The sequence below is a fragment of the Pseudomonas sp. FSL W5-0203 genome, from assembly GCF_001896155.1.
GTDB lineage: Bacteria > Pseudomonadota > Gammaproteobacteria > Pseudomonadales > Pseudomonadaceae > Aquipseudomonas > Aquipseudomonas paracarnis.
Map to the genome: position 1 here is coordinate 1 of NZ_MPOR01000041.1, position 50,392 is coordinate 50,392.

Annotated in this window: 50 protein-coding genes and 1 pseudogene; 23 read left to right on the forward strand and 28 right to left on the reverse strand. The window is 58.3% G+C overall.

All coding sequences use genetic code 11. The features are described from left to right. Together BOP96_RS30190 and BOP96_RS24630 are read right to left on the reverse strand one after the other, a co-directional pair. On the reverse strand, window positions 1–1,029 hold a 1,029-nt coding region (locus BOP96_RS30190; protein WP_175563014.1), incomplete at its 3' end, for a plasmid recombination protein. A 362-nt stretch (window positions 1,030–1,391) separates the two neighbouring features. Beyond that, the gene (locus BOP96_RS24630) at window positions 1,392–2,990 is read right to left on the reverse strand and encodes a recombinase family protein (protein WP_073454287.1); all 1,599 of its coding nucleotides are present in this window, start codon (window positions 2,988–2,990) and stop codon (window positions 1,392–1,394) included. A 47-nt stretch (window positions 2,991–3,037) separates the two neighbouring features. Here BOP96_RS24630 and BOP96_RS24635 point away from each other — a divergent pair. Beyond that, window positions 3,038–4,486 (forward strand): annotated as a pseudogene (locus BOP96_RS24635) (ATP-binding protein); the annotation flags it as partial. Between the two features lie 70 nt (window positions 4,487–4,556). On the opposite strand, the gene BOP96_RS24640 reads toward BOP96_RS24635, so the two are convergent. Beyond that, complete coding sequence (locus tag BOP96_RS24640) at window positions 4,557–5,039, reverse strand: GAF domain-containing protein (RefSeq protein ID WP_014717684.1); 483 nt, start codon at window positions 5,037–5,039, stop codon at window positions 4,557–4,559. Continuing rightward, window positions 5,036–5,926 carry an ATP-binding protein gene (locus BOP96_RS24645; RefSeq protein WP_019820351.1) on the reverse strand — a complete coding sequence of 297 codons (891 nt, stop codon included), beginning with the start codon at window positions 5,924–5,926 and terminating at the stop codon, window positions 5,036–5,038. Before BOP96_RS24645 ends, BOP96_RS24640 begins: the two co-directional genes overlap by 4 nt. Before the next feature lie 164 nt (window positions 5,927–6,090). Here BOP96_RS24645 and BOP96_RS31095 point away from each other — a divergent pair, with 164 nt between their 5' ends. Next, a complete protein-coding gene (locus tag BOP96_RS31095; protein WP_014717682.1) occupies window positions 6,091–8,400 on the forward strand; it encodes a hybrid sensor histidine kinase/response regulator in 2,310 nt (769 codons plus the stop codon). Window positions 8,401–8,421: 21 nt separating this feature from the next. Here the strand turns inward: BOP96_RS31095 and BOP96_RS24655 are convergent, their stop codons facing one another. After that, complete coding sequence (locus BOP96_RS24655; RefSeq protein ID WP_014717681.1) at window positions 8,422–8,907, reverse strand: glutathione peroxidase; 486 nt, start codon at window positions 8,905–8,907, stop codon at window positions 8,422–8,424. Window positions 8,908–9,056: 149 nt separating this feature from the next. Next, entirely contained in the window at window positions 9,057–9,449 is a 393-nt protein-coding gene (gene msrB, locus BOP96_RS24660) for a peptide-methionine (R)-S-oxide reductase MsrB (RefSeq protein ID WP_014717680.1), read from the reverse strand. Window positions 9,450–9,651: 202 nt separating this feature from the next. Here msrB and BOP96_RS24665 point away from each other — a divergent pair, with 202 nt between their 5' ends. Next, the gene (locus BOP96_RS24665) at window positions 9,652–10,863 is read left to right on the forward strand and encodes a pyridoxal phosphate-dependent aminotransferase (protein ID WP_003209058.1); all 1,212 of its coding nucleotides are present in this window, start codon (window positions 9,652–9,654) and stop codon (window positions 10,861–10,863) included. A 304-nt stretch (window positions 10,864–11,167) separates the two neighbouring features. Then, window positions 11,168–12,055: a protease HtpX gene (gene htpX / locus BOP96_RS24670; protein WP_003189904.1), complete on the forward strand. Its 888-nt coding sequence runs from the start codon at window positions 11,168–11,170 to the stop codon at window positions 12,053–12,055. A 90-nt stretch (window positions 12,056–12,145) separates the two neighbouring features. Here the strand turns inward: htpX and BOP96_RS24675 are convergent, their stop codons facing one another. After that, window positions 12,146–12,802: a thiopurine S-methyltransferase gene (locus BOP96_RS24675; RefSeq protein WP_014717679.1), complete on the reverse strand. Its 657-nt coding sequence runs from the start codon at window positions 12,800–12,802 to the stop codon at window positions 12,146–12,148. A 102-nt stretch (window positions 12,803–12,904) separates the two neighbouring features. Here BOP96_RS24675 and BOP96_RS24680 point away from each other — a divergent pair, with 102 nt between their 5' ends. Continuing rightward, a complete protein-coding gene (locus BOP96_RS24680) occupies window positions 12,905–13,672 on the forward strand; it encodes a DODA-type extradiol aromatic ring-opening family dioxygenase (RefSeq protein WP_073454274.1) in 768 nt (255 codons plus the stop codon). Between the two features lie 194 nt (window positions 13,673–13,866). On the opposite strand, the gene BOP96_RS24685 is transcribed toward BOP96_RS24680, so the two are convergent. Next, a complete protein-coding gene (locus tag BOP96_RS24685) occupies window positions 13,867–15,540 on the reverse strand; it encodes a DEAD/DEAH box helicase (protein WP_014717677.1) in 1,674 nt (557 codons plus the stop codon). Window positions 15,541–15,963: 423 nt separating this feature from the next. On the opposite strand from BOP96_RS24685, the gene BOP96_RS24690 reads away from it, so the two are divergent. Continuing rightward, a complete protein-coding gene (locus BOP96_RS24690) occupies window positions 15,964–16,755 on the forward strand; it encodes a crotonase/enoyl-CoA hydratase family protein (RefSeq protein ID WP_014717676.1) in 792 nt (263 codons plus the stop codon). Between the two features lie 133 nt (window positions 16,756–16,888). Here BOP96_RS24690 and BOP96_RS24695 read toward each other — a convergent pair whose 3' ends face one another. Continuing rightward, complete coding sequence (locus tag BOP96_RS24695) at window positions 16,889–17,644, reverse strand: spermidine synthase (RefSeq protein ID WP_014717675.1); 756 nt, start codon at window positions 17,642–17,644, stop codon at window positions 16,889–16,891. Between the two features lie 124 nt (window positions 17,645–17,768). Here BOP96_RS24695 and BOP96_RS24700 point away from each other — a divergent pair, with 124 nt between their 5' ends. Then, complete coding sequence (locus BOP96_RS24700; protein WP_019820346.1) at window positions 17,769–19,115, forward strand: class II 3-deoxy-7-phosphoheptulonate synthase; 1,347 nt, start codon at window positions 17,769–17,771, stop codon at window positions 19,113–19,115. 96 nt (window positions 19,116–19,211) lie between these two features. Here the strand turns inward: BOP96_RS24700 and BOP96_RS24705 are convergent, their stop codons facing one another. Further along, the gene (locus BOP96_RS24705) at window positions 19,212–20,441 is read right to left on the reverse strand and encodes a winged helix-turn-helix domain-containing protein (protein WP_072435589.1); all 1,230 of its coding nucleotides are present in this window, start codon (window positions 20,439–20,441) and stop codon (window positions 19,212–19,214) included. A gap of 45 nt (window positions 20,442–20,486) precedes the next feature. Next, window positions 20,487–20,693, reverse strand: coding sequence for a DUF1127 domain-containing protein (locus BOP96_RS24710; RefSeq protein WP_014717673.1), 207 nt, complete (start codon window positions 20,691–20,693; stop codon window positions 20,487–20,489). 70 nt (window positions 20,694–20,763) lie between these two features. Here BOP96_RS24710 and BOP96_RS24715 point away from each other — a divergent pair, with 70 nt between their 5' ends. Next, window positions 20,764–21,645, forward strand: a complete 882-nt coding sequence (locus BOP96_RS24715) for a LysR family transcriptional regulator (protein ID WP_014717672.1) — start codon at window positions 20,764–20,766, stop codon at window positions 21,643–21,645. Here BOP96_RS24715 and BOP96_RS24720 read toward each other — a convergent pair. Next, window positions 21,635–22,384 carry a sulfite exporter TauE/SafE family protein gene (locus BOP96_RS24720; RefSeq protein WP_014717671.1) on the reverse strand — a complete coding sequence of 250 codons (750 nt, stop codon included), beginning with the start codon at window positions 22,382–22,384 and terminating at the stop codon, window positions 21,635–21,637. The two genes, BOP96_RS24715 and BOP96_RS24720, sit on opposite strands and share 11 nt — an antisense overlap. A gap of 108 nt (window positions 22,385–22,492) precedes the next feature. Between BOP96_RS24720 and BOP96_RS24725 the strand changes: the two genes are divergently transcribed. The 3 genes from BOP96_RS24725 (at window position 22,493) to BOP96_RS24735 (ending at window position 24,652) form a co-directional block, all read left to right on the forward strand. After that, entirely contained in the window at window positions 22,493–23,443 is a 951-nt protein-coding gene (locus tag BOP96_RS24725; protein WP_014717670.1) for a LysR family transcriptional regulator, read from the forward strand. 81 nt (window positions 23,444–23,524) lie between these two features. Further along, window positions 23,525–23,977 carry a MarR family winged helix-turn-helix transcriptional regulator gene (locus BOP96_RS24730; protein ID WP_020302801.1) on the forward strand — a complete coding sequence of 151 codons (453 nt, stop codon included), beginning with the start codon at window positions 23,525–23,527 and terminating at the stop codon, window positions 23,975–23,977. A 255-nt stretch (window positions 23,978–24,232) separates the two neighbouring features. Beyond that, entirely contained in the window at window positions 24,233–24,652 is a 420-nt protein-coding gene (locus tag BOP96_RS24735; RefSeq protein ID WP_014717668.1) for an organic hydroperoxide resistance protein, read from the forward strand. Between the two features lie 65 nt (window positions 24,653–24,717). Here BOP96_RS24735 and BOP96_RS24740 read toward each other — a convergent pair whose 3' ends face one another. Beyond that, window positions 24,718–25,290: an elongation factor P gene (locus tag BOP96_RS24740; RefSeq protein WP_003172723.1), complete on the reverse strand. Its 573-nt coding sequence runs from the start codon at window positions 25,288–25,290 to the stop codon at window positions 24,718–24,720. 49 nt (window positions 25,291–25,339) lie between these two features. After that, window positions 25,340–26,473, reverse strand: coding sequence for an elongation factor P maturation arginine rhamnosyltransferase EarP (gene earP, locus BOP96_RS24745; RefSeq protein WP_020302803.1), 1,134 nt, complete (start codon window positions 26,471–26,473; stop codon window positions 25,340–25,342). Window positions 26,474–26,605: 132 nt separating this feature from the next. Between earP and BOP96_RS24750 the strand changes: the two genes are divergently transcribed. Together BOP96_RS24750 and BOP96_RS24755 are read left to right on the forward strand one after the other, a co-directional pair. After that, window positions 26,606–26,974: a hypothetical protein gene (locus tag BOP96_RS24750; RefSeq protein ID WP_019820337.1), complete on the forward strand. Its 369-nt coding sequence runs from the start codon at window positions 26,606–26,608 to the stop codon at window positions 26,972–26,974. 14 nt (window positions 26,975–26,988) lie between these two features. Beyond that, window positions 26,989–27,471, forward strand: coding sequence for a GreA/GreB family elongation factor (locus BOP96_RS24755; RefSeq protein WP_019820335.1), 483 nt, complete (start codon window positions 26,989–26,991; stop codon window positions 27,469–27,471). 50 nt (window positions 27,472–27,521) lie between these two features. Here BOP96_RS24755 and cysB read toward each other — a convergent pair whose 3' ends face one another. The 5 genes from cysB to BOP96_RS24780 form a co-directional block, all read right to left on the reverse strand. Then, window positions 27,522–28,496, reverse strand: a complete 975-nt coding sequence (gene cysB, locus BOP96_RS24760) for an HTH-type transcriptional regulator CysB (RefSeq protein WP_003189876.1) — start codon at window positions 28,494–28,496, stop codon at window positions 27,522–27,524. Window positions 28,497–28,599: 103 nt separating this feature from the next. Then, complete coding sequence (locus BOP96_RS24765; protein WP_014717664.1) at window positions 28,600–29,100, reverse strand: universal stress protein; 501 nt, start codon at window positions 29,098–29,100, stop codon at window positions 28,600–28,602. 48 nt (window positions 29,101–29,148) lie between these two features. Beyond that, window positions 29,149–30,066, reverse strand: coding sequence for a 5'-nucleotidase (locus BOP96_RS24770; protein WP_073454276.1), 918 nt, complete (start codon window positions 30,064–30,066; stop codon window positions 29,149–29,151). A gap of 15 nt (window positions 30,067–30,081) precedes the next feature. After that, window positions 30,082–31,044: a putative 2-dehydropantoate 2-reductase gene (locus BOP96_RS24775; RefSeq protein WP_014717662.1), complete on the reverse strand. Its 963-nt coding sequence runs from the start codon at window positions 31,042–31,044 to the stop codon at window positions 30,082–30,084. Continuing rightward, complete coding sequence (locus BOP96_RS24780; RefSeq protein WP_014717661.1) at window positions 31,041–31,427, reverse strand: hypothetical protein; 387 nt, start codon at window positions 31,425–31,427, stop codon at window positions 31,041–31,043. Before BOP96_RS24780 ends, BOP96_RS24775 begins: the two co-directional genes overlap by 4 nt. Here BOP96_RS24780 and BOP96_RS24785 point away from each other — a divergent pair. Beyond that, complete coding sequence (locus BOP96_RS24785) at window positions 31,426–31,860, forward strand: pilus assembly protein PilZ (RefSeq protein ID WP_014717660.1); 435 nt, start codon at window positions 31,426–31,428, stop codon at window positions 31,858–31,860. The genes BOP96_RS24780 and BOP96_RS24785 overlap by 2 nt on opposite strands. A 130-nt stretch (window positions 31,861–31,990) precedes the next feature. Further along, the gene (locus tag BOP96_RS24790) at window positions 31,991–33,067 is read left to right on the forward strand and encodes a 3-deoxy-7-phosphoheptulonate synthase (protein WP_073454278.1); all 1,077 of its coding nucleotides are present in this window, start codon (window positions 31,991–31,993) and stop codon (window positions 33,065–33,067) included. A 69-nt stretch (window positions 33,068–33,136) separates the two neighbouring features. On the opposite strand, the gene BOP96_RS24795 is transcribed toward BOP96_RS24790, so the two are convergent. Further along, complete coding sequence (locus BOP96_RS24795) at window positions 33,137–33,418, reverse strand: GNAT family N-acetyltransferase (protein ID WP_003189869.1); 282 nt, start codon at window positions 33,416–33,418, stop codon at window positions 33,137–33,139. A 612-nt stretch (window positions 33,419–34,030) separates the two neighbouring features. Between BOP96_RS24795 and oprI the strand changes: the two genes are divergently transcribed. Beyond that, window positions 34,031–34,282, forward strand: coding sequence for an outer membrane lipoprotei OprI (gene oprI, locus BOP96_RS24800; protein WP_003172710.1), 252 nt, complete (start codon window positions 34,031–34,033; stop codon window positions 34,280–34,282). 178 nt (window positions 34,283–34,460) lie between these two features. On the opposite strand, the gene BOP96_RS24805 is transcribed toward oprI, so the two are convergent. The 3 genes from BOP96_RS24805 to BOP96_RS24815 all read right to left on the reverse strand — a co-directional run bounded on the left by BOP96_RS24805 (window position 34,461) and on the right by BOP96_RS24815 (window position 36,462). Further along, the gene (locus BOP96_RS24805) at window positions 34,461–35,426 is read right to left on the reverse strand and encodes a L,D-transpeptidase family protein (protein WP_014717659.1); all 966 of its coding nucleotides are present in this window, start codon (window positions 35,424–35,426) and stop codon (window positions 34,461–34,463) included. 78 nt (window positions 35,427–35,504) lie between these two features. Further along, window positions 35,505–35,798, reverse strand: coding sequence for a hypothetical protein (locus BOP96_RS24810; protein ID WP_003189866.1), 294 nt, complete (start codon window positions 35,796–35,798; stop codon window positions 35,505–35,507). A gap of 58 nt (window positions 35,799–35,856) precedes the next feature. Beyond that, window positions 35,857–36,462 (reverse strand): arylesterase, encoded by a 606-nt coding sequence (locus BOP96_RS24815; protein WP_014717658.1) that lies wholly within the window; start codon window positions 36,460–36,462, stop codon window positions 35,857–35,859. Between the two features lie 10 nt (window positions 36,463–36,472). Between BOP96_RS24815 and BOP96_RS24820 the strand changes: the two genes are divergently transcribed. Both BOP96_RS24820 and BOP96_RS24825 read left to right on the forward strand, forming a co-directional pair. Further along, entirely contained in the window at window positions 36,473–37,156 is a 684-nt protein-coding gene (locus tag BOP96_RS24820) for an ABC transporter ATP-binding protein (protein WP_003189864.1), read from the forward strand. After that, on the forward strand, window positions 37,156–39,666 hold the full coding sequence (locus BOP96_RS24825) for an ABC transporter permease (RefSeq protein WP_073454280.1): 2,511 nt from the start codon (window positions 37,156–37,158) through the stop codon (window positions 39,664–39,666). The genes BOP96_RS24820 and BOP96_RS24825 overlap by 1 nt, the downstream gene beginning before the upstream one ends. Before the next feature lie 38 nt (window positions 39,667–39,704). Here BOP96_RS24825 and greB read toward each other — a convergent pair whose 3' ends face one another. Together greB and BOP96_RS24835 are read right to left on the reverse strand one after the other, a co-directional pair. After that, entirely contained in the window at window positions 39,705–40,184 is a 480-nt protein-coding gene (gene greB, locus BOP96_RS24830; protein ID WP_014717656.1) for a transcription elongation factor GreB, read from the reverse strand. Between the two features lie 124 nt (window positions 40,185–40,308). Further along, window positions 40,309–41,361, reverse strand: a complete 1,053-nt coding sequence (locus tag BOP96_RS24835; RefSeq protein WP_069868349.1) for a hypothetical protein — start codon at window positions 41,359–41,361, stop codon at window positions 40,309–40,311. Between the two features lie 240 nt (window positions 41,362–41,601). Between BOP96_RS24835 and BOP96_RS24840 the strand changes: the two genes are divergently transcribed. Genes BOP96_RS24840 through BOP96_RS24850 form a run of 3 tightly spaced genes read left to right on the forward strand, consistent with a single transcriptional unit; the run spans window position 41,602 to window position 45,007 of the window. Next, on the forward strand, window positions 41,602–42,528 hold the full coding sequence (locus tag BOP96_RS24840; protein WP_032874084.1) for an ABC transporter ATP-binding protein: 927 nt from the start codon (window positions 41,602–41,604) through the stop codon (window positions 42,526–42,528). Next, a complete protein-coding gene (locus BOP96_RS24845) occupies window positions 42,525–43,250 on the forward strand; it encodes an ABC transporter permease (protein ID WP_073454281.1) in 726 nt (241 codons plus the stop codon). The genes BOP96_RS24840 and BOP96_RS24845 overlap by 4 nt, the downstream gene beginning before the upstream one ends. A 17-nt stretch (window positions 43,251–43,267) precedes the next feature. After that, on the forward strand, window positions 43,268–45,007 hold the full coding sequence (locus BOP96_RS24850) for a Gldg family protein (protein WP_073454283.1): 1,740 nt from the start codon (window positions 43,268–43,270) through the stop codon (window positions 45,005–45,007). A gap of 4 nt (window positions 45,008–45,011) precedes the next feature. Here the strand turns inward: BOP96_RS24850 and BOP96_RS24855 are convergent, their stop codons facing one another. The 3 genes from BOP96_RS24855 to BOP96_RS24865 form a co-directional block, all read right to left on the reverse strand. Continuing rightward, complete coding sequence (locus BOP96_RS24855; protein ID WP_003189853.1) at window positions 45,012–45,320, reverse strand: hypothetical protein; 309 nt, start codon at window positions 45,318–45,320, stop codon at window positions 45,012–45,014. 260 nt (window positions 45,321–45,580) lie between these two features. Then, on the reverse strand, window positions 45,581–46,015 hold the full coding sequence (locus BOP96_RS24860; protein ID WP_003189852.1) for a DoxX family protein: 435 nt from the start codon (window positions 46,013–46,015) through the stop codon (window positions 45,581–45,583). A gap of 104 nt (window positions 46,016–46,119) precedes the next feature. Next, window positions 46,120–47,541, reverse strand: coding sequence for a transglycosylase SLT domain-containing protein (locus tag BOP96_RS24865; RefSeq protein ID WP_014717651.1), 1,422 nt, complete (start codon window positions 47,539–47,541; stop codon window positions 46,120–46,122). A 236-nt stretch (window positions 47,542–47,777) separates the two neighbouring features. On the opposite strand from BOP96_RS24865, the gene BOP96_RS24870 reads away from it, so the two are divergent. Both BOP96_RS24870 and BOP96_RS24875 read left to right on the forward strand, forming a co-directional pair. After that, on the forward strand, window positions 47,778–48,584 hold the full coding sequence (locus BOP96_RS24870; protein WP_032903916.1) for a TatD family hydrolase: 807 nt from the start codon (window positions 47,778–47,780) through the stop codon (window positions 48,582–48,584). A gap of 96 nt (window positions 48,585–48,680) precedes the next feature. Beyond that, window positions 48,681–50,150 (forward strand): methyl-accepting chemotaxis protein, encoded by a 1,470-nt coding sequence (locus BOP96_RS24875; protein WP_073454285.1) that lies wholly within the window; start codon window positions 48,681–48,683, stop codon window positions 50,148–50,150. Window positions 50,151–50,392: the final 242 nt, after the last annotated feature.

The window sequence follows — 50,392 nt, forward strand, 5'->3', positions numbered from 1 at the left end:
TGAGTTCGGTATAAGACATAGGGGCAGCACCGTACCGGAAAGGTCAGGTGTTGCACTCAGTTTTTGCCGCCGCCCTGCTTCAAGCTGCATATTGCTCTGCTGTGATAGGTCGTTAAATTTTTTGTAAAAAACTCGCTGTAATGTTTCACCCCTCCAACGATTTTTTGCGTCAAGCAAAAGCTTATTTTTGCGTTTTGGATCTCGATTTGGATGTTCAAAATCTTCGGGTGTTGGCTGTTCACGTATTGATAAAGCTTTGTTTTTTTCTGCTAACGCTTGTTCTTGTTTTACAAAATCGTATTCATTTGTCTTTGAGTTTTTCATATTTATGAACAAATGACAGTGATTTGTCGATTCATCAGAATGACTAAATCCCGCTAGGATTTCATTGTTTGGATGATTTTCTTTGTAGTATTCAACCGCGGTTTGTAGCAAGAAATCACTAGTCTTTTCAGAAACATCTACGTCATTTTTTTTGGGGATTACAAGAATGACTTCTTTAACGACGTTCGTGTCTGATTTTAATTTTTTGAGCTTTGATGCTTGTAGTTTTTCAGATAAGTCGCAATAGCTTTTTAAGCAATTAACTTTTTCATTTATTCGCTTTGCACCGTTAGATTCTAATAATGACTTGTATTGTTCGCTATCAAATTTTTTAAAATCTTCTATCGCATTTAGGACGTAATCTTTAACACCTTCTTCTGATTTGCTGACAAATTTCATCAGCTTATGTTTAAATTTTCTCTGTTTTTCTGCCTCTACTTTTTCATAATCTGTCTTTGTATTTGCATTTACTTCTGATTTTATCTGGCTCAAAATTTCGTCAAAAATTGCTTGATTATCGTCCTTGTTGTTTCCAGTTTTGAATTCATTTTTATAGAAAATTTTATTGTCTTTTGATAGCTCATCGTCATAGACAAGGTTATCAAAATCTTTTGTTCTTATGCGTAATGAATGTTCAAGGCTTGATGAAAGCCCTGCGATATTTGAGTAGTTTTCATCTCTTTTTAGTATTGTTATCTTCTTCATTTTCTCCTCTGTTGATTTATGTTTTTGGTTTTTTTGAGCGTTAAAAATTCAAGCGGAAGCGTAATTTTTATAAGTGAATGCGTTTGATTTTGACGTTGCTTTTGCTTCTGCTTCCGGCAGGACCTGCGCAAGTAGTCACTGATTCAAACGAGCGTAGCGAAGTTTGAAACTGTGACTACTTGCATAGCAGGTACTCTATCATCACGAATTAAACACTCTACTTATAAAGTAACACATAAAAACATAACTTCTTATGTTAACGAAATTTTATTTTTATGAACTCGATTTTTTATAGGTAAGCACGTAAAAAAAACGGGATTTCTAATCCCGATTTTTTTACTGCTCAATGGTTTTTAAGAGAGCTATTTTAGATGAGGCTTATGATGTGCCGTGTAACCATCCGGCGTAACGTCAATCGTATCTATGTGCTTGTCGTCATGGTAAATATCAAGCGCAAAATATTTCTTTTGGACTGGCGTAATAATTAGCTTTATCTTTTGCGAGTGAAGAAAATTATTTATTCTTATGCGACCTTTTTCAGTTATCAAAAGCCTGAAAATCTCGATAGATTTTAAATCGGATTTTGTCGCTAAATGCAGCGAGTTGATTTTAAGATTTAGTCTGTGTTCGTCTGCTTTGAGCTTGTCTAGCTCTTGACTCACTTCGTTAATTCTATTCGTAATATATTTTTGCGCACTGTCAGAAGACTTTTCAAGTATCGAAAAGTTATTTGCCAATGCTTTTTCTTTTATGATTATCTGTCCTAGTATTTCTTGATGTTCTTTTTCAAGTGCTTTGATGTCTTCATTTTTTACAATAATTTTGTGGAATGGAATGAGGGATTGATAGGCAAGAAAGATTTCTTCTATACGTGCATATCTGTGCCTTATGCCTTTGCCAGGTAATGCATATTTACATTGCCCCAACGTCGATGAATGACAAACTAAATCGACGTATAAACTTTTTTGTGCGTGAAATCTGAACGTTGAGCCACATTTGCAAAAAACTAATCCCCGTAGAATATTTCTAAACTCTTGCGCTTTTCTTCCTGCAAGCGAAGGGTCTTGTCTTTCTTTTAGTTTTTCGCTAATCCTATGAAATTCTGACTCGCTGATAATTGCCGGGTAATAATTTCTTATTTCTTTATTAACGATGGTTCTATTTCCGTTCTCGTCGTTTTTCATAGCGAGAAAAGAACCATATATTGCGTGCTTGTGTAGAACTTTTCCGATTGTGCTATCCGTGTATTTTTTCGGGTGATTTTCTTTGTTCAGTTCTTTCGCAATTGATTGAAAACCAAAATCAAAGCAAAGCTCTGTCATTCGTTTAACCGCTTTTGCGTGTTCATTCAGAACGAATTTATCGTCAACAAACGAAATCCAAAATGGGCAGCGCTTTGTAATAATTCCGCCATTTTCGCCTTTTTCTAAATTTCGAGCTTTTGCGTCAGAGATACGTTCAGACTTTGATTTGCTTTCGTCATTTGCTCTTTCCAAAATGTTTTGAATAAGACTAATATCAACACTACTGTCTTTTTTACGCTTTGAATAAAGTCGATTATCAAAAAGTGTGTAAATTGCACAATCTGATTGAATGATTGAGATAATAAGTTCCAATGCGTCGTATCCGCCCATCCTTGAAATTCGGTCGAATGACTCAACAAGAAGCAGAGCATTAGGCAAAATTTCTTTTGATTTGATACGTCCAACGAATTTAGCGAGTTGCCCAGATTTTAGATTTTTGCCTCTGAATGCTGAAACGCCCAGGTCTTCGTACCTTTCGACCTGCCGAGCAGTGGGATATTGCTCGAAAAAGCGGTTGAGCTGTTCAAGCTGTCGTATCTCGCCAAAGCCCAAGCTTTGGGCTTTCGATGAAAAACGTATGTAGCTGTATACGTTGATGGTTTCATCGTCTCTGAACACGTCAGAGAACGCCCTAGGCAGTGTATTTTTGACCGGCATAATGCTCTGAACCCCATGTAGACTGTGCATTCTAGCATTTTATACAAAAGCCTCCTGTCATTGCCGTGATCGGCATGCTCGAACTGACGCTCAAGCGCGCCGATCAAGGGCATCTTGACCGTCCGGCAATCGAAGTGGCGTACAACTCGGCCAGAGACCTGCTGGAACTGATCGGTGACATCCTCGACATCGCGCGTATCGAGTCGGGCCGCCTCAGCCTGGCGCCGGAGCGCGTGAACCTGCGGGAGGTCATTGAATCAGTGGTGCGCGTGTTCGACGGTCTTGCACGGCAAAAAACCCTCAGCCTGCTGCTGGAGTTCAAGCCCGACCTTAACGATATCGAGGTGCTGATAGACCCGCTGCGCTTCAAGCAGGTGCTCTCGAACCTTGTGAGCAACGCGATCAAGTTCACCGAACAGGGGCAGGTCAAGATCAAGGTTGAACTGCAGCCTACCCAGGCACCGGAGCAGATCGAGCTGAAACTGGTGGTGGAAGACACCGGCATCGGCATCAGTCGGGAGGACCAACTGCGCCTGTTCGAACCCTTTGCGCAAGCAGACAATTCCGGGCAACTGGCCCGTAGTGGTGCGGGCCTGGGGCTGGTGATCTGCCGCAGCCTGTGCGCGATGATGGGCGGCCAACTGAGCCTGAGCAGCGTGCCCATGGTGGGCACCCAGGTGCACGTCAACCTGAGCATGCCCCGCTTGCAAGCGGTCCAGCCGGTAGGTGACCAAACGCCGCAAAAGCCGGCTACCGCACTGATGCTTAATGTACTGGTGGTCGACGATCACCCGGCGAACCGCCTGCTGATGTGCCAGCAGCTGGGCTACCTGGGCCATAAATTCACCGCTGCCGAGCACGGTGCGGCGGGGTTCCAGGCCTGGCGTAAAGAGCATTTCGACTTAGTGATTGCCGACTGCAATATGCCCATCATGAATGGCTATGAACTGAGTCGCTCAATCCGTGAGTATGAGCAGCGCGAGCAATTGGTGCCCTGCGTGGTACTGGGCTTTACCGCCAACGCCCAGCCAGAGGAAAGGCAACGGTGCGTGCAAGCCGGCATGGATGACTGCCTGTTCAAGCCCATCAGCCTTACCGTGCTGGAGCGCCAACTGACACACATTGTCCCTGAAGCCGTGCACCCACGGCTGGACCTCGAATGCCTGGAAGCGCTGACCGGCGGTGATCCCCACTTGAGTCGACGCTTGCTGGAGGAACTGCTGAGCAGCAGCCTTCACGACCGCCAGCTGCTTATCGAACTGCTAGATCGACACGCGCCCCCCTCAGAAATCATCGAGCAAGCTCACAAGATCAAAGGCGCGGCCCGTATCGTGCAAGCCCACTCATTGGCGGGGCAATGCGAAGCCTTGGAGCAAACCTGCTCTCGCAATGAGGAGTGGGCGGTGATCGAAAGCGGCATCAAGGCCCTGGAACAACTCATGCTGGAATTGGAAAAGATGTTGCAGGTTCAGCTGGATGAGCTGCCAGGCCAATAAGTGCAACAGCCGGTAGCCCAAGGAACGAGCAAACGCGCTCCTTGCGCTACCGGCATAAACACCCGCCGCTTCAGCAGTCGGTCAATCGCAGGAAAATCGCCGCCAAACGCTCGATCCCCACCTGGTCCTGGGGGGTAAACCGGGCCAAGGACGGGCTGTCGAGGTCAAGGACGCCAATCAATTGACCGTCCTTGACCAAGGGCACCACCAATTCACTGTTCGAAGCGCTGTCGCAGGCAATATGGCCTGGGAATGCGTGCACATCTTCCACGCGCTGGGTTTGCCGCGTTGCCGCAGCCGCACCACACACGCCACGACCGAACGGAATGCGCACACAGGCGATTTGCCCCTGAAATGGCCCAAGCACCAGCTCTTCATTGCGATTAAGGTAAAAACCCGCCCAGTTCAAGTCATCCAGCTGGTTGAACAGGAACGCGGAAAACTGCGCACTGTTGGCAATAAAATCGCGTTCATCAGCCAACAGCGACTCCAGTTGCGCGCACAGCATGGCATAGCCATCAAGGCCGCTGCCGGCCTGTTGTAGATCGATCATGGTTGACGTTCCAGCAATTTGAGACCTACCCAGTAACGGGCGAATTGATAGGCACACCGACCATTGCGGTTGCCGCGCCCAGTGGCCCAGCGTACCGCGAGGACATCAAGCTGTTCATCGCGCTGCCACTGCAAGCCGGCCTTGCTGGCCAGCTCACCGATCCAGTGCTCCACCACATCCAGGAAATGCTCCTGGCTAAACGGGTAGAAAGACAACCACAAACCAAAACGATCCGACAAGGCAATCTTATCTTCAACCGCCTCGCTCGGGTGCAACTCGCCATCCACGCGTTTCCAGTTGTCATTGTCGCTCTGGTTTTCCGGCACCAGATGGCGACGGTTGGACGTGGCATACAGCAGCACGTTTTCCGGCGCCTGCTCCAGGGAGCCATCCAGCACGCTCTTGAGCACCCGATAGTCACCTTCGCCGGCCTCGAACGACAGGTCATCGCAAAACAAAATAAAGCGTTGTGGTAGCTTGATCAGTTGCTCGACCACCCGCGGCAGGTCCGCCAGGTGGTCACGCTCGATCTCGATCAAGCGCAGGCCCGCGTTGGCGTGCTGGGCGAGCAAGGCACGGACCATGGAAGACTTGCCGGTGCCACGCGAACCCCACAACAGCGCATGGTTGGCGGGCAAACCGTCGAGGAACTGTTGGGTGTTGCGCGCCAGTTGTTCACGTTGCTTGTCGACACCTATCAGGTCCGACAAGCGCATGTCCAGGCTGACCTCCAGCGGCAACAGGAAGCCATTGCGGCCTTCGCGCTGCCAACGGGCGGCGAGGCATTGGTTCCAGTCGATCGCTTGGCGCGGTGCGGGTAACAACGGTTCCAGGCGAGCCAGCACCGCATCGGCACGCTCAAGAAAGGCATTCAATCGAGAATCCACAGCTATTCCTCTGGCAAGTTCTTGCAAAAGATGGCGTATTGGCAACCCTGCGGCACACTGCATGGGCTGCATCAAACAAACGATTCATGCCGGGCAAGCCAAAGCTTGTGGATGTTCAGCTATGCTTGCCGGGCGAAGGGAAACGCTAAGTGGTTCAACACTCGATGGATATCAAGTTCGCCCACCGCTTGTCTTATAAACAAGCCAGATTGACTGTGCTGGTCGGTTTCGTGTTGGGAACCTTGCTCAGCCTGATCCAAATCGGCATTGATTATGCCAGCGAAGACGCATCCATCAACCGTGAAATACGCTCACTGATTGAAATCAGCCATAACCCGGCGTCACGCATCGCCTACAACATCGATGCCGAACTCGCCCAGGAACTGACCCTGGGCCTGCTGCACTCCCCTGCCATCATCCGCGCGCAGTTGATCGACAACAATGGCGTGGTGCTGGCCGACGTCAACCGCCCGCGCAAAGAAAGCAACTATCGGCCCGTCAGCGATTTTCTGTTTGGGGCCAATCGCCAGTTTGAAGACCGGCTGTTTCTCAGCCATATGCCCAACGACTCCCTGGGTGTGCTACGCCTGGACGTCGATACCTATGCCTTTGGCAGCCGTTTCCTGCATCGCGCCGAGATCACCCTGCTCAACGGCTTCGCCCGCAGCCTGCTGCTCACCGGGATTTTGCTGGGCCTGTTCTATGTGATGCTCACCCAACCGCTGGTGCGCATTATTCGCGAACTGAGCACACGCAAACAGGCGCGACTGGATTGCCCCGCGGGGCATGAACACGATGAAATCGGCGTGCTGGTCAATGTCGCTAACCAGCAATTTGAAAACATGGAAACCGAGATCCAGCAACGGCGCCACGCCGAAGACCGCCTCACGGAGTACCTGGGGCAGCTGGAAAATATCGTTTCGGCGCGCACCCTTGAACTCAAGGCCAGCAACCAACGCTTGAGCCAGTCCAACGATGAGCTGGAAGCAGCGAAAATGACGGCGTTGGGCATGGCCCAGGCGCGGGCGGCATTCCTGGCCAATATGAGCCATGAAATCCGCACGCCACTCAATGGGCTGCTGGGCATGATTGCCCTGTCACTGGACAGCCCGCTGACTGCCGAACAGCGCCAGCAACTGTCCATTGCCCATGACTCAGGTAAAGTGCTGGTGGAGTTGCTCAACGATATCCTCGATCTGTCCAAATTCGACGCTGGGCAACTGGAGCTGGAGCATATTCCGTTCGACCTGGGCTCCCTGGTGGAGGACACCGCCAACCTGCTGTCGCAAAACGCGGCGCCGAGTGTTGAGTTGACCTGCCTGATCGACCCGCGATTTCCCGCCCAGGTGATCGGCGACCCAACCCGTGTGCGGCAAATCGTCAGCAACTTGCTCTCCAATGCCTTGAAGTTCACCCGCTTTGGCCGCGTCGACGTGCGCCTGCGCGCCTCGGCAGGCAGGGTCAGCATCGAAGTGTGCGATACCGGCATTGGCATCGCTCAGGAAGCCCAAGTGAAAATTTTCCAACCATTCACCCAGGCCGGCGCTGGCATCACCCGCCAGTTTGGTGGAACGGGATTGGGCCTGGCGTTGACCCATAACCTGTGCGAAGCCATGCAAGGTCGTTTGAGTATCAGCTCGGAGGTGGGCTTTGGCAGCCAGTTCTGCGCCGACCTCCCGCTGCCCGCGCATCTGCCTGCCACACGCTATGCACCGCTCACCGGCGAGGTGATCGCCATCACCAACGCCGGCGGCGGGCTGACGGAGCTGCTCACCACCCTGCTGCCCTCTTGGGGGCTGACGCCGCGCTGCTATTCCCAGGACGATGATCTGAGCGGGCTGGCGCCCGACCTGTTGATCACCGACTGCCCTGAATGCCTGTTCCGCTTGCGCCCGGGCATCAGCGCGCCGATTCTGCTGGTCACCGCCTACGGCAACTTTTTGCCCAGCGCTGAAGTCGCGGCCCTGGCGCCGCTGCAGCAACAAGCCCGCCCGTTGAGCCGCAACGCGCTGTACCAGATCCTGCAACGCAACCTGCGCAGCGACGCGCAACTGGTCCTCGATCCGGTGCAGATAGAAGCCGCACCGCTTGCGCACCGCGCGCGCATCCTGCTGGTGGAGGACAACGCGGTCAACCAACTGGTGGCCAAGGGCATGCTCAGCAAGCTCGGGTGCGAGGTGATCGTCGCGGCCCACGGTGGCGAAGCCCTCAAGCTGCTGGAGGATCAGCGCTTCGATATGGTGTTGATGGACTGCAACATGCCCGTGATGGATGGCTATGAGGCCAGCCGACAGATTCGTCGCAGCGGGCGGTGGCCGGACTTGCCCATCGTGGCCTTGACCGCCAACGCGATGGCCGAAGAACGCGAGCGTTGCCGGGCCGCGGGAATGAACGATTACCTGGCCAAGCCGTTTCGCCGGGAAGAACTCAACGCCTTGCTGGAGCTGTGGGTACCGAAGACCATCAGCCTCTGAGGGGTACCCGCAATGCTTAGGTCATTTGAGCAGGGCTTCGATCTCCTGGGTCAAGTCCTGGGGCTTGGTGGTTGGCGCAAAGCGCTTGACCTGCTGGCCATCACGGCCGATGAGGAACTTGGTGAAGTTCCACTTGATGTTCTTGGAACCCAGTAGTCCCGGGGCCTGTTTTTTCAACTGCACGAACAGCGGGTGGGCATCGCTGCCATTGACGTCGATTTTCTTGAACAGCGGAAAACTGACGCCGAAATTCAGCTCGCAGAACTCGGATATCGCGCCTTCGTTGCCCGGTTCCTGCTTGCCGAACTGGTTGCAGGGAAAGCCGAGCACCACCAGGCCCTGGTCCTTGTATTGCTGCCAAAGCTGCTCAAGGCCCTTGTACTGCGGGGTGAAGCCGCATTTGCTGGCGGTGTTGACCACCAAAATGGCCTTGCCGGCAAAATCGGCCAAGGTCTTTTGTTCACCCTTTATGGTGGTGCAAGGGATGCTCAGCAGGGAGTCGCTCATGGCAATGCCTCAGTCAGGAAAAAAGAGCCTTATTTGTAGGAGCGAGCTTGCTCGCGAAAAACTATCAGGCGCCGCGTTCATTCAGAAAAACCCGCGTTATTGTTGACGTTTTTCGCGAGCACGCTCGCTCCTGCAGGGACCATGCAAGCCTAGCGCGGCACCAGCTCCAGGCATACCGAGTTGATGCAGTAGCGCAGGCCCGTCGGCGGCGGACCATCCGGGAACACATGCCCCAGGTGTGCGTCACACTTGGCACAGGTGACTTCGGTACGAATCATGCCGTGGCTGACATCGCGGATCTCGACCATCGCGCTGTCGGCAATCGGCTCATAGAAGCTGGGCCAGCCACAGCCGGAATCAAACTTGGCCTTGGAATCGAACAGCGGCTCGTTGCAGCAGATGCAGTGGTAGACGCCGTCGGTCTTGGTGGCGTTGTACTTGCCGCTGAACGGTCGCTCGGTACCCTTGAGACGGCACACGTTGTACTGCTCCGGATCGAGCATCGCCTTCCATTCATCTACAGTTTTCTGCAACTTTTCCATCGGTACACCTCGGCAACTGAAAAACCCTGATCTGTGTCTTTTCCATGGATCAGACGGCACGTATGATTGCGCCTCTTCAAAACGCCAGTCTGGCACCCGCGCCATCGGCATTCAAACGTATTTATGGGTGCGGGCCGTGCAGGCTTCACCCTACGGTAGTGCCTACGCCGTCGGGATCGTTCATTTTCAGGATCACATCGCCATGCAGGTCAGCAAATCGAACAAGCTCGCCAACGTCTGCTATGACATTCGCGGCCCGGTGCTCAAGCACGCCAAACGCCTGGAAGAGGAAGGCCATCGCATCCTCAAGCTGAACATTGGCAACCCGGCGCCGTTTGGTTTCGAAGCGCCGGACGAAATCCTCCAGGATGTGATCCGCAACCTGCCGACCGCCCAGGGCTACAGCGACTCCAAAGGCCTGTTCAGCGCGCGCAAGGCGGTGATGCAGTACTACCAGCAGAAGCAGGTCGAAGGTGTCGGCATCGAGGACATCTACCTGGGCAACGGCGTGTCCGAGCTGATCGTGATGTCCATGCAGGCATTGCTCAACAACGGCGATGAAGTCCTGGTGCCAGCCCCGGATTACCCGCTGTGGACCGCCGCCGTGACCTTGGCGGGCGGCCACCCGGTGCATTACCTGTGTGATGAGGGCGCCGACTGGTTCCCGGACCTGGCCGACATCAAGGCCAAGATCACTCCCAACACCAAGGCTCTGGTGATCATCAACCCGAACAACCCCACCGGCGCCGTGTACTCCAGGGAAGTATTGCTGGGCATGCTGGAACTGGCGCGTCAGCACAACCTGGTGGTGTTCTCCGACGAGATCTACGACAAGATCCTCTATGATGACGCCGTGCATATCTGCACCGCCTCCCTGGCCCCGGACCTGCTGTGCCTGACCTTCAATGGCCTGTCCAAGTCCTACCGCGTGGCGGGTTTCCGCTCCGGCTGGATCGCCATCTCCGGGCCCAAGCACAATGCGCAAAGCTATATAGAAGGCATCGACATGCTGGCCAACATGCGCCTGTGCGCCAACGTACCGAGCCAGCACGCGATCCAGACCGCCCTCGGCGGCTACCAGAGCATCAATGACCTGGTCTTGCCTCAAGGCCGCCTGCTGGAGCAGCGTAACCGCACCTGGGAGTTGCTTAACGCTATCCCCGGCGTGAGCTGTGTGAAGCCCATGGGTGCGCTCTATGCGTTCCCGCGGATCGACCCGAAAGTCTGCCCGATCCTCAACGATGAGAAGTTCGTGCTCGACCTGCTGCTGTCGGAAAAACTGCTGGTCGTGCAAGGTACCGCCTTCAACTGGCCATGGCCGGATCACTTCCGCGTAGTGACCTTGCCACGCGTGGATGACCTGGAAATGGCCATTGGTCGCATCGGCAACTTCCTGAAGTCCTATCGCCAGTAAGGCCATTGACGCTGTACGACTCACTTGGGGTCGTACAGCGATTATCTGGCAACACTTCTGCGTCACTTACTTGCGGTTGTACTTCATTTGGCCCCTGCCGAGGACGTACCCCTTATAATCACGGGGCGGCGAGGTAGTATCGGGTTGATAAGGGCTGACGATACAGGTCGGAAAATCCCTTCAAGGCCCTACGCCCGAGGCGTAGGACACAGTTTGAAATAGTCCCCCGGTTGAATCACCCCATGCCGCACCTTATATACCCCGCAGTGAGCGACATATTAAGCATGAGGAGAATTCTACAACCATGATGCGCATCCTGCTGTTCTTGGCCACTAACCTGGCGGTCGTACTGATTGCCAGCGTCACCCTGAGCCTTTTTGGCTTCAACGGGTTCATGGCGGCCAATGGGGTTGATCTGAACCTCAATCAGCTGCTGATTTTCTGTGCGGTCTTTGGTTTTGCCGGTTCGCTGTTTTCGCTGTTCATCTCCAAGTGGATGGCGAAGATGAGCACCAGCACCCAGATCATCACTCAACCCCGCACTCGCCATGAACAATGGCTGATGCAAACCGTGGAACAGTTGTCTCAAGAAGCCGGCATCAAAATGCCCGAAGTGGGGATCTTTCCGGCTTATGAGGCCAACGCCTTTGCGACCGGCTGGAACAAGAACGACGCGCTGGTGGCCGTGAGCCAGGGCCTGCTGGAGCGGTTTTCGCCCGATGAAGTCAAGGCGGTGCTGGCCCACGAGATCGGTCACGTGGCCAACGGCGACATGGTCACCCTGGCGCTGGTACAGGGCGTGGTGAACACCTTCGTGATGTTCTTCGCGCGGATCATCGGCAACTTCGTCGACAAGGTCATCTTCAAGAACGAAGAAGGCCGCGGCATTGCCTACTTCGTGGCGACCATTTTCGCCGAGTTGGTCCTGGGCTTCCTGGCCAGCGCCATCGTGATGTGGTTCTCGCGCAAACGCGAGTTCCGCGCCGACGAAGCCGGCGCACGCCTGGCGGGCACCAGCGCAATGATCGGCGCGCTGCAACGCTTGCGCTCTGAACAGGGCCTGCCGGTGCATATGCCCGACAGCCTGACCGCCTTCGGCATCAACGGCGGCATCAAGCAGGGCCTGGCTCGCCTGTTCATGAGCCACCCGCCGCTGGAAGAGCGGATTGACGCATTGCGTCGCCGCGGCTGATAGCCGGATGACTCGACAAGGGGCGATCTAATCGCCCCTTTTTTGTGCCTGCTGATTTCCCCGCTCGCGCCTACAAAAGGAAAAGGCCTTTTAGAGCCTGGTCAGCCGATAAGCACGCTCTTCAAGGCGAGTCACTCCGTCCTGCACGAACTTCCAGCTCTCCCCCAGGATGTCTCGCTCCTCCAGCCGCTCCAACGCCCAATGCGGTGCTAGCAGCACCTGCACTTCCTCGTCCGAGACAGCAAAGGGTGGGCCGGCTTTCTGCGCCTGGTCGTAATCGAGGGTAACCAGCAACCCCTGGCAGCCTGACGGCAGCAAGGCATTCAGGTGCTCGGCGTATTGCGCACGCATCAGCGGAGGCAATGCAATCAACGCGGCGCGATCATATACGCCGCGGCAACCGACCAGCGCCTGCGCATCCAGGCTGAAGAAATCGCCACACCACAGTTCGATCTGGCCCGCCTGGTAGACCTTGAAGACGCCCTTATGACTGACGTGCGGCACCAGCCCCTGCTCGCTGAAGAACGCCTCAACCGCCTGCTCCGACAGCTCCACGCCCATTACCGGGTACCCCTGGCTCTCGAGCCATACCAAGTCCAGGCTTTTGCCACACAACGGCACCAGCACCTTTGCCCCCTCGGGCAACCCCAACACGGGCCAGTGCCGTTGCAAGTAGGGATTGACCTCGCGCTGATGGAAACCGATCTGATTGCTCGCCCAGCGGTCCTGCCAAAATTCAGGCTGCATGAATCACTCCGAAAATTCGATCAAAAGGCGCTAAAACTTATATTAGATTTAGATCAATGATCTGATTGAAGATGGCGTTATCTTAACCCTCAGGACCCGCTCATGCTCCCCAGCCTGTTTATCTCCCACGGCTCGCCCATGCTGGCCTTGCAACCCGGCGCCAGTGGCCCCGCGCTACAGCGCCTGGCTGCCGAGCTACCCCGCCCCAAAGCCATTGTGGTGGTGTCGGCGCATTGGGAAAGCCCGGAACTGCTGGTCAGCGGCGGTACTGCACCGGAAACCTGGCACGACTTTGGCGGCTTTGCGCGCGAGTTGTTTGCGGTGCAATACCCCGCGCCGGGTGACCCACAGCTGGCCAGTGAGATCGTCGAGCTGCTGCACGCCGACGGTCTGGCTGCACGTATTGACGAGCAACGTCCGTTCGACCACGGCACCTGGGTCCCGCTGTCGCTGATGTATCCGGCAGCAGACCTTCCAGTGGTGCAAGTTTCCTTGCCCAGCCGCCTGGGCCCCGCCCTGCAAACCCGGGTCGGGCATGCGCTCGCCAGCCTGCGCGAACAGGGCGTGCTGTTGATCGGCTCCGGCAGCATCACTCATAACCTGGGCGAACTGGATTGGCGCGCCGGGCCGGAAACGATCACCCCGTGGGCGCGGGAGTTTCGCGACTGGGTGGTCGACAAACTGGCGACCAATGACGACGCCGCCTTGCATGACTATCGGCGCCAGGCGCCACATGCCGTGCGCAACCATCCCAGCGATGAGCATTTGCTGCCGCTGTACTTTGCGCGGGGTGCCGGGGGTGATTTCAGTGTGGCGCATCAGGGCTTCACTCTGGGCGCCCTTGGCATGGATATCTATCGTTTTGGCTGACACCGCCACATCTGTGGGAGCTGGCTTGCCTGCGATAACGGTGTATCAGTCACACACTGGCTTGCTGACTCACCGTTATCGCAGGCAAGCCAGCTCCCACAGTTGATCGCCTCGGAGACTAAAACATGAGGCAAAAAAAAATCCCCGAACCAGTCGGGGATTTTTTATGTGCGATCAATCAGCCCAAGGGCAGATCAATCTTCGCGGTAGCGACGCAGCTTGAGCTGCTTACCGGCAACGCGAGTGTCTTTGAGCTTGGCCAGCAGTTTTTCCAGGCCGTCTTCCGGCAGCTCCACCAGGGAGAAGCTGTCACGCACCTGGATGCGACCGATGGCTTCACGTGCCAGGCCACCCTCGTTGAGGATAGCACCCAGCAGGTTCTTGGCCGCGATACCATCACGCGCACCCAGCGCGGTACGGCAACGAGCACGGCCTTCAGCCAAAGGCACTGGAGCGCGACGCTCGCGATCACCACGGTCTGGACGGTCGCCGGAACGCTCTGGACGATCACCGCGTGGCGCGCTGTTCGGAACCAGTGGACGTTCTTTTTCGATGGCTGCCAGGGTCAGGGCCTGACCATTGGTAGCTTTGCGCAGCAGAGCTGCAGCCAGGGCACGCGGGGTGCAACCGATATCGGCAGTCAGGCGGTCCAGTAGGTCGCCGTGGGTCGATTCAGCGTCTGCCACCAGTGGCGCCAGGCTGTTGGTCAGTTTCTTGATGCGCGCATCGAGAACGGCCTGGGCATCCGGCAGGCGGACTTCGGCAACTTTCTGGCCGGTAACACGCTCGATCACTTGCAGCATGCGGCGCTCACGTGGAGTCACCAGCAGCAATGCACGGCCTTCGCGACCGGCACGGCCGGTACGGCCGATACGGTGAACGTAGGACTCTGGATCGTAAGGCATGTCAACGTTGAACACGTGGGTGATACGTGGAACGTCGAGGCCACGGGCGGCAACGTCGGTCGCGACAACGATGTCCAGACGGCCATCCTTGAGGGAGTCGATCACGCGCTCACGCTGGTTCTGGGCAATGTCACCGTTCAGCGCAGCGGCTTTGTAGCCTTTGGCTTCCAGGGCGCTGGCCAGGTCCAGGGTCGCTTGCTTGGTGCGCACGAACATGATCAGGGCGTCGAAGTCTTCGACTTCCAGCAGGCTCAATACAGCCGAGGTCTTCTGGTCAGCGTGAACCAACAGGTGAGCCTGTTCGATCGCGGTAACGGTCTGGGTCTTGGTCTGGATCTTCACGTGCTCCGGATCGCGCAGGTGGCGTTCGGCAATGGCACGGATGGACTGCGGCAGGGTCGCCGAGAACAACACGGTCTGACGGGTCGCCGGCAGTGCCTTGAAGATGACTTCCAGGTCATCCATGAAGCCCAGCTTCAACATTTCGTCAGCTTCGTCCAGAACCAGGTGGTTCACGGTCGACAGGACTTTTTCGTCACGACGCAGGTGGTCGCACAGACGGCCCGGAGTGGCGACAACGATCTGTGCGCCATTACGGATTGCCTTGAGTTGTGGGCCCATAGGCGCGCCGCCGTAAACGGCCACAACAGTTACACCTGGCATTTGCTTGGCGTAGGTTTCAAAGGCGGTTGCTACTTGCAGCGCCAACTCACGGGTTGGCGCCAGGATCAGGGCTTGCGGCTCGCGCTTGGCAGGATCGATGCAGTGCAGGATTGGCAAAGCGAACGCGGCAGTTTTGCCGGTACCGGTTTGCGCCTGGCCAATCATGTCCTTACCGGCCATGATGATCGGGATCGATTGCTGCTGAATCGCCGAAGGTTCTTCGTAGCCGGTCGCTGCGACGGCTGCAAGAATATTCGGGTTAAGATTAAAAGCGGCGAAGCCGCCGGTTTCCTGGGTCATGGGTCTGCCTCTAAGTGCATCCGCAAAGACCCATGCTCCAAAGCTGCGCATGCCGTGTTGAGACTCAAGAGTCGCCCTGGCTGCTTTGTCGGCGGGGATTTGCGAAAACGAATGAATGAAAAAGATTCGTCAAGGAAGAGTCCGCTGTGCGGACGTGCAGCCGAAGCTGACTTCGGGGAATTGCGCTACCTAAACGCGGCCCGGTTAAAGGCCGGCGCGCACTATACCGGAAATAGCTGAAAAAGGGAGCTTTTTTTATCGCCAGGCACCGATAAACCGCACTGCGTCACGCGCTTTGCAGATCCGTGCGCCAGGGTCTATTTTTCAAAGGCCCGGCCCTGTTGGTCATCGAGCTTAAACGGTTCACCCACCCGCTGAGACCCTTTGGTCTGAAACCTTACCCGCGCCCCGAGGGCACACCCCATGAATCAAGCCAGCAGTAGCCGTGTCAGCCGCGCACTTGAGGGTCATGTTCTATTGCTGGGCCTGGACCGTGTGGCCAAGCGCAACGCCTTCGACCTGGATTTGCTCAATGCGCTGAGCCTGGCCTATGGCGAATTTGATCGAAACGATGACGCACGGGTGGCCGTGGTGTTTGCCCATGGCGACCACTTCACGGCCGGGCTGGACCTGGCCAATGTCAGCAGCGTGATGGCGGGTGGCTGGCAACCGCCGCTGGGAGGGTGCGACCCGTGGGGGGTATTTGCAGGCCCGCGCGTGAGCAAGCCGGTGATCGTCGCCGCCCAGGGTTATTGCCTGACGATCGGTATCGAATTGATGCTGGCGGCGGATATCAACCTCTGCGCCAGCAATACCCGCTTTGCCCAGATGGAGGTGCAACGCGGGATCTTCCCGTTTGGCGGCGCGACATTGCGCTTTCATCAGATTGCCGGCTGGGGCAATGCAATGCGCTGGCTGCTCACCGGCGACGAGTTCGACGCCCATGAAGCCCTGCGCCTGGGGTTGGTGCAGGAAGTGATGGCCAGTGAAGACCTGTTGCCCCGCGCCATCGAGTTGGCCAACCGCATTGCGCGCCAAGCACCGCTGGGTGTACAGGCCACGTTGATGTCGGCACGGCTGGCGCGTATGGAGGGTGAGGCTGTGGCAGCCGCCGCGCTGCCGCCCATGGTGGATAAACTGCTCAACAGTGAAGATGCCAAGGAGGGTGTTCGGGCGATGGTCGAGAAGCGGCCGGGGGTGTTCAAGGGGATTTGAACGAACTGAATTAGCGGTCGGCAGTGAGGGCCTCTTCGCGGGCAAGCCCGCTCCCACAGTTGAATTGCATGCTCTGTTGAAATGCAATCCCCTGTGGGAGCGGGCCTGCCCGCGAAAGCGTCCGAACTGGCAACTAAGTTGCCGGCCGAATCGCCTTGATCAACGGCTGCAACGAGTACCCCAAGCGCGGCGCCAAAGCTTCGGCGCGGGCTGACAGCGCCTCCAGGTCCAGCACCTGATCCAGCTCCGAAGGCACCAACAGAATCACATTGCCCTCCTTCACCGGCAGCTCCCAGTAATGCCGGTGGTACAACCCACGCAACAACGCCGCCCCCAACGGCTTGCCATCATCGGTGGCCCATTGGTTGATCACCAGCCAGCCGCCGGGGTTGAGTTTCTTCTGACAGTTTTCCAGGAAGGTCCAGGCCAGATGCCCCACGCCCGGGCCGACATCGGTGTAGAGGTCGACGAAAATCAGATCGGCCGATTCGGCACTGTCGAGCAATTGCAACGCGTCGCCAATGCGGATGTACAAGCGCGGGTCGTCATCCAGCCCCAGATATTCGATGGCCAGCCGCGGCACATCAGGGCGCAGCTCAATGGCTTCGACATCTTCCAGCGCCAGGAACTTGAGGCACGCCTGGGTCAATGTGCCCGCGCCCAGGCCGAGAAACAATGCACTCTCCGGCTGTTCATGGCACAACGCGCCGATCAGCATGGCGCGGGTGTAGTCGTACTCCAGCCAGCTCGGGTCAGCAGTGAACACACAGCTTTGCTCGATGGCGTCGCCAAATTCGAGAAAGCGGTAATCAGCCACTTCAAGCACACGGATCATGCCGAATTCATCATGGACTTCGGCCAGCAGGTGCTCGACACGCTCCTCGCTCATCACTACTCCTAAAAGGGTCTGCTGCACGGCAAAGGCGCGATTGTCGGCCAAGCGGCAGCAACAGGTCACGCACTAATTGCTGCTAACATTGACGCCCGAACATCCACCCGCAAACGAGTTCATGATGAGCCAACCCTGGAGCCCCGATAGCTGGCGAGCCCTGCCGATCCAGCAGCAACCCCAATACCCGGACGCTGCACACTTGCTGCAAGTGGAGCAGAGCCTGGCGAGCTACCCGCCCCTGGTGTTTGCCGGGGAAGCCCGCGAATTGCGCCGTCAGTTTGCCGAAGTGACCCAAGGTCGTGCGTTCCTGCTGCAAGGCGGTGATTGCGCCGAGAGCTTTGCCGAGTTTTCCGCCGCGAAGATTCGCGACACCTTCAAGGTGCTGCTGCAGATGGCCATTGTCATGACCTTCGCTGCCGGTTGCCCGGTGGTGAAAGTCGGGCGCATGGCCGGCCAGTTCGCCAAGCCACGCTCGGCCAACGATGAAACCATCGACGGCATCACCCTCCCCGCCTACCGGGGCGATATCGTCAACGGCATCGGCTTCGACGAAAAAAGCCGCGTGCCAGATCCGGACCGCCTGTTGCAGTCCTACCACCAGTCCACCGCCACCCTCAACCTGCTGCGCGCCTTTGCCCAGGGCGGTTTCGCTGACCTGCACCAGGTGCACAAGTGGAACCTGGATTTCATCGCCAACTCCGCGCTCGCCGAGAAGTACAGCCAACTGGCCGACCGCATCGACGAAACCCTGGCCTTCATGCGCGCTTGTGGCATGGACAGCTCGCCGCAATTGCGCGAAACCAGCTTCTTCACCGCCCACGAAGCATTGCTGCTCAACTATGAACAGGCCTTCGTGCGCCGCGATAGCCTGACCAACGACTACTACGACTGCTCGGCGCATATGTTGTGGATCGGCGACCGCACCCGTCAGTTGGACGGCGCCCATGTCGAGTTCCTGCGCGGAGTGAACAACCCGATCGGCGTGAAAGTCGGACCTAGCATGAACCCGGACGACCTGACCCGCCTGATCGACATCCTCAACCCGGATAACGACCCTGGCCGCCTCAACCTCATCGCCCGTATGGGGGCAGGCAAGGTCGGCGACCATTTGCCCAACCTGATCCGCGCCGTGCAGCGCGAGGGCAAGCAAGTGCTGTGGAGCTGCGACCCGATGCACGGCAATACCATCAAGGCCAGCAGCGGCTACAAGACCCGCGACTTTGCGCAGATCCTTGGCGAAGTGAAGGATTTCTTCCAAGTGCACCAGGCAGAAGGCACCTATGCTGGCGGGATCCATATCGAGATGACCGGGCAGAACGTCACCGAATGCATCGGCGGCGCACGGCCGATCACCGAAGATGGCCTGTCGGACCGTTATCACACCCATTGCGACCCACGGATGAATGCCGATCAATCGCTGGAGTTGGCGTTTCTGATTGCAGAGACCTTGAAACAGGTAAAGCGCTGACGTTTTAGCGACGGGGATGACGCCATCGCGGGCAAGCCCGGCTCCCACATTTGAACGCGTTTCTCTGTGGGAGCCGGGCTTGCCCGCGATAGAGGTTTAAAGGTTGGTATCCCGGTTCGGCATCGCTGCCCTTAACCGAGCAGCACTGGGCCGCTGGCAATTGAGCTGGACCTGTTCCAGCCCTAGCCAGTCGGCCATTTTGCGCAGGTTCAGCGCCAGCGCCAGCATGCCTTCCTCATCCAGCCCCGGCTCTTCCTCATGCACGGCATGCACGGCCAGGCGCCCATGAGCACGCTCGGCTCGCAGGTCGACGCGCGCGGCAATGCGTTCGTTGTGGAGAAACGGCAACACGTAGTAGCCATACACGCGCTTTTCTTGCGGGGTGTAGATCTCCAGCCGATAGCGAAAGTCGAACAGGCGCTCGGTGCGGCTGCGCTCCCATATCAGCGAATCGAACGGCGACAACAATGCACTGGCCGGCACTGTGCGAGGCAGTTTCGGCGCCGACGGGCAGTACGCTGGTTGTTTCCAGCCCCGCACCCGGCACGCCAGCAGTTGCCCATCCTCAACCAGCTCGGCCAAGCGGTTGCGGCTGTCGGCGGGGTCGAGGCGGAAATAATCGCGCAGGTCTTTTTCGGTGGCGACACCCAATGCAGTCGCACTGTGCAACAGCAAGCCACGCTGCGCTTCACCTTCACTCATGGAGACCCTGAGCACCTCTGCGGGAATAACACGCTCGGGCAGATCATAAAGCCGCTCAAACCCTCGACGACCGGCAACCGTGACCAGGCCAGCGGCGAACAGCCATTCCAGCGCGTGCTTTTCATCACTCCAATCCCACCAGGGCCCGGCACGCTCCTCGCGGGTCGACAAGCTACCCGCCCCCAAGGCGCCCTGCTGTTCGACGGTGCGCAACACGCGTTGGATCGTCGCCTGCTGTTCACGGCCAAAACGTGCCATTTGCGCATAAATCCCCCGCCCTTGCCGGGCGCGCTCCATGCGCCAACCCATCAACGGGTACAGCGCCAAGGGCAGCAGTGACGCCTCATGCCCCCAGTATTCAAACAGAGAACGCCGCCGCCCCTGGCTCCAGGCCGCCTGTTCAAGAATCGATGGGGAATAAGAACCAAGGCGGGAAAACACCGGCAGATAGTGGGAACGCACCAGCGCATTGACCGAGTCGATCTGTAAAACGCCCAGGCGTTCGATCAAGCGGTTGAGGTGCGCAGCCTTTATCTGTGCAGGCGCCTGGCGCCCGGAAAATCCCTGGGCAGCCAGCGCCATGCGTCGAGCTTGCTTGAGTGAAAAACACAGGTCGGCGGGCATGGCAATCTCCATAGAAGCTCGCCCCCTACCCTACTGCATCCGCGCTTATTTTCGCAGCGGGTCTTCCCAGAAATGCCGATGGCTTTCCTGCGCGACGTCGGCGCGATTGAGCCCGATGTCCTTGAGGGCGTCATCGCTCAGGGTCGCCAGCATCTGGCGCTCCTGATGCAACAGCTGCCAACGCGCGAATGTGTGAAACAGCCCGGCAAACGGCCATTTATCCGTCGATATGAAACCTTTTTGACCTTTCATCTTCTCGCCCTCCAGTGGGGATGACGACAGTGTGTGCCGGGCATTATGATCAATCCAACGAATGTTTCTTATGCATTACATCTCGGAGATTGATCAATTGTCCGCCTATCCCAGCATCGACACTGATGTGCTGCGCACCTTCGTCGCCATTGCCGACCAGGGCGGTTTCACCCGCGCCGGCGAGCAGGTCAACCGCACTCAATCGGCGGTGAGCATGCAGATGAAGCGCCTGGAAGAAGACGTGTTGCAGCGCAAACTGTTCGAGCGCGATGGCCGCCAGGTACGGCTCACGCCCGAAGGCCAGGTGCTGTTGGGTTATGCGCGGCGCATCCTGAAATTGCACAGCGAAGTGTTCAATACCCTGCGCGAGCCGCATATGGTGGGGTTGGTGCGTATCGGCACGCCGGATGACTACGTGATGCGCTTTCTGCCAGGCATCCTCAAGCAATTTTCCAAAGCCTACCCACTGATCCAGATCGAAATGCACTGCGAAGCATCGACCGTATTGATGCAACGGCGGGACCTGGCGTTGACCGTAATCAGCCGCGAGCCCGGCAACGATCTGGGTGAGTTATTGCGTACCGAACGCATGGTGTGGGCAGCATCACCGTGCTTTTGTGTGGAGGAGCACGATGCCCTGCCCCTGGCGGTGTCCGGCGACGAGTGCCTGTACACCCATTGGGCACGGGCCGCACTGGAGGCGGCCGGGCGAGATTATCGCCTGGCCTATCACAGCTCTAACGGAGCAGCGATCCTGGCAGTGGTCAGTGCAGGCCTGGCGGCGATGGTCAGCATGGAAAGCCTGGTCACCGACGACCTGCGAGTGCTCGGCAGCGACGAAGGCTTCCCGCCTTTACCGTCGATGAACCTGCGCTTGCTGCGTAACCCGCAGATGACCTCGCCGATCACCGAATGCCTGGCGGACTACATCGTCGAAGGCTTCAAACTTTAAAGGTCAGCATCACCGCGCACACCACCAAGAAGCCACAGAAGAGGCCGCGCAACAGACGTTCCGGCAAGGCATGCGCCACTTTCACGCCCCAACTGATACTCAGCAGGCCCCCCACCGCCAGTGGCAGGCCGATCATCCAGTCCACCTCGTGGTGCCAGGCATAGGTGACCAGGGTCACACCGGTGCTGGGCAACGCCAAGGCCAACGACAAGCCTTGGGCGACCACTTGAGTAGTGCCGAAGACACTGGTGAGTACCGGCGTGGCGACCACCGCGCCGCCGACCCCGAACAGCCCGCCCATGGAACCGGATGCCGCGCCCAAGACGCCAAGCCAGGGCCAGGAATAACGCATTTGTGCGGTGGGCGGCGCATTGCGAGTGAACATGCGCAGCAGGTTGTAGGCAGACAACGCCACCAAGAACGCAATAAAACCGATGCGCATGGCACCCGCATCCAGGCCCACCGCCCAGATCGATCCCAGCCAGGCAAAGCAAAAGCCGGTCACACCCAGGGGTAAAGCGTGACGCAACTCGATGCGGTTACGCTGATGATAGCGCCACAGCGCGAGCATCACATTCGGCACGACCATCACCAAGGCGGTACCTTGGGCAATCTGCTGATCCAGGCCGAACAACACGCCCAGCACCGGGATGGCAATCAGCCCACCACCAATGCCAAACAGCCCACCTACAGTGCCCAACGCCGCACCCAATGCCAGGTACATCACTAAATCCCACACCGCTCGGTACTCCGCAATTTCATGCTTGGCATGCTACGCAGTCGGCCCTGGCGCGGAAACGCACAGCAACGCACAATGGCTGTGCCAATCTCGCATAAGCGTTGAGCTATGAACCCCAACACCCTGACCGACCAGCTGAGCCTGTTTCTCGACGTAATGGAAGCCGGCAGTTTTTCCGCCGCCGCGCGCCTCCATCCGCTGACACCTTCAGCCGTGGCCCGGCGCATCGACAGCCTGGAAAGCTCCGTGGGTAGCCGCCTGTTCCAACGCAGCACCCATGCGGTGGTGCCCACCTCCGCAGGCCTGGCCTTTGCCGAGCGAGCGCGACGAATTGTCAGCGAGTTGCAGCTGGCACGGGCAGAGGCGGTCTCGCTGAGCCATGCGCCGGAGGGGTTGATCCGGGTCGATGCGCCCGCAGCATTCGGCCGCCGGCACCTGGCGCCGGTCATTGCGGACTTTTTGAGCCTGTATCCAGGCCTGGACGTGCACCTGCACTTGATCGACAGCTTTGTCGATATGCAGGGCGCGCATCTGGGCAAGGTCGACCTGGTTCTGCGCGCAGGGCATATTGTCGACACCCGACTGGTCGCTACGCCGCTGGCGAGTATCGTGCGTATCGCCTGTGCCAGCCCCGCGTACCTGAAAAGCCGTGGCACGCCGGCCCATCCTCGAGAGCTGAGCGAACATGACGGCCTGGACTGGGACGGGCTGGCGCCAATGTTCGCCTGGCGCTTCGAACTGGACGGGCGCCGCACAACCTATCGCCCGCGACGCATCCGCATGAGTGCCAACAACGCCGAAGCCCTGCTCTCGGGCGCACTGGCCGGGCTGGGCATCGCTCACTTGCCGACCTGGTTGGCCAGTGAATACCTGGTGCGCGGCGAACTGTTGCCGCTGTTTTGTGAAGACGGTTTGCCCAGCCCAGAAACCGCCGGCATTTATGCGCTGCGCCTGGAGCAACAGCCCAATGCACGCAGCCGATTGTTGCTTGAATACCTCAAATCCCGTTTCAGCCCGGTGCCGCCCTGGGATCTGGCATTGCAAAGTGGCTTGGTCTGACGCCTACGGCAAGAATTACCTGGCGCATTAAAGATTTGCCCGCTAGATTCCAGCCCAGACATGCTTTTTCGAGACGCCACCATGAGCAAAAACCCTGATCCTTGCGAATCGCTGTTGCTGGACAACCAGCTGTGCTTCGCCCTGCACTCCACCTCACTGCTAATGACCAAGGTCTATAAGCCCCTGCTCCAGGCCATCGGCCTGACCTACCCGCAGTACCTGGCCATGATGGTGCTGTGGGAAGAGGATGAGTTGACCGTCAGTGAAATCAGCAGCCGCCTGCTGACGGACCCAGGCTCCATGACGCCACTGCTCAAGCGCCTGGAAGCCGAGGGCCTGCTCAGCCGCACGCGCAGCCGCGAAGACGAGCGGGTGGTGGTGGTGAAACTGACCGACGCCGGGCGCGCCTTGCAGGAGAAGGCCAAGGATGTTCCGCAATGCATCCTGGGCGCCAGCGGGATGGCGCTGGAGCAATTGCGCAAGCTGCAAGGCGACCTGATCGCGTTGCGTGCCAATCTGCAAACCAGCATCTGACACGCTAGGCCCCAGCACTAAACATACTCAAAAGTGGGAGCTGGCTTGCCTGCGATTGCGATTCATCAGTCAACCATGCAGTGACTGATACACCGTCATCGCAGGCAAGCCAGCTCCCACTTTTTGTTCTGCGACACCCTTAAATTCTTCAACGCTGAAAAATTAACTTGCGCACTAAACATTAGCGCTATACATTCACCTCACTAACTACTTAGCGCACAAATGTTTAGCGCTAACCACACAGAGGAACGCCCCATGCAAACGCTCTATACCGCAGTAGCCACCGCCACTGGCGGCCGTGATGGTCGCGCCGTTTCCAGCGACAATATTCTCGACGTCAAACTGTCGACTCCAAAGGAGTTGGGCGGCGCCGGTGGCCAGGCCACTAACCCAGAGCAATTGTTTGCTGCCGGCTACTCCGCTTGCTTTATCGGCGCACTGAAGTTCGTGGCCAGCCAGACCAAACGCAAAATCCCGGATGACGCCTCGATCACCGCCCACGTGGGCATCGGCCAGATCCCGGGCGGCTTCGGCCTGGATATCGACCTGCATATCAGCCTGCCGGGCCTGGCCCAAGATGAGGCGCAAAGCCTGGTCGACGCTGCGCACCAAGTGTGCCCGTACTCCAACGCCACCCGTGGCAACGTTGAGGTGCGCTTGCATGTAACGGTCTGAAAAACAGACGCCCATGAAAAAGCCCGACTCAAGGTCGGGCTTTTTTCGTATCGCCGGGGCCAGAATTACTTCTTGGCGCGGCCTTTGTACGAACCACCTTCACGGGTGTCGATCTCGATCAGGTCGTCGATTTCGATGAAATCGGCCACTTGCAGTTCGGTACCGTTGCTCAGTTTGGCAGGCTTCATCACCTTGCCGGAAGTGTCGCCGCGAGCGGAGCCTTCGGTGTAAGCAACCTTACGCACGATGGTCGTCGGCAGCTCTACGGAAACCAGGCGCTCTTCGAAGAAGATAGCTTCGCAGACGTCTTCCATGCCTTCTTCAATGAACGGCAGAACGGCTTCGATATCTTCAGCGTTCAGCTCGTACATGGTGTAGTCAGTGGTGTCCATGAACGTGTAGGTGTCGCCGCTGATGAAGGACAGGGTCGCTTCTTTGCGGTCGAGGATCACGTCGTCCAGTTTGTCATCGGCGCTGTAGACGATTTCGGTCTTGTAACCGGTCAGCAGGTTCTTCAGCTTGGTCTTCATGATTGCGCTGTTACGACCAGACTTGGTGAACTCAGCTTTCTGAACCAGCCAAGGGTCGTTTTCGAGACGGATCACTGTACCGGGTTTCAGTTCTTTACCAGTTTTCATTGCGTATATCCGAAATTTGGATGGGATTGACAAAAATCAAGGTGGCGTATCATATCCAACTTTCATAAAACTGTACCAGCGCCGTCGCAAGATCGGCCTGCAAGCCTTGTTCCAGACACCAGTTCTGCGCGTGCTGGCTGACCTCGGGCCAATGTTCCAGCAGCATTTTCCAGGACTGTGCCATATCGCCATCAGCGTTCCAGGCTTGCCAGAGCGTGACGACGGCAGCTTTGGCGGCCGGTGACAGTGCGGCTGTGTACAGTTCCAGGAAGGCATCGAGCTTGTCCAGGTGGATGTCTTCGTCCTGGCGGTAGATGTGCCACAGCAATGGCCTCCCCGCCCACTGGGCACGCACGAACGAGTCTTCGCCACGTACGGCGTTAAATTCGCAGCACCATAGCAATCGGTCATATTGCTCCTGACGTACGAATGCAATGACCTGTACGGTCAGCGCACCACGTACTTGGATGTCTCCCGCCGACAAGCTGTTCACCCCCAGCCAGCGTTGCACGTCCCCCAGAATGCGCCCTTCCGGCACCAGCAAGTGCGTCCCCCGTCCATCGGCCGCCAATACGTCCAGCCAGCCGGCCAACCCGTCATTCTCATAGGCAAACAGCGACATCAAACGCGCGCCGGCCGTCGGAGCAACGCCCAGGCTTTGCAGGAACCGTTGTTGCGCGGCCGCGTCCTGCTGAAACGCCCGGCGTCGCTCCAACAAGCCGGCTTCGCGCAACAGGCCGCCAGTACCGGGGCGAAACCCGGGGAAAAAAAAGTACTTCTGCACGCCCTTGTACTTCACCGAAGGCAAGCGATGGCAGCCCACCACCCAGTCTTCAGCGCTGAGGTAATCCAGGTTCATCCACAACGGCGCACGTTCACACTCGGCCATGCGGTCCATGTACTCGGGCGGTAGCTGGCACGCGAACGCAGCAATCACCACATCCGCCGGGTGTGCGCCTGGCCATTCGGCCGGCCAGTGGCGCACTTGGACGCCCTCTTGCCATTGCTGGCCCACCTGCACATCAATGTCCGGGCACATGCGTTCGAAGGCGCGCAGGTCATCGACCCACAAGCGCACGTCACAGCCATGCTCCACCACCAACTGCCGGGCCAGGCGCCAGGTCACGCCGATGTCGCCGTAGTTGTCGACGACACTGCAAAAAATATCCCAGCGGGCTTTCATTCCGGGCTCCATCGATCAAAGGTTCGATTGTCCGCATAAATGCGTGGATGCAGAAGGCTTGATCGCGATTATTCTGCACGGAGGCTGTGCGACAATCACCGTCATGCCGTCAATGCCTGCCAGGAGGCCCTTATGTCTGACCGTCCGTTATCGCTGTTCAAGCTCTGCATCGCGATTGCCGCCGGCGTGTGGCTAGGGTTTATCGCCATTGCGCTGACCGCCTGGCTGGCGTCTCGCTACCTGTTCCCCCAGAGCCTGGCGCCGGTGGCACAGGCGGTTGAGCAATTGGGCAAACCGGCCATGGTTGAGCCGCAGCCACCGAACCGTCTGTTCGAACAGTACCAACAGAACCTGCAAAAACAGGAACAACAACAGGCCCTGGACCAGGCCCGAAGCAACGCGCGTAACCTGTCCAACCCCAAATGCCAGTTCTGGCTGCAACAAGACCAGAACGCCCCCAATGAAAAGACGCGGGCCAATGTCCTGCAATTCTGCGATTGATGCCAGATACCGCCATGAATAAACACGCCGTGCTCCAGCTGATCCTGGAAAAGCTCACCGTCGACATCGACGTCGTCCAACGCGCCGCGCAGACCGCCTACGAAACCGCGACCCACGAAGAAAACATTGCCGAAAACAAATACGACACCCTCGGCCTGGAGGCTTCGTACCTGGCCACCGGGCAGGCCCGACGAGTGGAGGAGATCAAGCAATCGCTGATGCTGTGCCAGCAACTGCAGCTACGTGCGTACGATGATCAACGCGGGATAGAGATAGGCACGCTGGTGGGCCTGGAAGACGAGGACGGTCGCCAGCAATGGCTGTTCCTGGCGCCGGATGCGGCGGGTTTGAAAGTGGATGTGGTGGGGCAACCGGTGACGGTCATCACGCCACGCTCGCCCCTGGGCAAAGGCCTGCTGGGCAAGCGTATCGATGAAGAGGTAGAGATTCTGGTGGCCGGCGCTCGGCAGCACTTTACGGTGACCGAGGCCCGATAACCTACACCCCTGTAGGAGCGAGCTTGCTCGCTCCTACAGGGTAATCGCGGTCAGTGGACGGGCAATTCAACGCCGTCAAACAACTCTTCCAGCTCTTGCTTGTTGTGGCACTGGATCGCCTTGGCCATCACTTCACGGGTCAGGTGCGGTGCGAACTTCTCGATGAAGTCGCACATGAAGCCGCGCAGGAAGGTACCGCGACGGAAACCGATCTTGGTCACGCTGGACTCGAACAATTCGCTGGCATCCAGCACCACCAGGTCTTTGTCGAGGTTGGTGTCGACCGCCATCTTGGCGACGATCCCGACGCCCAGGCCCAGGCGCACGTAGGTCTTGATCACGTCGGCATCGGCAGCAGTGAACACCACCTTGGGCGTGAGGCCGCGATGGCTGAACGCTTCGTCGAGCTTGGAACGGCCGGTAAAGCCGAACACGTAGGTCACGATCGGGTATTCAGCCAAGGCTTCCAGGGTGAGCTTCGGCAGCTTGGCCAAAGGGTGCCCCTGGGGCACAACCACGCAGCGGTTCCAACGGTAGCAGGGCATCATTACCAGGTCGCCGAACAATTCCAGGGCCTCGGTGGCGATGGCAAAATCGACGGTGCCGTCAGCGGCCATCTCGGCAATCTGCATCGGCGAACCCTGGTGCATGTGCAGGGCTACGTCCGGGTATTGCTTGATGAAATCACGGATCACCGGCGGCAATGCATAGCGCGCCTGGGTGTGAGTGGTGGCGATCGACAAGGTGCCTTTCTTCTCGTTGGAAAATTCCTGGGCGATCTGCTTGATGCTTTCGACTTTACGCAGGATCTCGCCGGCGGTGGTGATGATGCGCTCGCCAGCTGGAGTGACGCGGGTCAAGTGTTTGCCGCTGCGTGCGAAGACTTCGACGCCCAACTCGTCTTCGAGCAGGCGGATCTGCTTGCTGATACCAGGTTGCGAGGTATAGAGGCTTTGAGCGGTAGCGGAAACGTTGAGGTCGTGGTGCGCCACTTCCCAGATGTAGCGCAGTTGTTGAAGCTTCATATGAATCCCTCAAAGCAGATAGACGCCACGGGTATCAGCGACGGTATATAACTATATTAAAGGTTTGACGGATAAATCTAGAACTTTTTATCGTTTTTGCCGATCAACTATCGTCACTGCGCCGACGCTGCAGCGACGGCACCAGGTAAACCGGCACGGGGGACAACTGCAACACCCGTGCGGCGGTACGCCCAAGGGGGACGGCCACGCCGGTTGCCTGGCTATGACTGCCGACGATCAGTAAGTCGACGGACAGTTTTCGCAACTGGTCGAGAATCACCTCGCAAGGATCCCCCTGGATCACCTTGACCGAGCGAATCCATTGCAGGTCCTGCTCCCCTTCCCCCCACTCTTCGCGGAAGCTGTCCAGCACGCGTTGTTCAATCGTCGCCATCACCGTGCTCAACCCCTTGCTTTGCCATTCGCTCAGGGCGGTTTCATCAAGGTAGCTCTGCAACACCGATTCGGCGAACAAGCCAATGGGCTCGACCACGTGGATCACATACAGGTCAGCCTTGAACGTTCGCGCCAGCGCCAGCGCATGTTGCATCACGTAGGGCGCATACAGACCGAGGTCCGTGGCAAACAGCATCGAACGAATCATAAAACCTCCTGGGCTGCCAGGATGGCGGGAATTGAATGAGCTTAGCAGCTAGCGCTCGGTCTGGATTCTCAACTCATTGCTGATGCCATGGGGCACGTGCCCGGTGGCCACTACCTCCCTGGCTTTCTCGCAATGGCCGGCCTGGTCATCGAAAAACACATCGGCGGCAAAGGCTTCCAGAAACGCGGATTTTTCCAGGCCACCGAGGAACAGCGATTCGTCCAGGCGGATATCCCACTCGCGCAAGGTGCGGATCACGCGCTCATGGGACGGTGCCGAACGTGCGGTGACCAACGCGGTACGAATCGGGCAGGCCTCATCGGCAAACTCGCGTTGCAACAGGTTCAGTGCCGCCAGGAAGCCCTTGAACGGACCGCCGTGCAAAGGCTCGCGCGCCGACTCCCGCTCGCTGGCCTGGAAGGCTGCCAGCCCACCGGCCTGGTAGACGCGCTCGGACTCATCGGAGAACAGCACGGCATCGCCGTCGAATGCGATGCGCAGTTCTTCACTGGAAGCACGGCGCGCGCCGCCAGACAGAATCGTCGCGGCCGCAAACCCGGCATCGAGGGCGCTGCGCACATCTTCAGCATGGGTGGAGAGAAACAGATGACAACCGAAGGCGGCCAAATAGGGATAGGGACTACGCCCGCCTACGAACGCGGCGCGGGAAATATCCAGGCCGTAATGCTGGATCGAGTTGAACACCCGCAGCCCGGTATCGGCACTGTTGCGCGACACCAACACCACCTCGACCCGCGCACGCCCCAGGCTGGCATTCAGGCTCAGCAGCTTCTTGACCAGCGGGAAGGCATCGCCAGGCTCGAGGGTTTCTTCCTCGTGCTCGATCTGGTATTTGCGGTAAGCCTCGACCCCTTCAGCCAGATAAACCTTGTGGCTGTCACTCAGGTCGAACAGCGCTCGTGAGGAAATCGCCAGCACCAGTTTGTCAGCCAATCCCTTCACCATGGTGGTTCCCCCCAATCAGCGGTTGTGCCGATCAATAAAACTCAAGGCCTGATAGAGCGCCTGCATGCGTGGCAGTTCGCAACCGGCCGCTTTGGCAGCGGCCAAGGGACGGGCATAGATGGCCGCCAGCTCCAGCGGCCGCTTGTGCAGGTGGTCGTGGTACATGCTGGGCAGGTAGTCGTCCATGGTTTCTGTCATGGCGAACATCTGCCCAGCGTAACTGGCAGGAATTTCATGCCCGCAGGCATGAGCGCCCTGCACCACCTCGGCCATCAGCGCCTGGATCAACTCGCGGCTGGACTCATCGGCCATCATGGCCGTGGTACCCGTGCCCAGCAACACAGAGAGGCCGTTGAACGGCACGTTCCAGACCAGCTTGTGCCAACGCGCCAGATGCACATTGGCCATGGCCTGGGACTCGATGCCAGCTTGATGAAACAGCCCGGCACCGGCTTCGACAATCGCCTGTTGCTGCACCTCATCGTTGGCCGCCGTGCCACTGTGATAGCCCAGGTTGACCCGGCCCAACGCCTGATGCTCTACCACACCGGGGGCCGAGCGGTGCACACCGATGTAGCACAGGCCGCCCAACAGATGCAGCGACGGCGGCAGGTGTTCACGCAGGCTGTCTTCGACATCGAGGCCGTTTTGCAGGAGCACCACTTTGGCATCCGGCGCCGCCACTTGGGCGATGGTTGGCGCCAGGTCCACATTACCGGTGGACTTGGTGCCCACCAATAGCCAGTCGCACGGCGGCATGTCGGCGGCGCTGGCATAGGCCTGCACCGGATGCAGGTGCAGTTGCCCATGCACCGTACTGTTGACGTGCAGGCCATGCCTGCTCACCGCGGCATATTCGCTGCGCAACAGGAAATGCACATCGAAGCCGGCACGCGCCAGCATCAGTCCGTAGTAACCGCCGATGGCACCGGTGCCAATAATGCCAATGCGTGGCGACGGGGCTGCAACTGCTGTCATGGCAAATCCTCTGGTGTTCGGTTGAGCGCCTGGTTTAGGCATTCGGCGAGGTCGGATGCTGTAAGACGTGTCTGTAATTGCCCAAAGAATTGACCCTCGCACACCAGGAACAACGCCGGCAAATGAAAGATCCGGTAGCGTTCCACCGCACCGCCGTTGTGCCCGGCATCCACCCAGCACACGCGGTCCACCGGCAAGTGCCAGCTGGGCAACTGCTGGCGTGCCCAGCGGCAACTGGCACAACCGACACTGGTGAACACTACCAGCGAAATACCTGGCAATCCCAGCAATTGCTGGTCAATATCCAGGTCGGTCAATTCCAGTTCCTTCACTATACTGCTGCCATTGCCGTCAACTGGACGGCGCTCGGAGTCCGTGTACATGGGTCGTTTTTTACCTCACCCTGATGATGTCGCTGTCGAGTTGATCCAACGTCCCTCTCCCGCCCTTCCCCGCCAACGCCTGCACACTATCGGCCGCGGCGGCGTCGCCTGCAATTGGCCACGTGCCTGGCGCGCCGGCACGGCGGTAGACCTGCATATCCCTTCCCTAGGGCCCAGCGCCCGTTATCCAGGCTATGTCGCCTGGTGCCGCAAAGTCGAACAGGGCTATCGCATTGGTATTTGCTTTACCGACGAACACGCCTTGTTCGGTGCACGGATGGGCGAGCAAGTGTGCCAGATCGAGCGTTACTGCCGCCTGCACGAAGACGCCGAGCCAACGCCTGCACAACTTGAAACCATGGCCCGTGAGTGGGTGTCGCGTCATGCCGGCGAGTTCTCCCATGAGGCGGTTGTGCAGCCAGCACTGGATTAAACCGGGCTTTGCCCATTGTCGCGGGCCCGTGTTACGCGCTAAGGTTCCTCCCCCCTGCATTCAAATCATGCTGTGCCCGCCGCACGGGGATAGCTGGCGGCCGGCACCCGTGACCCTGGCGAGTAACACGATGGCTGATTTACCGATCAATGACCTTAACGTTGAATCCAACGAGACCCTGATCACCCCCGATCAGCTCAAGCGCGAAATCTTCCTGAGCGACGCTGCCCTGCAGACCGTCACCAAGGGCCGCGAAGTCATCCGTGACATTCTCGACGGCACCGACCACCGTCTCTTCGTGGTGATCGGGCCCTGCTCTATCCACGACCTCAAGGCCGCCCACGAATATGCCGAGCGCCTCAAAGTGCTGGCGGCTGAAGTGTCCGACACCTTGTACCTGGTCATGCGCGTGTATTTCGAGAAACCGCGTACCACCGTCGGCTGGAAAGGCTTGATCAACGACCCGTACCTGGACGACTCCTTCAAGATCCAGGATGGCTTGCACATCGGTCGCAAACTGCTGCTGGACCTGGCTGAAATGGGCCTGCCCACCGCCACCGAAGCCCTCGACCCGATCTCCCCGCAATATCTGCAGGACCTGATCAGCTGGTCGGCTATCGGCGCACGCACCACCGAATCCCAGACCCACCGCGAAATGGCGTCCGGCCTGTCTTCGGCCGTAGGCTTCAAGAACGGCACTGACGGCGGCCTGACCGTGGCGATCAATGCGCTGCAATCGGTCTCCAGCCCTCATCGCTTCCTGGGTATCAACCAGGAAGGCGGCGTGTCCATCGTGACGACCAAGGGCAACGCCTACGGTCACGTGGTGCTGCGTGGCGGCAATGGCAAGCCCAACTATGATTCGGTCAGCGTCGCGCTGTGCGAACAGGCGCTGAACAAGGCCAAGATCAAGCCAAACATCATGGTCGACTGCAGCCACGCCAACTCCAACAAAGACCCGGCCTTGCAGCCATTGGTGATGGAGAACGTTGCCAACCAGATTCTGGAAGGTAACCAGTCGATCATCGGTTTGATGGTCGAGAGCCATTTGAACTGGGGTTGCCAGGCGATTCCAAAAGACTTGGCCGACTTGCAGTACGGCGTGTCGATCACCGATGCCTGTATCGATTGGTCCGCCACCGAAACTACCCTGCGCAGCATGCACGCCAAGCTCAAGGACGTGTTGCCCCAGCGCAAGCGCACCTGAGTCCGTACCGGTTTCGCGCACCCAAAAACGCCGGGCTAAGCCCGGCGTTTTTTATTGGCAACTGGTCAGTTACAGCTTCGCAGCATGGCGCTGGTGGCGCTCCATATAGCGTTCGACATAGGAGCACGACGGGATCACCGTGTAGCCAGCCTCTTCGGCAAACTTCAAGGCTTCCTCGGTCAACGCAGCCGCAATGCCTCGCCCCCGCAGTGCGTTGGGCACGAAGGTGCGATAGATATCCAGGGTCTGCTTCCCGAGGTCCATGTAGGTCAGGTAGGCACGATGACCGTCCACATTGGTCTCGAACTGATGACCAGCCTGGTCATGGTGGATGGACAACGCCTCGCTCATCACTACTCCTCGCGGGTCTGAATTAACGACCCTACCTTACCGATGTTTTTCCGGCGAAGGAACATCTACGCCACCCCGTGCCGGTTTCGACAGCGAGAAAACCGTGAGCGCTCACAACCAGCACATAGGGAATAGTAGGCACCAATCCTGAAATTGCTCAAGGCGCACTCGTCATTCCCCGCCGCTGGTGGATATAGAAAGGGCCTCGATCAACCGGTGACCGATAGCCTGAACATTGCCGGCAGTTGAACCTTGAGACGAACTGGCGCTCTTAAAGTCACCTCTAGATGCGCAAAAGATGCCCGCCGCAGTAAAGCCAAGCGTAACCAAAGTGCCCCGCTTCGTTATATAAAATTTCATCTATTTACAAGGCTTGACACATGCGGGCCGGCCCTTTCAGCCTGGATCCAATGTGCGTCCAGGTGCAAAAAATTGGACAGTTTTCATACAAACCGCCAAAAGATTAGCCAAAATAGATTCGGCACAAGAAATTTTTTTGCTTCTTGCGCAACGTCAGTTTACTTACTACAAGTAATGGGTAGTATGTACGCCGGCTATTAGCTCACTCTGAGAAAGTAGCCATTAAATTGAAAGTCCTTGAAGGGGAACACGATGAACAACGTTCTGAAATTCTCTGCTCTGGCTCTGGCCGCAGTTCTGGCTACCGGTTGCAGCAGCGTCTCCAAAGAAACCGAAGCTCGTCTGACTGCAACTGAAGACGCAGCAGCTCGCTCCCAGGCCCGTGCAGACGAAGCCTACCGTAAAGCTGATGAAGCTCTGGCTGCTGCTCAAAAAGCACAACAGACTGCTGACGAAGCTAACGAGCGCGCTCTGCGCATGCTTGAAAAAGCAAGCCGCAAGTAATAATCCTTCGGGGTTGTTATCAAGCCGATCCATTTATGGGTCGGCTTTTTTTTGCCTATGATTTGGCATGTGGGAGCGGGCTTGCTCGCGAAAGCGGTGGGTCAGTCAACATCAATGTTTGCCGGGCCGACGTCTTCGCGAGCAAGCCCGCTCACACAGGGATGTTCGCTCAGGCTTATTATTGAAGATCGAGCGGGGCGCTGGACGCCACAGGTGCGCCGCCTGGCACACCAATTTCGGTCGGCAAGCCATCCTCGGCGGCGACCACATCACGCACCTGGTCCCAGTTGACGCGTAGGTTATTGGACAGGTCCTCGCGCTTGAGCAACGCATTGATGACCGCGGTGTGCTTGTCGACCACCGATGGCGTACCGTCATCATTCAACGGCGTGTGGGCCTCAAGGTAGACCTTGCCACCACTGCTGCCGAACTTGTACGCGTCATTGATGATGCGCACTGACGTGCCTACCGGCACCATGCCTGCCATTTCCAACACGTTGTTATTGAACATGCGGAAGCACCCGTGGCTGGTACGCGTGCCGATACCAAACTTCATGTTGGAGCCGTGAATCAGGTAACCCGGCGTGCCCAGGGTGAACTTGAACGGCCCCAGTGGGTTGTCGGGGCCGGCAGGCACCACGTTGGGGAGCGGGTCACCGTTGGCGGCGTGCTCGGCCTTGATCGAGGCCGGTGGCGTCCAGGTCGGGTTCGGCGTCTTGGCGATGATACTGGTATGGGCGATCGGCGAACCCCAGCCTTCCCGGCCAATGCCCAGAGGGAAGGTATAGACGACGTTTTGGCCTTTTGGATAGTAGTAGAGCCGGTATTCCGCCAGATTGATCACAATGCCTTCCCGCGGCCCGGGCGGCAGGATAAAGCGTGTCGGCAGCACAATCTCAGTGCCCGCACCCGGCAACCAGGCATCGACACCCGGGTTGGCCGCGACCATTTCCGAATAGCCCAGGTCGTAGGTGGTGCCAAGGTCAGCAAAAGTGTCTTCGTACTTGGCCTTGATCACTTGGACCTGGCCAACAATGTCCTCACCGGGCGGTGGCAAGGGCAACTGCAAGGCCGCCGCCGAACCCGCCGCACAAAGCGCAGCAAGAGACAGGCAGCAGGTGACGACGGAAAGGCGCGACAACATCCGGAAAATCCTTCGCAAGACGACGGGTAGGGAAAAATTGATTGTATACGGCTTCGCAGCGCCAAGCTTCAAGCTGTTTTACAGCTCGAAGCGCAGCTCCGGCCAGATCGGCGGCGTGCCGCGCTTTTGCGATTCTAGAATCGCCCGGCATAACGGGCAGAGTCGCTGGTCTTGAAAAATCGAGCGGTTGACCGATGACCAGCGTGGCTGTGCGGGCAATAAAGTGCCGCAGAGCGTGCGGTCGATGGAGCCGCCCAGTTCCAATTGACGCGCCACCAAATGCACTCGCACTTCCTGGCAGGCGAACAGGTCCAGCTGCTCGTCCGGCTCGATCAGTTGGTAGTTAAACAGGGACCAGGCAGGGCGCGACATCGAGGGCTCCAAATCAGGGGGGCGCCACCTTAGCCGAAAGCCTGCCGGTAGAAAAGCGTCATAGCAGCGGTTTTAGCGCCGGCCAGACATTTTCCAGCAACTTGTCTTGCGCCGCGACCGCCGGGTGCAGCCCGTCAGCTTGCATCAACTCCGGATGGCCACCCACGCCCTCGAGGAAAAACGGCACAAACGGCACCTTTTCTTTCTGTGCCACATCACCGAATACCTTGGCAAAAGCTTCGACATAGCGCTTGCCGTAATTGGGCGGAATCTGCATACCCAACAGCAGCACCTTGGCGCCGCTGTCCCGGGACTGCTGAATCATCGAAGCAAGATTTTGTTGCAATTGCGCAGGCGGCTGGCCGCGCAAGCCATCGTTGCCACCCAACTCGATCACCACCACGTCCGGTTTGTGCGTTGCAAGCGCCGCGGGCAGCCGCGCGAGGCCTCCTGCACTGGTGTCGCCACTGATGGAAGCATTGACCACTTTGTCGTCAAAACCCTCCTGCTTGAGCCGTTGCTCCAGCAACGCGACCCACCCTTTGCGGGTATCCAGGCCGAAACCGGCACTGATACTATCGCCAACGATCAGGACTGTACCCGCCGCTGCGTTCTGGGCCATGCACATCAAGGCCAGGCCAGCACTCAAAAACCACACTCGCATCGGATTCTCCATGGGCGCAAGCATTCTCACCGCGCGAAACCTTAGCAAAGTGGTTCCCAGCGCGGAAGGTGAACTGACTATCCTGCACGAACTGAGCCTGGAACTGAACAAGGGCGATAGCCTGGCTATCGTCGGCAGCTCCGGTTCCGGTAAATCCACACTACTGGGCCTGCTGGCCGGCCTCGACCTGCCCAGCAGCGGCGAAGTGACCCTGGCCGGGCAAGCCCTGAGCACCCTCGACGAAGATCAGCGCGCGCGCATCCGTGCCGAGCATGTGGGTTTCGTATTCCAATCCTTCCAATTGCTCGACAGCTTGAATGCTCTGGAAAACGTGATGCTGCCGCTGGAGCTGGACGGTCGCCAGGACGCCCGCGAGCGAGCCAAACACCTGCTGGAGCGCGTAGGCCTGGGCCAGCGCCTGACCCACTCGCCCCGCCAACTGTCCGGTGGCGAACAACAACGCGTGGCGATTGCCCGCGCGTTTGCCGCCGAACCGGACGTGCTGTTTGCCGACGAGCCCACCGGCAACCTCGACAGCCATACTGGCGAGCGCATCAGCGACCTGTTGTTCGAGTTGAATAAAGAGAGCGGTACGACCCTGGTACTGGTCACCCACGACGAGCGCCTGGCCCACCGTTGCCGGCGCCTGATCCGCCTTGAAGCCGGCCTGATGGTCGCGCCCCTGGAGCCTTGATGGCACGTTTGCCGCTGTTGCGCCTGTTCAGTCTTGCCATGCGTCAGTTACTGCGCGATGCCCGCGCCGGCGAATTGCGCGTGCTGTTCTTTGCCCTGCTGGTGGCCGTGGCCGCCAGCACCGCTATCGGCTACTTTGGTGCGCGCCTCAACGGCGCCATGCTGCTGCGCGCCACCGAATTCCTCGGCGCCGACCTGGTGCTCGAAGGCAGCTCGCCGGCCCGTGCCGAGCAAATCAAATCTGGGACCGAATTGGGCCTGGATCACGCTCGCATCGTGGAGTTCTCCAGCGTTATCGCCACCGATAACGGCATCCAGCTCTCCAGCATCAAGGCGGTCAACGAGCAGTACCCCTTGCGCGGCGAGCTTAAAAGCAGCACCGAGCCCTTCGGTACGCAAATCCCGGGCGGTGGCCCCAAACCTGATGAAGCCTGGGTAGAAGCACGGTTGCTGACGGCGCTGGACCTGAAAGTCGGCGACAGCATCGATGTCGGCATGAAGACCCTGCGCCTGGCGCGCATCCTGAACTATGAGCCCGACCGCGCCGGCAACTTTTACAGCCTCACGCCCAGGGTCATGATCAACCTGGCGGACCTGGACGCCACCGGTGTCGTCCAGCCAGGCAGCCGTGTCAGCTACCGCGAACTATGGCGTGCGCCACAAGGCAGCACAGCGCTGCAAACTTATCGCGACCTGGTCAAACCGGGCCTGGCTGCCAACCAGCGCCTGCAGGACTCCCGCGATGGCAACCAGCAAATCGGCGGCGCACTGGGCAAGGCCGAACGTTACCTGAACATGGCCAGCCTGGTGGCTGTGCTGCTGGCTGGCGTGGCCGTGGCGCTGTCAGCCAACCGCTTCGCCAGTCGACGTTTCGATGCCAGCGCGTTGTTGCGCTGCCTGGGCTTGTCGCGCCGTGAAGCCATGCTGCTGTTCAGCCTGCAACTGAGCGTACTGGGCTTGCTGGCGAGCCTGGCCGGCGCCCTGCTCGGCTGGCTGGCGCAATTTGGCCTGTTCTACTTCCTGCACGACCTGCTACCCGCCGACGTACCGCCAGGCGGGCTGCTACCGGCCGTCGCGGGGATTGGCACCGGGCTGGTCGCCCTCGCCGGCTTCGCCCTCCCGCCGCTGGCCGCACTGGGCCGGGTACCGCCGCTGCGGGTATTGCGCCGCGATTTGCTGCCTATTCCTTCAAGCACTTGGATGGTCTACGGCGCGGCACTGTTTGCCTTGGGCCTGATCATGTGGCGCCTGAGCCTGGACCTGGTATTGACCTTCGCGTTACTCGGCGGCGGTGTAGTCGCTGCGCTGCTCCTGGGTGGCTTGCTGCTGTTGTTGCTACAGAGCCTGCGGCGGTTACTGGCTCGCGCCTCCCTGCCGTGGCGCCTGGGCCTGGGCCAATTGTTGCGTCACCCGTTGGCGGCGGCAGGCCAATCCCTGGCCTTTGGCCTGATCCTGTTGTCCATGGGGTTGATCGCGCTGTTGCGAGGCGAATTGCTCGACACCTGGCAAAACCAGTTGCCCAAGGATGCGCCCAACTACTTCGCCCTGAATATCCTGCCGGCCGACAAGGACGCCTTTGGCGCCCGTCTGCTGGACGTCCAGGCACAAGCGGCGCCGCTCTACCCGGTGGTGCCGGGGCGCCTGATCAGCATCAATGGCGAACCCGTGCAGGAGATTGTCAGCAAGGACTCCAGTGGCGACCGGGCCACTCAACGCGATCTGAGCCTGACCTGGGCAGCCGAATTACCAGCGGGTAACGTCCTGACGGCAGGTACGTGGTGGTCGGCGCAACCCAACGACGGGATTCCAGGCGTGTCGGTGGAAGCCAAGGTGGCCGAGAGCTTGAAGCTCAAGCTCAACGACCATTTATTGTTCACCATCGGTGGGGAAAACCGTGAAGCACGGGTCACCAGCCTGCGCACCATCAACTGGGATAACTTCCAGCCCAACTTCTTCATGATTTTCCAACCGGGCACCTTGAAGGATCTGCCCGCGACCTACCTCACCAGCTTCTATCTGGCTCCCGGCCATGACCAACAGATCGTCGACCTGTCACGGGCCTTCCCGGCGGTCACTATCCTGCAGGTCGAGGCCCTGCTGGAGCAGTTGCGCAGCATCCTCGCCCAAGTGACGTTGGCGGTCGAATACGTGCTGTTGTTTGTACTCGCGGCGGGCATGGCAGTGTTGTTCTCTGGCCTGCAGGCCACCCTGGATGAACGAATCCGCCAAGGTGCATTGCTGCGAGCCTTGGGCGCCGAGCGCAAGTTGCTGGTCAAGGCCCGACGCATCGAATTCGGTCTGTTGGGGGCGGTCAGTGGCTTGCTGGCGGCACTGGGCACCGAACTGGTGACCTGGGTGCTGTACCGCTATGCCTTTGACCTGGCGTGGCATCCCCACCCGTGGTTGTTACTGCTGCCCGTGATCGGTGCCGTGCTGATTGGCGCTGCCGGGGTATTCGGCACGCGCCGTGCACTGAATGCCAGCCCGCTGACCGTATTGCGCGAAGGTTGAGACCCGGATGGCACGCCCCCAGCCAAGGGTACGTGCCATCAGGCGGTCTTCACATATTCGATCTTGGTGATCCACCAGCACACCTCTCCGCCGGGGGTCTGTACGATTGCCTCGTCGTCCACCTCCTTGCGCAGCAGGGCCCGTGCCATGGGTGAGTCGATGGAAATGTAATCCATGCGATCGTAGATCTCGTCATAACCGACGATGCGAAAACGCTTGGTCTCGCCCTGTTCGTTTTCGATTTCGACCCATGCACCGAAAAATACCTTTCCTTCCTGCTCGGGCATGTACTCCACCACCCGCATGTCTTCCAGGCGTTTGCGCAGGTAACGCACCCGTCGGTCGATCTCGCGCAACAGCTTCTTGTTGTACTGGTAATCCGCATTTTCACTGCGATCTCCCAGGGAGGCGGCCCAGGTCACTTTGCGTGTGGTATCCGGGCGTTTCTCTCGCCACAGGTAATCCAGCTCTTTTTTCAGCGCTTCATGACCTTCTTTGGTAATCAGCTTGGTACTCAAACGCTTGCATCCCCAGGCAATGTCCAATGGTGCCGTTATGCCAGGGCATCATGCCCAGGCAGCGGCTGGCTGGGACTGATGATAAATGAACCCTGGAAAGTATCCAGGCCGGCGCCCCATTACCTCACCCATGCCCCTCCAGCACTTGGTCCAATTCAAGCAACGTGCCTTGCATACGCTGGCGCATACCCGACAACTGCAACATCATCATCGCCAGCTTTTCGGCCTTCTGGCTGACCTCCAAGCCCTGCTCCTGCAAATAGGTATGGCGCTGCTCGAGTTCACGGCCTTTTTCTTCCAACTGGCTCTGCTGCTGTTGCAATCGCGCCTGCCACTGTTCAAGCATTTGCTCCTTCTCTAGGACCGCGCATTTTTTTTGCGTCAGTTCCTGGGCGACTTTGGCCAGATTGCTCAGCGCGCTGTCCATTTCGAGCAAAGAGGTATGGTCCAACTGGGCAGGCGGGTCCAAGGGTTCGGGCTCAGGCTCAGGCTCGGGTGGCGCCAACCGCAGGTTGTCTGACTCAAAGTGACTGTCATCTTGTTCACCAGGAACAGGCGACGCACTGGGCTCAACCTGCTCCTGCGGTATCGCGACCAGCGACCGCGCCGGTTCTTCAAGGGTGCCTTCATCCATAGGTTGCGGCGCAGTCGTGGCTGAGCGCGGATTTCGCGGCGGCGCAACCATTTGCGACGAGAAGCGAATGGACGGCACGATCACTGCGCTGCTTTCGATCGCAGGCAACGCCGGGGCCGACATGCCCAAGGTGATGACCTTCATGACCAAAGCTTTCTTGATGATCACCGAGTGATGATCCTCTGGCCTGGCAGGCGGCAACCGGCAGCCTTTCAAATCAACGAAATGAAAGGGCACCTGGGGTTCGGCAATCGGCGTTGTCTTCGAGCCGGCTGCCGCTGCCATCGTCAGGATCTGTTTGAAGACTTGCATGGCTAATTGCAGGTCCTCTTTGGAGTCAACGCCTCCCAGGAAATACCGGTCAATCTTTTTACGCAGTGCCGCGATATAGACCCTGGAGTGGCCGGGTTCTGCCTCCTCATCCAGGCTATACACCAGAAAGTTGGACGCCGTTTGCGTCACAGCAAACCCGCACAACAAGGCGCCGTTAACGGGCGTCCCTTCATCGTTGCGCTCAAGAACAAGAGTACGTAGAAGCATCATGGCAATCTGGCCTCGTTACAAAGGAGAAAACTTTATGTAAACATCAGATAAACATCTGGACATTAATAAGTATTCAAAACAAAACAATTGTTTCAGCGGATTATCGGGCCGAACGTAGGATTCTTCTTATTAATCACACTTCGCGTTCCCAAGTCTTCATATTGAACGTACCCTTTTTAAAGCACTTTTCCATACCGCCGGCCTCTCTCACACGCCCTGCAAAACTTATTCGGTAAAACCATGATCGAGATAAGCAACCTCACAAAACACCTGGGCAAAACACGCGTAATCAGCAACTTGTCCTTCTGTGCCCAGCGCCAGGAGTGTGTGGGCTTGCTGGGAGAGAGTGGGGCGGGAAAAACAACACTGTTGAGCCTGATCGCCGGGACGATCAAGCCGACGGCCGGGCACATCAGTATTCAAGGCTTCAATACCCATACCCACTCAATTCAAGCCAAAAAGGTCATTGGCTATCAGCTCCAAAACGGCCTCGACCATCACACGATGCCCGTCAAAAACATGCTCAATTTCATTGCCGCCATTCGCGGCTTGAGCGGGATGGAAAAACGCAGCCAGGTGGCGCAGGTAGCCGCACGACTGGAACTGCTGCCCGTGCTCGACTGCCCCATCAACGTCCTTTCCCTTGGTTTGAAGCGCAGAGTGGCAATGGCCCAGGCGCTCCTGCATTCCCCAAGCCTGCTGCTGCTGGACGAACCCACAGAAGGGCTCTGCCCTGATCAACGCCTCAAGTTCCGGGCACTCATCCAGTCCCTGAGCGAGGAAATGACCATCATCATCGCCTCCCGCCATTACCAGGATCTGGCGGACATCTGCACCCGTGCCTTGGTTATCGCCGGTGGTCGCCTGGTGGGCGATGCCTCGCTGTCCGACTTACAGCGCAGCTCCCGGCACTTCCAGGCCGTCACCCTCGCGGCAGACGCCCCGCTGGATTTGCTCGCGTTGGCCGTATTGCCCGGCGTCGCAGGCATCGAAGAAGACCGGCATGCGCCCGGCAAGGTTACGGTACTGGCCATGCCCGGGCATTCCATCTTTCCCTCGATCAACGCGCTTATCACCCATCGCGGCTGGAACATCACCTCAATGAATCTGGAGCCGGGTCGCCTGAACGATGTCGTTCACCATCTGAGCCAAGAGGTAACACCTTGAGACTGCTACCTGTCATTTTCAAACGACAACTCGTCAGCTATGCCTGCGCCCCCAGCGCTTACCTGAGCGTGGCGGTTTTTCTCGCACTGTGCGCAGCGCTGGGACTGCATTCCAACCAATGGATGGAGCGAAACAGCAGTGATTTGCAGGCTTTTTTTGAACTGCACCCCTGGCTTTATCTCCTGCTGGTTCCCCTTTTATCGACGCAGTTGTGGTCGGATGAATCCAACGCCAGCTTTTACAACACCCTGAATGCCTTGCCTGTCACCTCGATGGAACGGGTGATCGGAAAATTCATCGCGGCATGGACTGTCTGTGGCATTGCGCTGATGCTTAACTTCCCGCTGGTGATTGCCGTGAATTATCTGGGCACACCTGACAATAGCGTTATCGCCTCACAATTCCTGGCCAGTTGGTTACTGGCGGGAAGTTATCTTTCGGTAGGTTGTTTCATCTGTGTACTTGCGAACCAACGCCTGCTGATTTTCTTTTTCACGCTCGGCTTGTTGCTGACCGCCAGTGGGCTTTCGTCAGTACTGGATGCACTTGAACAACAAGCACCGATATGGATCATCGACAGTTTGATGTCCCTGGATCCCGTTACCCGCTTCAGCGCGATGGATAACGGCAAGCTCACACTGCAGGACAGCCTGTACTTTATCAGCATGATCGTTGCTTTTCTGTTTGCGACCACCCTCACACTCAATTATAAAAACAGCTGAGAAAAGGAAGACCACTGATGGGATCTGCTTTTCGTGCGGGTATGACACTTCTCGTCATATCACTGCTGTTTCTGGCATTCAATCTAGTCTGGGCACCCAAACTGCCCACTGTTCGCTGGGACTTTTCCGAAGAAAAAATCCACACCTTATCGCCCGCGGCGCAGCAACTGCTACTGTCACTTGAAAGCCCACTGGATCTGTATTACTTCAATACCCTCAATGCGCCGCAAAAAAGCCAGGCATTAGAACGTTATGGTCGGCGCGTGGAAGACGTGCTCAAGGCGTTCGAAAAAGCGGCAAACGGCCTGATCAACTTACATATCATTAACCCCGCTCCCTTTTCTGAAGATGCCTACAAAGCCCGCTTGTTTGGGCTTGATGACACACAAAGATTCCTTGGCCTTATCGGCACCCGTACTGGCCAGGGCGCCCAACGCATCGAAGCGTTCCGGCCTGAGCACGAGTCATTACTTGAATATGAGATCAGCCACCTGATCTATAAGTTGGGGCAGCCTGAGCGTGCCACTATCGGCCTGCTGTCGGGACTGGCGTTAGACAAATCGGCCAGCGAGTTGCTGGGGTTGATCCGCGAGCAATTCAACGTGGTGGAACTGGCTGCGAACATCGCCCAGGTTCCGTCATCCATCGCGACATTGATAGTCGTACAGCCGCACGCTTTACCTGAACGAGCCCTATATGCCATTGAGCAATCGGTATTGAAAGGCACCCAGTTGATGATGTTCCTCGACCCCGTGAGCGAGATGGGCGCTGACGCCGTGCCAGCGAACGCCAGAATGGAGGGGCTGCTGAACGCGTGGGGCATCCAAATGCCCGCGGATAAGCTGTTGGTGGATAATCTCTATGCCTCATCAGCCACGCCCGGCCCGGGAATGCCCCGGGTACTGCACCCGGCCAGGCTACACCTTCCATCACAGGCGATGACTCCAACGGATGTCAGCGCCTGGGGGCTGGACGCCGTGATGGTCTCAAGCAGCGGCGCGCTTTCCCTGGCCCCCAAGAGCCGTTCACTGTTGACCCCGCTTCTGTTGAGCTCACGGCAATCGGCCCTGCTGGACGCGAAACGCTTTGGCTCGGCGACGACATTTGACTCACTGATCGATGAAACGGCGACTTCAGGGCAGCGCCATGTGATCGCTGCGCGCGTTGAGGGGCCCGCTTACTCAGCGTTTCCCGACGGCCTCAAGGGCCAGCCGCCCGGGCTGCAAAAAGCAGAACTGATCCAGATGGTGGTCGTGGCCGACACCGACTTGCTCGCGGACACAGTCAGCCATGCACGCAACGGCAACGCGCAGTTTGTATTGAACACATTGGATAACCTGGCGGCGCCCGAAGCACTCCAGCGCATTCGATCCCGTGTCATGCGCCAACCGTTGCACAGGCTGGAACACATGCGCGACGAAGCCGCACAGGCTTATCGGAAAAATTCGCTTGAGCTCCAGCGACGACTTGAGCAGACAGAGCAAGCATGGCGCGAGTTGAACCCAGCGCACACGCGGCTTATCACCCAGGCGGTAGATACCAATACGCAGTTGCAGGTACTCAACAAGGAGCGCCTGCAGTTGCCCATCGAGTTGCATACACTCAAGGCGCAGGCCTATGCCCCGGTGCAGCGTTTCGAGCGACAGCTCAAAGGGCTGATGGTCGTGCCTCTACCGCTACTGCTGTGCCTGATTGCCGGGTTACTGTTCCTGTACCAGCGCAAGCGTCGACTCCTCGCACTGGCAACCTTTCACTAGTCGCTCAGCGACGGGCAATCAGCCCTTGCCGGGCAATGCGCGTCAGTTGGTGGATCACCTCATGGGCGTTGCTGGCACTCGGTGCCTGAATCACTGCAAGGTCGAAACTGTCGCTGGCAAAACGGGCCAGGGAATCGCCGTCTTCCACAAACTGGATCAGGAACGCCGAAGGCCGACCGGAACGGCGTGGCCAGCCGTCCAGATAACGCAGCAGTGTCGGCTGGTGCTTACCGCCCAGGAGGATTTTCGGATTGCGTTGAGTCAGGTCCGCGGTGATCGGGGCCAGGCGTATGAGGGGGCGTAGTGCATTCATCGTGTCGTGTCTCTGCCTCAAAAGTCTGCGGGCAGGTGAGAGGCAACACCGAACCAGCGCTTTAGCGGTATTTCGAGGAACGCCCTGCGTGAGCAAGCGTACTTCTGTCGGGCTGCATTGAGACCCAGTGGCGCCCCGCAATTAGCTGTTTAAATCGGCGCATGAGCAGCATCCTAGAGAAGCCTGTGGGGCAGTGTCAAGAATCCCGGGCAACGAAAAGGCCCGCATCAGCGGGCCTTTTTGTGCAGCTTGCTAAACGATCAGTGAGTGATCGCGCGGTCGACAGACAATTTGCCCGCACCTTCCAACAACACCGCCAACGCGCCACCGAGCAACGCCAGTGCGAACTCATAACCGTTGTTGGCCATGAACAGCCCGTTGTGGATGTGTACAGAGAAAATCGCCACCAGTGTCAGGAAGGTCAGGCCCAATGCAGCAGGGCGAACCAGCAAACCGATGATCAGGGCCAGGCCGGCGAAGAACTCGGTACCGCCCGACAGCAGCGCCATCAGCGTGCCCGGCGCCAGGCCGATGCTTTCCATCCATTGTGCGGTGCCCGCCAGGCCACCACCGCCAAACCAGCCGAAGAGCTTTTGCGAACCGTGGGCAGCGAAGATGATGCCGACGAAGATACGCAGAATAGTCAGGCCATAACCGGCGCGAGTGGACAGTACACGGGTAATCATTGGGCTCATGGGGGTAAATCCTTTTCCAGGTAGGGGTTGGTTGGCCGCTATATTAATCAGTTTAAGCAATGATAAAAGCCGAAATATTGCCTAATTCACATCTAAAAAATCGATTATTCACGCGATGCAACTTTAGCCGCAGGCGGCTCCAGAGACTCGCGCTCCCGATCGAACGCCAAATAATACTTGTTGACGCTATTAACATAGCTGACGCCGCCCATCCCTACCTGCTCCATGGCAATGCGTTCAACCTGGAAGAACCACTGATTGGGGTTAAGCCCACGGCGCTTGGCCTCGGTGCGCATACCTTGCACCCGCTCCGGCCCCATGTTGTACGCCGCCAGCATAAAGGCCATGCGCTCGCGCTCATTGAGCTTGGGGCTGGAGAAAAACTTGCGCCGGATCATCGCCAGGTAACGCGCCCCCGCCTGCACATTACTGTCGAGCGACTCGATATTGTTGACCCCCACCCGCTGCGCCGCCGACGGCGTGATCTGCATCAGGCCGGTAGGGCCTCCACTATTGCGTGCGCCTGGGTCCAGGGAAGACTCCTTGAACGCCAACGCCGCCAGATTCAGCCAGTCCATACCTTGCTCACGCGCATGTTTTTGCAAAACCGGGCGCAGTTTTTCCAGGCGCTGGCGGTCAGCCCGCGCCAATGGGTTACGGACCTGGTAGAGGCGTCGATAGATACGCTGGAAGGCCACATCCTGGTCGGAAGGCGTGTGATAGGTCTTGAGAAACCGATCGATGCTGGCACGCAGCATCGACGCGTCCTGACGCACAAACCAGAACTCGTCGCCTGGCTCGCTGATGACGACCTGCTTGTCAAAGCGCAACTTGGGCAGGATTTTCGACCAGCGTTGAGCAATCGGTTTTTCCACGATCGTCAGGTGAAAAATCCCGGCCTGCACCATCTCCAGGACATCTTCCACCGCCAGGCTCGGGTCAACCCATTCCACTTTCACTGGTGGGCGCTTGTGCAGGGCCAGCTTTTGATTGACCTGACTGATAGCGTCCACCGCCGCACTACCGGTGGTCAGCGTCACCGTGCGACCCGACAGTTGCTCCAGTTTGGTATACCGTCGTTCACCCTTGACGCCCACCAGCCACAACGGCACATCGCTGACAATCGGGGCGCTGGCGCTGACCTTGTGCACGCCTTTCACGTCCAGCAACTCACCGGGCGCCACCAGGTCACCTTCACCACGGGCCAGCGCACCGAGTAACTGGTCCTTGGCCTTGGGGATGATCTTGAGGTTGATGGCCTGCCCATCACGGGCATGGCCGTTGAGGTACTGCTCGAAGGCGCGTAACCGATGGTATTCGACACCGATGGCCTGGCCCTGCACTTCACCGGAACTGTTGCGGCTCTGGTTGACCAAGACGCGCAGGGTGCGGCTGGAGCGAATTTGCGCCAGGTCGCGGACCTTGCCGGGCTTGGCCACTTGCAGCGGCCCATCCAGACGTGCGACCGCCGCCATGGGCAGCAATAACGCCAGGCACAACATAAGCAACGCCGAGGGTCGGATCATCCGCTCTCCGGAAAGAAAACTGGCCAGCGCCTGTGCGAATTACGCAGTGCTGGGGGTCAGAAACAGAGCGCTTTATGCGCTGGCAAGGCGTGCAACGGCGCCAAGGTGGCAGGCAATCGGCCCACCACAATGTCGCTTGCGACGTTCAAAGACAGCGTTAACGCATTGTAGTTCTTGGTTTTTCTTATCAATCTACAGCTCTGATATGCTTTCCGGCCGCAGGCGGAGATAGCACCATGCAACTCATTGATATTGGCGTCAACCTGACCAACCCCAGTTTCGACGAGAGGCACACGGCCGTTCTCGAACGCGCCTACGCCGCTGGCGTGCAGCAATTGGTACTCACCGGCACCAGCGTCGAGGGCAGCGAACAGGCCCTGCAACTGTGTGTAAAACTCGACGAAAGCAGCCAGCGCCTGTTCAGCACCGCCGGCATTCACCCCCACTCTGCCAGCGACTGGAACAGCGACAGCGTCCAACGTCTGCGTGGCTTGCTGGGCGACAGCCGAGTGCGCGCCGTGGGTGAATGCGGGCTGGATTTCAACCGGGACTTCTCCCCTCGCCCCCAGCAGGAAAAAGTCCTCGAAGAACACCTCGCCCTGGCCGTCGAACTGCAACTGCCGGTGTTTCTCCATGAGCGCGATGCCAACCAGCGTCTGCTGGAGATCCTCAAGGACTACCGCGACCACCTGCCAGCCGCCGTGGTGCACTGCTTCACTGGCGAACAGGCAGCGCTGTTCAGCTACCTGGACCTGGATTTACACATTGGCATCACGGGTTGGATCTGCGACGAACGCCGTGGCACCCACCTGCATTCACTGGTCAGGGACATTCCCCGAGGCCGTCTGATGCTGGAAAGCGATGCGCCCTACCTGCTACCACGCACCCTGCGCCCCAAGCCGAAAAATGGTCGCAATGAGCCGGCGTACCTGCCCGAAGTACTGCGCGAAGTGGCCTTGCACCGTAACGAAACGATGGAAGATCTGGCGTTGCACAGCACCGCCTGCGCCCGCCGCTTTTTCGGCTTGCCTGCCATCGATTGATGCGGCGCATTGACCCATGTCAAAAGCGCTTTTCTGAATAGCGGCACAATAATGGCACCTTGCCAATACTGTTTCCGCTATCAGAGAAAACCTTCCATGGGTGCCTGGCTTAGCAATATCTCGCTCAAATACAAATTCTGGGCCGTCAACGCGGTCGCCTTCATCACCACCCTGCTGCTGGTGCTGTACGCGGTACAGCTTGAACAACAGGCGCGCAGCCAGGCGTCGCAAGCATCGGCCCAGGCCCAAGGACGCTTGCTCAGCGCCTGGCCAGCCGACAGAACCTTGCCCACGGGTGAGCACTGGCTCGCATTTTCCAAAGGCCAGCCCCCCCAGGATCTACCCACCCTGAGCACTGCCAACGGCTGGACTGAACTCAACCCCATGCCGTTGTTCGGTGAAAACCCGCTGATCGGCGCCGAGGTGATCAGCCGCGCCGACGGCCAGCAGGTCGCAGTCTTCGCCTACGCGCCGAGCCTGAGCCAGGTGTTCAGTGAACGCTTCGCCAATTACGCCGTTGCCGTGGCAGTGCTGATGCTGGCCATGCTCGGCGCCTCGCAGTTGTTGATCCGCTTCCTGCTCAGCCAACTCAACACCCTCAAGGATGTGATGCTGCACGTCGAAAAAACCGGCGACCTGTCGGCGCGGGTGCCGTTGGCCTGCAAGGATGAAGTCGGCCAGATGGCCAGCGCCTTCAACGCCATGCAAGCCGGCTACCAGCGCGTGGTCAATACCGTGGCACGCACCGCCCGGCAACTGGACGACGGCGCCGCACGCCTGGCCAGCAGCATGAACGAGGTGCAACACGGCATGCTGGGCCAGCAAAGCGAAACCGACCAGGCTGCCACCGCCATCAACGAAATGACCGCCACCGTCTACCACATCGCCCAGCACGCAGGCGCCACCCGTGACTTGTCGCAGTCCGCCGATACCCTCGCCGGCAGCGGCCAGGCAGTGGTCAGCCGGGTACAGCGCTCGATCGCCGGGCTGTCCAGCGGCGTACAGCAGACCGCCGAAATGATCCAGAAACTGGCCGAAGACAGCCAGAAAATCAACGGTGTGGTCAGTGTGATCCACAGCATCGCTGAACAGACCAACCTGCTCGCCCTCAACGCCGCCATCGAAGCCGCCCGCGCCGGGGAAATGGGCCGCGGTTTCGCTGTGGTCGCCGACGAAGTGCGCAACCTGGCCAAGCGCGTGCAAAGCTCCACCGACGAAATCACCCGCATGGTCTCGGCGCTGCAAGCCGGCACCCGCGACGCGGTGGACTTCATGCAGGAAAGCTCATTCAAGGCAGATGACTGCGTACAACAGGCCCAGGAAGCCGGCATCGCGCTGGCTGAAATTACCGGCGCTGTGGCACAGATGCGCGAAAGCAACACCCAGATCGCCGTGGCCGCCGAGCAACAAAGCCATGTCGCCGAAGAAATGAACCGCGCCGTGGTGAGCATTCGCGATGTGACCGAAAACACCGTGCATCAGACCGTGGCGTCGGCCACTACCAGCAATGAACTGGCGACGTTGGCCGGGGAGTTGAGCAAGGCGATTGGGCAGTTGAAGTTGTAATACTGTTCCAGCTGTAATCCAACTCCTACGACCAAGCCTCGGTTTACCTGAAGTTAAGACGAAACTTCCTCGCCCCTCTCGCGAATAACGCCGACTTCTTTTACCTGACAACCGCTGCAAAGTCCCTCGCCTGATCAAACAGTGCGAGGGATTGCAGATGGTGATGTTCGTTAGAGCCCTGATGAATGGGGCTGTCTCTTGATCTCGGTGCTGGCCAACCTGGTGCTAGTGCCCATGGATCC

Bases quoted from the DNA above. Each gene is read 5' to 3' on its own strand.
- BOP96_RS24790 (WP_073454278.1), top strand. From the start codon at position 31,991: ATGGCTGATTTACCGATCAATGACCTTAACGTTGAATCCAACGAGACC.
- BOP96_RS24875 (WP_073454285.1), top strand. From the start codon at position 48,681: ATGGGTGCCTGGCTTAGCAATATCTCGCTCAAATACAAATTCTGGGCC.
- BOP96_RS24815 (WP_014717658.1), bottom strand. From the start codon at position 36,462: ATGCGAGTGTGGTTTTTGAGTGCTGGCCTGGCCTTGATGTGCATGGCC.
- htpX (WP_003189904.1), top strand. From the start codon at position 11,168: ATGATGCGCATCCTGCTGTTCTTGGCCACTAACCTGGCGGTCGTACTG.
- BOP96_RS24780 (WP_014717661.1), bottom strand. From the start codon at position 31,427: ATGTACACGGACTCCGAGCGCCGTCCAGTTGACGGCAATGGCAGCAGT.
- BOP96_RS24725 (WP_014717670.1), top strand. From the start codon at position 22,493: ATGAACCCCAACACCCTGACCGACCAGCTGAGCCTGTTTCTCGACGTA.
- BOP96_RS31095 (WP_014717682.1), top strand. From the start codon at position 6,091: ATGGATATCAAGTTCGCCCACCGCTTGTCTTATAAACAAGCCAGATTG.
- BOP96_RS24700 (WP_019820346.1), top strand. From the start codon at position 17,769: ATGAGCCAACCCTGGAGCCCCGATAGCTGGCGAGCCCTGCCGATCCAG.
- BOP96_RS24850 (WP_073454283.1), top strand. From the start codon at position 43,268: ATGGGATCTGCTTTTCGTGCGGGTATGACACTTCTCGTCATATCACTG.
- BOP96_RS24805 (WP_014717659.1), bottom strand. From the start codon at position 35,426: ATGTTGTCGCGCCTTTCCGTCGTCACCTGCTGCCTGTCTCTTGCTGCG.
- BOP96_RS24630 (WP_073454287.1), bottom strand. From the start codon at position 2,990: ATGCCGGTCAAAAATACACTGCCTAGGGCGTTCTCTGACGTGTTCAGA.
- BOP96_RS24825 (WP_073454280.1), top strand. From the start codon at position 37,156: ATGGCACGTTTGCCGCTGTTGCGCCTGTTCAGTCTTGCCATGCGTCAG.
- BOP96_RS24820 (WP_003189864.1), top strand. From the start codon at position 36,473: ATGGGCGCAAGCATTCTCACCGCGCGAAACCTTAGCAAAGTGGTTCCC.
- BOP96_RS24675 (WP_014717679.1), bottom strand. From the start codon at position 12,802: ATGCAGCCTGAATTTTGGCAGGACCGCTGGGCGAGCAATCAGATCGGT.
- BOP96_RS24755 (WP_019820335.1), top strand. From the start codon at position 26,989: ATGAATAAACACGCCGTGCTCCAGCTGATCCTGGAAAAGCTCACCGTC.
- BOP96_RS24870 (WP_032903916.1), top strand. From the start codon at position 47,778: ATGCAACTCATTGATATTGGCGTCAACCTGACCAACCCCAGTTTCGAC.
- BOP96_RS24710 (WP_014717673.1), bottom strand. From the start codon at position 20,693: ATGAAAGGTCAAAAAGGTTTCATATCGACGGATAAATGGCCGTTTGCC.
- BOP96_RS24775 (WP_014717662.1), bottom strand. From the start codon at position 31,044: ATGACAGCAGTTGCAGCCCCGTCGCCACGCATTGGCATTATTGGCACC.
- earP (WP_020302803.1), bottom strand. From the start codon at position 26,473: ATGAAAGCCCGCTGGGATATTTTTTGCAGTGTCGTCGACAACTACGGC.
- BOP96_RS24715 (WP_014717672.1), top strand. From the start codon at position 20,764: ATGCATTACATCTCGGAGATTGATCAATTGTCCGCCTATCCCAGCATC.
- BOP96_RS24655 (WP_014717681.1), bottom strand. From the start codon at position 8,907: ATGAGCGACTCCCTGCTGAGCATCCCTTGCACCACCATAAAGGGTGAA.
- BOP96_RS24810 (WP_003189866.1), bottom strand. From the start codon at position 35,798: ATGTCGCGCCCTGCCTGGTCCCTGTTTAACTACCAACTGATCGAGCCG.
- BOP96_RS24705 (WP_072435589.1), bottom strand. From the start codon at position 20,441: ATGCCCGCCGACCTGTGTTTTTCACTCAAGCAAGCTCGACGCATGGCG.
- BOP96_RS24740 (WP_003172723.1), bottom strand. From the start codon at position 25,290: ATGAAAACTGGTAAAGAACTGAAACCCGGTACAGTGATCCGTCTCGAA.
- BOP96_RS24860 (WP_003189852.1), bottom strand. From the start codon at position 46,015: ATGAGCCCAATGATTACCCGTGTACTGTCCACTCGCGCCGGTTATGGC.
- BOP96_RS24695 (WP_014717675.1), bottom strand. From the start codon at position 17,644: ATGAGCGAGGAGCGTGTCGAGCACCTGCTGGCCGAAGTCCATGATGAA.
- BOP96_RS24685 (WP_014717677.1), bottom strand. From the start codon at position 15,540: ATGACCCAGGAAACCGGCGGCTTCGCCGCTTTTAATCTTAACCCGAAT.
- BOP96_RS24730 (WP_020302801.1), top strand. From the start codon at position 23,525: ATGAGCAAAAACCCTGATCCTTGCGAATCGCTGTTGCTGGACAACCAG.
- BOP96_RS24665 (WP_003209058.1), top strand. From the start codon at position 9,652: ATGCAGGTCAGCAAATCGAACAAGCTCGCCAACGTCTGCTATGACATT.
- BOP96_RS24835 (WP_069868349.1), bottom strand. From the start codon at position 41,361: ATGATGCTTCTACGTACTCTTGTTCTTGAGCGCAACGATGAAGGGACG.
- BOP96_RS24855 (WP_003189853.1), bottom strand. From the start codon at position 45,320: ATGAATGCACTACGCCCCCTCATACGCCTGGCCCCGATCACCGCGGAC.
- oprI (WP_003172710.1), top strand. From the start codon at position 34,031: ATGAACAACGTTCTGAAATTCTCTGCTCTGGCTCTGGCCGCAGTTCTG.
- BOP96_RS24770 (WP_073454276.1), bottom strand. From the start codon at position 30,066: ATGGTGAAGGGATTGGCTGACAAACTGGTGCTGGCGATTTCCTCACGA.
- BOP96_RS24795 (WP_003189869.1), bottom strand. From the start codon at position 33,418: ATGAGCGAGGCGTTGTCCATCCACCATGACCAGGCTGGTCATCAGTTC.
- BOP96_RS24735 (WP_014717668.1), top strand. From the start codon at position 24,233: ATGCAAACGCTCTATACCGCAGTAGCCACCGCCACTGGCGGCCGTGAT.
- BOP96_RS24840 (WP_032874084.1), top strand. From the start codon at position 41,602: ATGATCGAGATAAGCAACCTCACAAAACACCTGGGCAAAACACGCGTA.
- BOP96_RS24750 (WP_019820337.1), top strand. From the start codon at position 26,606: ATGTCTGACCGTCCGTTATCGCTGTTCAAGCTCTGCATCGCGATTGCC.
- cysB (WP_003189876.1), bottom strand. From the start codon at position 28,496: ATGAAGCTTCAACAACTGCGCTACATCTGGGAAGTGGCGCACCACGAC.
- BOP96_RS24680 (WP_073454274.1), top strand. From the start codon at position 12,905: ATGCTCCCCAGCCTGTTTATCTCCCACGGCTCGCCCATGCTGGCCTTG.
- msrB (WP_014717680.1), bottom strand. From the start codon at position 9,449: ATGGAAAAGTTGCAGAAAACTGTAGATGAATGGAAGGCGATGCTCGAT.
- BOP96_RS24765 (WP_014717664.1), bottom strand. From the start codon at position 29,100: ATGATTCGTTCGATGCTGTTTGCCACGGACCTCGGTCTGTATGCGCCC.
- BOP96_RS24785 (WP_014717660.1), top strand. From the start codon at position 31,426: ATGGGTCGTTTTTTACCTCACCCTGATGATGTCGCTGTCGAGTTGATC.
- BOP96_RS24865 (WP_014717651.1), bottom strand. From the start codon at position 47,541: ATGATCCGACCCTCGGCGTTGCTTATGTTGTGCCTGGCGTTATTGCTG.
- BOP96_RS24640 (WP_014717684.1), bottom strand. From the start codon at position 5,039: ATGATCGATCTACAACAGGCCGGCAGCGGCCTTGATGGCTATGCCATG.
- BOP96_RS24690 (WP_014717676.1), top strand. From the start codon at position 15,964: ATGAATCAAGCCAGCAGTAGCCGTGTCAGCCGCGCACTTGAGGGTCAT.